The organism is Streptomyces mabaensis, from assembly GCF_053763515.1.
Genome location: NZ_JBSOPZ010000042.1, coordinates 1 through 57671 on the forward strand (window position 1 = coordinate 1; position 57671 = coordinate 57671).

Genomic DNA, 57671 nt, shown 5'->3' on the forward strand with positions numbered 1-57671 from the left:
TTGGCCGAATCCGCCCATAGCTCCGCTATGGGCGAACCCGGCCGCCTTGCAGCTGCACGCACCAGACGCCGCTCGCTTATCCAGCCTGATCGCCCGGACAGGACCTAGCCGCCGCCGACGCGCAACGAATCTCCGTAGCGGCGCCGAAACGCGCAACGAATCACCCGTCGGCGCGCAACGGACGCGCCTTGTCCGGGGTGAGCGGCGGAACGTACCGTTTTGAACGTCCCCCCGAACACCCCGACGTTCCCGAGGTCTGCCATGCCGCCGCTGCGCACCGCCCTGCTCCAGAGCTCCGGTCAGCCCGGCGACGTCGTGAAGAACCTCGAGGTGCTCACCGGCGCCGCCCGCGCCGCCTCGGCCGCCGGTGCGGGACTGCTCGTCTGCCCGGAGATGTTCCTGACCGGGTACGCCATCGGGGCCGACGTGCACCGCCTGGCCGAGGCCGCCGACGGCCCCGGCGCCGAAGCCGTCGCCCGCATCGCCGCCGAGTACGGCATCGCCGTCCTCTACGGCTACCCCGAGCGCGAGGGCGACCAGGTCTACAACGCCGCTCAGCTCATCGGCCCGGCCGGCGAGCGGCTGGCCGACTACCGCAAGACGCACCTCTTCGGCTGCTTCGAGAACGAGTGGTTCACTCCCGGGGACACCCCCGTCGTCCAGGCCGAGCTGGGCGGACTCCGCATCGGAGTCATGATCTGCTACGACGTGGAGTTCCCGGAGAACGTCCGTGCCCACGCGCTGGCCGGTACCGACCTGCTGCTGGTGCCCACCGCGCAGATGCACCCGTTCCAGTTCGTCGCCGAGTCCCTCGTCCCGGTCCGCGCCTTCGAGAACCAGATGTACATCGCGTACGTCAACCGGACCGGCACCGAGGGCGAGTTCGAGTTCGTCGGCCTGAGCTGCCTCGCGAGCCCCGACGGCACCACCCGCACGCGGGCCGGCCGCGGCGAGGAACTGGTGCTCGGCGAGGCCGACCCCGAGCTGCTGCGGGCCTCCCGCGCGAACAACCCCTATCTGCGCGACCGCCGGCCCGGCCTGTACGCGTCACTGGTCTGACCCCCGGCCCGCTCTCCCCCCTCCCCGCTCCGCCCCTCTGCTTCAGCCTTTCCGCGCAAGGAGTCCGTACCCCATGACGTCCACGGTGCCCACCGCCGCTCACGACGAGCAGCCGCCCGCCCTGCCGCCGATCACCATGTTCGGCCCGGACTTCCCCTACGCGTACGACGACTACCTGGCCCACCCGGCCGGAATCGGCCAGATACCGGCGACCGAGCACGGCGCCGAGGTGGCGGTCATCGGCGGCGGCCTCTCCGGCATCGTCACCGCGTACGAGCTGATGAAGATGGGCCTCAAGCCCGTCGTCTACGAGGCGGACCAGATCGGCGGCCGGCTGCGCACCGTCGGCTTCGAGGGCTGCGATTCCGAGCTGACCGCCGAGATGGGCGCGATGCGCTTCCCGCCCTGCTCCACCGCGCTGCAGCACTACATCGACCTGGTGGGTCTGGAGACCAGGCCGTTCCCCAACCCGCTGGCCCCCGACACGCCGTCGACCGTCGTCGACCTCAAGGGCGAGTCGCACTACGCCACGTCGGTGGACGAGCTGCCCGCGGTCTACCGCGAGGTCATGGAGGCCTGGAACTCCTGCCTGGAGGAGGGCGCCGACTTCTCCGACATGAACACCGCCCTGCGTGAGCGGGACATCCCGCGGATCCGCGAGATCTGGTCGAAGCTCGTCGAGAAGCTGGACAACCAGACCTTCTACGGCTTCCTTTGCGACTCCCCGGCGTTCAAGTCCTTCCGGCACCGCGAGATCTTCGGCCAGGTCGGCTTCGGCACCGGCGGCTGGGACACCGACTTCCCGAACTCCATCCTGGAGATCCTGCGCGTCGTCTACACCGAGGCGGACGACCACCACCGCGGCATCGTCGGCGGCAGCCAGCAGCTCCCGCTGCGGCTGTGGGAGCGCGAGCCGGAGAAGATCGTGCACTGGGCGCAGGGCACCTCGCTCTCCTCGCTGCACGACGGCGCGCCCAAGCCGGCCGTGACGCGCCTGCACCGCACCGCCGGGAACCGGATCACGGTCACCGACGCCTCCGGTGACATCCGTACGTACCGCGCCGCCGTCTTCACCGCGCAGTCCTGGATGCTGCTGTCGAAGATCGCGTGCGACGACACGCTCTTCCCCATCGACCACTGGACGGCGATGGAGCGGACCCACTACATGGAGTCCTCCAAGCTGTTCGTGCCGGTGGACCGGCCGTTCTGGCTGGACAAGGACGAGGAAACCGGGCGGGACGTCATGTCGATGACGCTGACCGACCGGATGACCCGCGGTACCTATCTGCTGGACAACGGGCCCGACAAGCCGGCCGTCATCTGCCTCTCGTACACGTGGTGCGACGACAGCCTCAAGTGGCTGCCGCTGTCCGCGAACGAGCGGATGGAGGTCATGCTCAAGTCGCTCGGTGAGATCTACCCGAAGGTCGACATCCGCCGCCACATCATCGGCAACCCGGTGACCGTCTCCTGGGAGAACGAGCCCTACTTCATGGGCGCGTTCAAGGCCAACCTGCCCGGGCACTACCGCTACCAGCGGCGCCTGTTCACGCACTTCATGCAGGACCGGCTGCCCGAGGACAAGCGCGGCATCTTCCTCGCGGGCGACGACATCTCCTGGACGGCGGGCTGGGCCGAGGGCGCCGTGCAGACCGCGCTCAACGCGGTGTGGGGCGTCATGCACCACTTCGGTGGTACGACGGACGCGACCAACCCCGGACCCGGCGACCTCTACGACGAGATCGCCCCGGTAGAACTCCCCGAGGACTGACCCGAGGACTGACCCGGGGACTCCCGACCCGGCCCGCCGCCGCGCGCACAGCGTGGCGGCGGGCCGTCGCCAGTTTCCGGCGGCGGTGGCCCCATGGCCCCGGTCGCCGCGCTTCAGCGGCTGGGCGTCAGCAGACAGCGTCCGACCAGGCCCACGCCGGCATCCAGCCGCTCCCGGAACTCCTCGGCCAGTTCGGGGAGTTCGCGCAGCCCCCAGAGCACCCGCGCGGACGACCAGGCGGCGTCCCGGGCCCGTTCCAGGCTCCAGGACCCCAGCAGGTGGGTCAGCGGATCGGCGATCTCCAGCAGGTCGGGTCCGGGCATCAGGTCTTCCCGGATGCGCTCCTCGAGAGCGATCAGCATGTCTCCGACCTGGTCGAAGTCCCCTTCCAGTGCCGCCGGTTCGCAGTCCAGCACGCGGCAGGTGTCCACGACGGCGAGCGCCAGGTCGTGCCCGATGTGCGCATTGATCCCGGCGAGCGCGTACTGCAACGGACGTACACCGGGATGACGCCGGTACTCGAAGAGCGGACGCCAGCAGGCCGGTGGCCGCCGGCCCGCCGCCACCGCGTCCACGGCCGCCAGATAGCGCTCCGCGAACAGGACGTCCAGCGTCGCCGCGGACCGGGGCACCGGGAAGACGCCGAGGTCGATCTGCCGGCCGATCTCCTCGGTCACCGCCAGGTAGACCCGGTTGAACACCGCCACCCCGTCCGACGGTGGCCAGCCGGCCCCCAGGGCGCGCAGCCGCGCGGCCACCGCGTCTACCGACGCGTGGCCGAGGCGGCCGCGCACCGCGAACTGTTCCATCTGCGCCATGGGGGCAGCGTCCCAGGGACTAGGCTCCACCGGGTGGCATTGCGCCCGGTCTTCGCCGGTTCGGACGAAGGACGGTCGCCGGGGAGGGCTGGAGTGGGGGAAGGACCTGTGTCAGGCGAACGTGCGCAGAACCGCGTCCGGCGTACCGAGCGCCGACGGGCCGCGCGGCACACCGCCATGGTGGTCGCGGCCTCGGCCGTGGTCGCCGTCGGTACGGTGGCCGGCATGCTGACCGCGGTCGCCGGCGAGGGCGGGACCGACGACTCGGCCCGGCCGGAGGTGACCGAGGTCCCGACGCTCGAGCCGCTGCCCGCGCTGCCCAGCCCCTCGGCCTCTGCGTCTCCGTCCGGGTCCGCGTCGGCGTCCGCCAAGGCGTCGCCCTCGGCGTCCGGTTCGGGCAGGCCCTCTTCCGGGCCGACGGCGAAGAAGCAGGCCGCCCGGCCCGCGCGCGCCGACGCCGCGCTCTACCGGCACCCCGAGTCGCGGGTCATCGACTGGGTGGCCGCCAACCGTGGCGATCCGCGGCGCCCGCTCATCGAGTCGAGCATCGCGGCGCAGCCGGCCGCCGTCTGGTTCGCCGAGTACAACCCCGGCACCATCACCGGCAGAGTCCGCTCGGTGACGTCCGGGGCCGCCGCCGCGGGCCGGGTGCCCGTCCTCGTCCCGTACGCGATACCCGACCGGGACTGCGGCGGTGCGTCCAAGGGCGGTGCGCCCGATCTCGCCGCCTACGACGGCTGGATACGGGACTTCGCGGCCGGCCTCGGCGACAGCGAGGTCATCGTGATCCTCGAACCCGACTCGATCGCGCTCGCCGACTGCCTGTCGCCGGGCGACCGGGACGCCCGCTACGCCTCCCTCGCCCGGGCCGGCCGGGCCATGCACGCCGCGAATCCGAAGGCCAGGGTCTACTACGACGCCGGCCACTCCGGCTGGCACCCGGCCGAGAAGCAGGCCGCCGCGCTGCGCAGGGCGGGCGCCGCGACGAGCGGCGACGGCATCTTCACCAACGTCGCGAACTTCCACCGCACCGCCGACGAGACGGCGTACGCGCGGCGCGTCCTGTCCGCGCTCGGCGGGCCGGCCGGCCTGGGGGCGGTCATCGACACCAGCAGGAACGGCAACGGGGCGCCGGCGCCGGGCAACTGGTGCGATCCGGCGGGGCGGGGGCTCGGCCGGCCGCCGACCACCCGTACCGGCGAGGCGCGGATCGACGCCTACCTGTGGATCAAACTGCCGGGGGAGTCCGACGGCTGCAAGGGCGCGGCGGGTACCTTCACGCCTTCGTACGCGTATGAGCTGGCGCGGGGGTGACTCGTGCGCTGCCGGGCCGGCCGGCGGTCAGTGCCGCTTGAGCGTCGCCGGTGTGCCGGACGCCTTGGCCCGCACGCTCTCCCTGCTGCCCTGCCGCAGTACGCCCGCGCCCAGCACCAGCCCGAACGCCAGCGCCGTCACCAGCCCGAACGACACCACCAGCGAGGTCACATCGGCCACCGCGCCGATCGCCGAGGGGGCGATCAGGCCCGAGGTGTACGTGATGGTGGCGACGCCCGCGATCGCCTGGGCCGGCGCCGGGCCGCTGCGCCCGGCCGCGGCGAAGGCGAGCGGCACCACGACGGCGACGCCGAGGCCGATCAGGGCGAAGCCGGCCAGCGCCACCGGCGGGTTCGGCGCCACGACCACCAGCACTCCGCCGAGGGTGGCGAACACGCCGCTCACGCGCACGGTGCGTACCGGGCCGAACCGGTCGACCACCCGGTCGCCCGCGATCCGCGCCACCGCCATGGTCAGCGCGAAGGCCGTGGTGGACGCGGCCGCGAGACCGGGGGAGGTGTCCAGGACGTCCTTGAGGTAGACCGCCGACCAGTCCAGGCTGGCGCCCTCCGCGAACACCGCGCAGAAGCCCACCGCGCCGATGAGCAGGGCCGACCTGGGCGGCAGCGCGAACCGCGGCGGCGGGATGTCGTCCGGGGCGCTGCGCAGGTCCAGTACGCCCTGGCAGGCGATCAGGCCGACGACGGTGAGAACCGCCGCCGCGACGGCGTGGTGCAGCCGGGCGTCGCCGCCCGCGTGCGCGGCGACGGTACCGGCGGCGGAGCCGAGCAGGGCGCCGACGCTCCACATGCCGTGCAGGCCGGACATGATCGAGCGGTCGAGCCGGTTCTCGACCTCCACCCCGAGCGCGTTCATCGCCACGTCCGACATGCCGGCCGTGGCGCCGTAGACGAACAGCGCGCCGCACAGGGTGAGCAGATTCGGGGCAAGTCCTGGGAGTACGAGGGAGAGGGTCCACAGGGCGAGCAGCCCGCGCAGCGCGGTGCGGGCGCCGAAGCGGTGGCTGATCGCGCCGGCCAGCGGCATCGACACCGAGGCGCCGATCGCCGGGAACGCGAGCGCCAGGCCGAGCTGGCCGGCACTGAGTGAGGCGTGGTCCTGGATCCAGGGGATGCGGGTGGCGAAGCTGCCGGTGACCGCGCCGTGCACACAGAAGACAGCGGCCACGGCGATCCGTGCCCGCTTCAGCTGCTGCCGATCGAAGACCACTCCACTCATCATGAGGCAGTAAATTATCAGGGACCCTGCCTGATAGATAGATCCGGGCCTGATGACAGCGTCGGCCTGATGGACTGAGCCGGCCCGATGGACTGATCTGGAAGGATCCTCGGTATGCCGCCTGCCTCACCGAGCACAGCCCGGGCCATGAACGACCGGCTGGCCCTCCAGTTGCTCCAGCAGCAGGGCCCCTTGACGGCAGGCGAACTCAAGACCCTCACCGGACTCTCCCGCCCCACCGTCGCCGACCTCGTCGAGCGGCTCCAGGTGGCCGGGCTCATCGCGGTGGTGGGCGAGGCGGGTGCCCGACGGCGTGGCCCCAATGCCCGGGTGTACGGGATCGTCGCCGACCGCGCGCACCTGGCGGCACTGGACGTACGGACGCACAGCGTCTCGGTGCTTGTCGCCGACCTCCTGGGCCGGACCCTCGCCGAAGCCGTCCTGCCCATCGGCCCGGACACCGGGACCGGACCCGCTGTGGAGCGGGCCGTCGCCCTGCTGGAGCGCACCGCGCGTGAAGCCGGCGCCGCCCGGCTGCACAGCGTCGGCATCGGCGCGCCGGGGCTCGTCGACCCCGCCACCGGGGAACTCCGCGACACGACCGGCCTGCCGGCCTGGCACCGGGCGCTGGTCGGCGTACTGCACGAACGGCTGCCGGCTGCCGTGTTGCTGGAGAACGAGACCAACCTCGCGGCCGTCGCGGAACAGCGGCTGGGCGCCGCTCGCGACCGCGACACGTTCGTCCTGCTGTGGCTCGGCCACGGAGTCGGCGCGGCCGTCGTCCTGGACGGACGGCTGCGCCGCGGGGCATCGGGAGGTGCCGGCGAGATCGGCTTCCTTCCGGTGCCCGGTACGGCGGGTCTGCCCTCCGCGACCATGTGCGACGGCGGCTTCCACACCCTCGTGGGCAGCGCGGCCGTCTGTGCGCTGGCCGCAGAACACGGCATCGCCGCGGTCGCCGAGGCGCACGCGCCGCCGGCCGAGGCGGTCGTACGGGCCGCGGTGGCGGCGGGCCCGCGAGGCGGCCCGTTCCTCGACGCGCTCGCCGACCGTCTCGCCCTCGGGGTCGCCGCGGTCAGCGCGGTGCTGGACCCGGGTTGCGTGGTCCTGGGCGGCGAGGTCGGGCACGCGGGCGGCGAGCCACTGGCAGACAGGGTGGCGACCCGGCTGACGGCCCTGTCCCCCCTGCGTACCGAGGTGCGGGCCGGAACCCTGGGAGGAGCGGCGGTGCTGAGGGGAGCGCTGCTGGCGGCACAGGAGGCGGCCCAGGAGGAACTGTTCGCCGCGCCCCGGTGATGATCACCCGGCCAGACCTAGGGGCTGTCCGGCGGATCATGACCGGGGCCACGACGTCTGGCACGGCACCTCGCCGCGTTGCCGAAATGCCCGAATAGCTCCGCTATTAGGGCACTCCGGCGCCTTGCGATGCACCGCACCAGACGCCGCGTCCTGTCCGGCCCTGATCCGCCGGACAGCCCCTAGGCCAGTGGCGAGGACAGGTGGTGCTCTTGCGCCCGGGTGTTCCGGCAGCGGACGGCGAGGGCCGCGATGTCGTCGTCGAGTCTTCCGCCGCTGTAGTGGAGCAGGTCCTGGTGCAGCCGGTCGAGCAGCTCACGGGGTGTCGCCGGGCCTTGCTGCCGCATCCAGTCCGGCAGCGGGAAGAACTCGCCGGTGCGGTCCCGGGTCTCCGACACGCCGTCGGTGTAGAGCAGCAGCTGGTCGCCCGGGGCGAAGGCGACGGTGTCGACGAAGTACTGGTCTCCGATGAGCGTCGCGAGGTGGAGCGGCGGCGAGGGGGTGGTGGGCTCCAGGACCCGCATCTTCCCGCCGTGCACGAGCAGCGGTGGGGGGTGCCCGCAGTTGAGCAGTCTGAGGTGGCCGCCGCCGTGCGGGATCTCGGCGACAACAGCGGTGGCGAAGCGCTCCGGAAGGTCCTGGCCGGGGTACGCCGCGCTGTGGCGGGTCATGCTGGTCTCCAGCCGCCGGGTGATGCCCCTCAGGTCGGGCTCGTCGTACGCGGCGTCCCTGAAGCAGCTGATCACCGCAGAGGCCGCCCCCACCGCGGCCAGGCCCTTGCCGCGTACGTCGCCGATGAGCAGCCGGACCCCGTACGGGGTGTCGGCCGCCTCGTAGAAGTCGCCGCCGATCCGGGCCTGCGCCTGGGCCGCCAGATACAGCGACTCGATCTCGACGTCCTCGATGCGGCGTGGCAGGGGGCGTAGCAGTACCTTCTGGGCCGCGTCGGCGACGAGCCGGATGTGGAAGAGCGCCTCCTCCCGCTGGAGCCGGACATGGCTCGCGTATGCGGCCGCCAAGGTGACCGCGATGATCGCAGCCGCCGTGTACGGCGTGCCCAGGTCGGTGTAGAAGAAGCTGAGGGTGATCATGGCCAGCAGGCAGAAGGCCCCCAGCAGGATCGTGGGGAGCACGGGCCACATCGCGGCGGCCAGGGCGGGTGCGGCGGGCAGGAGGCGGCTGATGGCGATCTCCCTCGGGGTGGAGAACGCCAGGCCGGTGACGAGGATGGTGAGGATCACCGGTGACATCAGGGCAGCGTCCCACCGGCTGCCGTAGGGAGGACGACGGCGCCGCCCAAGGGTGATCACAAAGTGCATCATACCGGGGCTAAACGGTCATCACGGCTCATTGGGCTTCGAGGAAGTCCTCGAACGTCGTCTTGCCCAGGGCCCGGTCCGGGGTGAGGTGGAGGCCGCGACGGAAGCCCGCATACGCCTTGCCCGCCAGGGGTACTGGCAGGACCGGGCGGCGGCGGCCGGTGGCGTGCAGGTAGGCGCGGGCCAGGTCCGGGAGTGTGCGGACCTCGGGGCCGCCGAGGTCCGGGACCCGTCCTGCGGGCGGGCCCGCGGCCAGTTCGGCCAGCCGGTCCGCGACCTCCGCCGCGTCGACGGGCTGGACGCTCACCCCGGCGGGGACCAGCAGCACCGGCAGCTTCGCCGAGGTACGCAGGAGTCCCCGCACCAGGTCGTGGAACTGGGTCGTGCGCAGCACGGTCCAGCCGAGGCCCGACTCCTCGATCATGCGCTCGACCTTGTGCTTGATCGTGTAGTAGCCGAGCGGCACACGGTCCACGCCCACGATCGAGATGTAGACCAGGTGCGCGACGTCGGCCCGCCGGGCCGCGTCGATGAGGTGACCGGCCGCCTCGTCGTCGCCGCGCGGCGTGGTCGCGCAGTGCACGACCACCTCCGCACCCGCCAGCGCCGCGTCGAGACCGGTTCCCTCGCGCAGATCGACCGCGTACGGCTGTGCGTGCCGGCTCAGCACCCGTACCTCGTGCCCGGCCGCGCGCAGCCGGTCCGTCAGCAGGGAGCCAAGAGTGCCGGTACCACCGGTCACCAGGATTGTGGTCATCGCCAGATCAGCCCTTCGGGGTGGTTGGAAGCCCGCCGGCCTCAGCCTGCCAGAACGGCGGAGACCCGGCGGCGGCAAGGGCCTGGTCTCCGCCGCCGGGCGTTCATCGCCGGGGGTCAGCAGGCTCCGAGGTCCTGCCAGACACCCCACTCACCCGTGGTGCCGGGCTCTTCGCCCTTCGTCCACCACTTCGACTTCCACTGGTGCGACCTGTGCGCGACGGTCGTACCGCCGCCGTACTCGGTGGCCGCGTTCCAGGCGGGCGCCGCGCACTGCCCGCCGCCACCACCGTCACCGCCACCGGTCGTCGTTCCTCCGGTCCCTGTACCCGGTTCGACCACGGTCGTACCGCGCGCCAGGTCACCGGCCAGTGCGTAGGACCTGCCGCCGAAGGTCACCGTCCAGTTGGAGGGGGTGGACGTCGGCAGGTAGTACACGAAGTCGAGTTCGGCCGAGGCGCCGGGCGCCAGCGTCTGCCAGCTCGGCAGCTTCAGCGAGACGCGGTGGTAGTCGCCCTTCAGGCCGCCCACGTTGTTCGCGGCGGTGTGGTCGCTGCGCACGATCCTCGTGCCCCACCCCGACTGGTCCCTGGCATTGGCCGGCGCCGAGGTCGCGTAGTCGAACTGGAACTCCGTCCCGCCCGGCAGCGTGGTCGTCGAGTTGTTGGTGATCCTGAGTTTCGGACTGATCGGGTAGTTGGAGTCGCCGAGCGGGAACTGGCCGAAGTCGGTATCGATCTTCAGCGCCTCGGCCGGCAGTGAGACGGTGGAGCGCTTGGCGCCGTACGGGGAGGCCGCCTTGAACTTCTCGTACATCGCGGTGGTGAGGGTGTCGCCGGTCTCGTACTGGCCCTTGGCCGCGTTCCACGCGTAGTCGCCCGCCAGCTCCCACACCATCGTGCCGCCGATGCCCTTGTCGACGACGTAGTCGGCCTTGGCCTTCACCGACTGCTCGTCCTCGGTGGAGAGGAACACCTTCTTCTGGGCGTTCCACAGCCAGGGGGCGACCAGCGTCGAGTCGTACTTGCGGGCGTAGGTGCCGGTCAGCGTGGTGGAGGCCGGGAAGCCGTACGCGGTGACGTAGTTGCCGACGACGCCCTTCTCCAGGTTCTTGGCGTGCCACATGGGGTTGGAGCCGGCCGGGGACTCCTTGCCGGCGGTGTCCTTGTCGTGCCAGAGGTTGTCGATACCGACGGCGCCGTCACCGCACTTGGTCAGGCCCGCGCCCGCCGGGCAGGTGGTCGAGGGCGCCTTGCCCCACAGCCCGTCCGTACCGCCCTGCACGTTCTTGAATCCGCGGGTGTAGTAGGGAAGGCCGATGTTGATGCGGCCGGCCGGCATGGAGCCGCGGAAGTAGTGGTAGGCCCAGTCGGTGTTGAGGTAGCCGACACCGCCGTACTGGGACGTGGAATACACGCCCGCCGCGGCGAGTTCGCCGTCCTTGCCGTCGTCGAAGAGTGAGGCGTTCGGGCCGACGTACTCGTTCCAGGCGCCGTGCAGGTCGTAGGACATGATGTTCACGTAGTCCAGATACTTCTGCATCTGGAAGGTCTCCATACCGCGCAGGAGATATCCGGAGGAAGGCGCGGCGACGGTGAGCAGATAGTGCTTCCCGTCCGCGGCGCCGGCCCGGTCGAGCTTCTCCCGCAGCGACTTCATCAGCGCGGCGTAGCCCTTGACCAGCCCGGCCCGGCGGCCGTTGGAGACCTGCCAGTCCAGCGGATTGCCCGCGTCCTTCATGGTCGTCGGGTACTCGTAGTCGATGTCGACGCCGTTGAAACCGTACTTCTTGATGAAGGCGACGGCGGAGTCCGCGAAGGTGTCGATGCCGGCCTGGTTGACCGAACCGTCGGCGTTGGTGGCCATCGAGTAGAAGCCGCCGGAGTCCACCCGCTTGCCGCTGTCGTCGAAATATCCGCCGGTCTCGGCCCAACCGCCCACGGAGATGAGTGTTTTGACGTCGGGGTGCTGCTTCTTGAACTTGCTCAGCAGGTTGAAGTGGCCCTTGTAGGAGTACGCGGGGTCCATTTCCGCCCCGGCGACTCCCGGCCAGGTCATTCCGGTCGCGGCGTTGCCGGCGTTGTCGGTGCCGACCGAGATCCTGTTGTCGCTGCCGACGTGGGCGAAGGCGTAGTTGAGGTGGGTGACCTTGTCCCAGGGGATGTCGGAGGCGAGGTAGGCGGGGGTGCCGTCCTTGCCGGTGCGCCAGCCGGTGAAGTAGCCGATGACGCGGCGCTGGTGGTCGGCGCCCATCTTCTCGCGGCCCTCGGCGTCGTAGACCGAGCAGTACGGGACCTCGACGCCCGGGGTTCGGTAGAGGCCGTCGGGGCGACAGGACTCCTGGTCGGCGGCATGGGAGACGGTCGCGGAGAGCGAGCTGAGCAGCAGCCCGGCGACCGCCGCGCCGGCTGCGAGCAGCGTGGCTCTCGCGCGTGTGGGGGACAGCACGATCTGTTCCTCCTGGGGTGGGGGTACCTCATCGCACAACGAGCAGGCGGGTGGGGCGTGTTGGCCCGAGATGTGCGCACACCGGGCGGGCCGGATCCGCGGAGGTGACGCAGACCTTAAAAGGACTAGACCAGTAGGTCAATAGGTATGGACCAAGCCCGCGTGGGAATCCCCGGGGGGCGGTCCTGTGAGTCAGGCCACAGCCGATCGCCCGCATGGGCGACGAGCGGGCGTGGCACACTGACCCTGTACCAGAAGCAGCGCACTCCGGGGTCGGTGTAATTCCGAACCGGCGGTTATAGTCCGCGACCCGTCCGCATCCAGCGGCCGGTTGACCAGGTGAAATTCCTGGACCGACGGTGAAAGTCCGGATGGGAGGCAGTGCGCGGCGGGCCAGTATCGGGTACGCCGCCGTCGGCGGTCCGTCTTCGGACGAGCCGTTTTCCGGCCTCGGCGTCCTCCGTGCGCAGGTCCGTCTCTCTGTCGTCATCGACAGGCCCCGGAGTCCGTGCCCGATGAGGCAGGAGGACCCGGTGGCCATCACCGCCGACGCGGACGCCATGCGCCGCGCGATCGCGCTCGCCGCCCGCGGCCTCGGCTCGACCAGCCCCAACCCGGTCGTCGGCTGCGTGATCCTCGACGCCTCGGGCGACACCGTCGGCACCGGCTACCACCAGCGCGCCGGCGGCCCGCACGCCGAGGTCCACGCCCTGCGCGCCGCGGGTGAGAAGGCGCGCGGCGGCACCGCGTACGTCACCCTCGAACCCTGCAACCACACCGGCCGCACCGGCCCCTGCGCCCAGGCGCTCATCGATGCCGGGATCGCCCGCGTCGTGTACGCCGTCGGTGATCCGAACCCGCAGGCCACCGGCGGCGCCGAGACCCTGCGCGCGGCCGGGGTCCGGGCCGAGGGCGGTCTGCTCGCGGCCGAGGCCGAGGCGGGCAACGCCGCCTGGCTGACCTCCGTACGGCTGGGGCGTCCGTTCGTCCTGTGGAAGTACGCGGCGACGCTCGACGGGCGGATTGCGGCGGCAGACGGATCCAGCCGCTGGATCAGCTCGCCCGAGTCCCGCGCCGACGTCCACCGGCTGCGCGCCGAGGCGGACGCCGTACTGGTCGGCTCGGGCACCCTGCGCGCGGACGACCCCCACCTCGCCGTCCGCGGTGTCGACGGCGCCACCCAGCCGCTGCGGGTCGTCCTGGACACTCACGCGACGATCCTGCCGACCGCCCGGGTGCTCGACGACGCGGCGCCCACGCTCATCGCCGTGGGCGAGGACGCCGACACCCGGCACCTGCCCGGCGCGGACGTCGTGCGGCTCCCGCACGACAAGTGCGACAAGCGCGGCGTCGGCATCCACCCCCTGCTCACCGAGCTGTACGCGCGCGGCGTGCGCTCCGTACTGCTCGAAGGCGGGCCGACCCTGGCAGGCGCCTTCGTCGCCGCCGGCGCCGTGGACCGGGTGGTCGGCTACCTCGCCCCCGTACTCCTCGGCGCGGGCCCCGCGGCCCTCGCCGACGCCGGAATCTCCACCCTGACCGAAGCGTTGCGCCTCGACGTGACGGAAGTTCTTCGCATCGGTCCCGATCTGCGCATCACCGCCGTCCCGTCCTCAGCCCTCAGGGAGAGCTAAGTGTTCACCGGAATCGTCGAAGAACTGGGCGAGGTCACCGCCGTCGAGAACCTCGGCGACGCCTCCCGCTTCCGTCTGCGCGGTCATGTCGTCACCGCGGACGCCAAGCACGGCGACTCGATCGCCGTCAACGGCGTCTGCCTCACCGTCGTCGACACCGGGGACGGCGAGTTCACCGCCGACGTGATGGCCGAGACGCTGATCCGTTCCAGCCTCGGAGCGCTCGAAGCCGGCTCACGCGTCAACCTGGAACGCCCCATGGCCCTCGGCGGACGTCTCGGCGGCCATCTCGTCCAGGGGCATGTGGACGGCACCGGGCACATCATCGAGCGCAAGCCCTCCGAGAACTGGGAGATCGTGAAGGTCTCCCTCCCCGCGGACCTCTCCCGCTACGTGGTGGAGAAGGGCTCGATCACCGTCGACGGCGTCAGCCTGACCGTGGTCGACGCGGGCCCCGACTACTTCACCATCAGCCTCATCCCCACCACCCTCGCCCTGACCACGCTCGGCATCAAGCAGGCCGGCGACCCCGTCAACCTCGAGGTGGACGTACTCGCGAAGTACGTCGAGCGGCTGCTCGGCGCCGGTGTCGACCCGCTGCACGGCAGGGAGACGGCGCAGTGAGCGCCCTGGACTGGCTGGGCTCCGAGGCGTTCACGGCCTTCGGGCAGCACATCATCTGGTCCGACATGATCGGCAACTCGATCGGCCTGGCCGCCCTCGCCCTGGGCTGGCGCCGCTCCATATGGACCTGGCCGGCCCAGGTGCTGTCCGGTGTCATCCTCGTCGCCGCCTACGCCTCCGCCGAACTCGGCGGCGGTGTCGGCAAGCAGCTGCTGGTCATCGGCGTCGCCGTGTGGGGCTGGCGCCAGTGGCAGCGCGGCAAGCGGCAGGCGCAGGACGGCTCGATCGCCGTCCGGTTCGCGACCTGGCGCGAGCGCGGCCTGCTGCTCGCGGGAGCGGTCCTGGGCACCCTGGCCGTCGGCGGGCTCTTCACCCTCTACCCGTTCCTGTCGTGGAGCCCGTGGGCCGACGCGTACATCTTCGTCGGCACGCTCGTCGCGATGATCGCCCAGGCCCGCGGTCTGGTCGAGTTCTGGTTCGCCTGGCTGCTGGTGGACCTGGTCGGCGTCCCGCTCGCCTTCAGCAGCAACCTGGCCTTCTCCGGCCTGGTGTACGTCGTGTACTTCGCCCTCGTCCTGTGGGGCGCGTACGACTGGTGGCAGCGGTCCCGCACCACCTCCACCCCTGCCCTGGAAGGAGCGTCGGCATGACCGCGCCCACCTGGTACAGCGAGGACGGCATCGAGGACTTCGCCCTCGACCCCGTCGAGCAGGCCATCCGCGACATCGCCGCCGGCCGCCCCGTGGTCGTCGTCGACGACGAGAGCCGGGAGAACGAGGGCGACCTCGTCATCGCCGCCGAGAAGGCCACCCCCGAGATCGTCGCGTTCATGATGAGCGAGTGCCGCGGCCTGATCTGCGCCCCCATGGAGGGCCCGGAACTCGACCGGCTCGACCTGCCCCAGATGGTCGAGAACAACACCGAGTCGATGCGCACCGCCTTCACCGTCTCCGTCGACGCGGGCCCCCAGCACGGCGTGACCACCGGCATCTCGGCCGCCGACCGGGCCACCACCCTCCAGCTGCTCGCCGACGGCCGGAGCACCGCCGACGACTTCGTCCGGCCCGGGCACATCTTCCCGCTGCGCGCCAAGCCCGGCGGCGTACTGGTCCGTGACGGGCACACCGAGGCCGCCGTCGACCTCGCCCGCCTCGCGGGCCTGCGACCGGCCGGCGCGATCGTCGAGATCGCGGGCGAGGACGGGGTGATGCTGCGGCTTCCCGAGCTGATCCCGTTCGCCCGCAAGCACGGCCTGACGATCATCTCGATAGAGGACCTGATCGCCTACCGCCGCTCCGCCGAGCCGACCGTCCGGCGCGAGGCCGAGGTCCGGCTGCCCACCGCCTTCGGCGAGTTCACGGCGTACGGCTACCGCTCCACCGTGGACGGCGTCGAGCACGTCGCCCTCGTCCACGGGGACATCGGAGACGGCGAGGACATCGTCGTCCGCATGCACTCCGAATGCCTGACGGGCGACATCTTCCACTCGCTGCGCTGCGACTGCGGCCCCCAGCTGCACGCCTCCATGGAGCGGATCAGGGACGAAGGCCGCGGCGTCGTGGTCTACCTCCGCGGTCACGAGGGCCGCGGCATCGGGCTGATGTCCAAGCTGCGCGCGTACGAACTCCAGGAGCGCGGCCGGGACACCCTGGACGCCAACCTGGAACTCGGCCTGCCCGCCGACGCCCGTGACTACGCGGCGGGCGCCCAGATCCTGGCGGACCTCGGCGTCCACAGCCTGCGGCTGATGACGAACAACCCCGAGAAGACCGCCGCCCTCGTCCGGCACGGCCTGAAGGTCACCGGACGTGAGCCGATGGCCGTCCAGGCCGGCGAGCACAACCTCCGCTACCTGCAGACCAAGCGGGACCGGATGGGGCACGACCTGCCCTGGCTGGACGCGGCCCCCGCGTCCACCTGCGGCAACCAGTAGCAACCAGCAAGTGACAGCGCACAAGAACCGAGGAGAGCTGTGAGCGGCAAGGGCGCACCCGAACTGAGCGTGAAGAACTGCGGCGACCTCCGGGTCGCCGTGATCGCGGCGCAGTGGCACGAGAAGATCATGGACGGTCTCGTCAACGGCGCCCTGCGCGCCCTGCACGAGCTGGGCATCGACGAGCCGACCGTGCTGCGCGTTCCCGGCAGCTTCGAGCTGCCGGTCGTCGCCAAGGTCCTCGCGGGCCGCGGCTACGACGCGATCGTCGCGCTGGGCGTCGTCATCCGCGGCGGCACGCCACACTTCGAGTACGTGTGCCAGGGCGTCACCCAGGGCCTCACCCAGGTCTCGATCGACACCGGCGTACCCGTCGGCTTCGGCGTTCTGACCTGCGACAACGAGGAGCAGGCGCTGGACCGGGCCGGCCTGGAGGGCTCGCACGAGGACAAGGGCCACGAGGCGGTCACCGCCGCGCTCGCGACCGCCGCGATCCTGCGCTCGGTGTCCGAACCCTGGCGCTGAGAGCGAGCACACGGCCGCGTAGGGTAGAAAGCACCATGTCCAACAAGACGTTCGAGGAGCTCTTCACCGAGCTCCAGCTCAAGGCCGCAAACGGCGACCCCAGCACCTCCCGCACCGCCGAACTGGTGGGCAAGGGGGTGCATGCCATCGGCAAGAAGGTCGTCGAAGAGGCCGCCGAGGTGTGGATGGCGGCCGAGTACGAGGGCAAGGAAGCCGCCGCCGAGGAAATCTCGCAGCTGCTGTACCACGTCCAGGTGATGATGGTCGCCCGCGGAATCACGCTGGACGACGTCTACGCCCACCTCTGATCCACCCCTGCCCGAACCGCTGTACGTACGAACAAAGGAAGCCGACCTCATGCTGCGCATCGCCGTTCCCAACAAGGGTTCACTGTCCGGACCTGCGTCGGCGATGCTCCATGAGGCCGGCTACCAGCAGCGCAAGGAGTCCAAGGAACTCGTCCTCGTCGACCCCGAGAACGAGGTCGAGTTCTTCTACCTGCGTCCGCGCGACATCGCGATCTACGTCAGCTCCGGCCGCCTCGACATCGGCATCACCGGCCGCGACCTGCTGCTGGACTCGGGCGCCAACGCCGAGGAGATCCTCCAGCTCGGCTTCGCCCGCTCCACCTTCCGCTACGCCACCAAGCCCGGCACTGCCAAGGGCCCGGAGCAGTTCGGCGGGATGACGATCGCCACCTCGTACGAGGGCATCGTCGCCAAGCACCTTGCCGACCAGGGAATCGACGCCTCCGTCGTGCACCTCGACGGCGCCGTCGAGACCGCCATCGAACTCGGCGTCGCCCAGATCATCGCCGACGTCGTGGAGACCGGTACCAGCCTGCGCAACGCCGGCCTGGAGGTCATCGGCGACCCGATCCTCAAGTCCGAGGCCGTCGTCATCCGGCGCACCGGCTCCCCGACGGACGACCCGAAGGTGCAGCAGTTCCTGCGCCGCCTCCAGGGCGTCCTGGTCGCCCGCAGCTACGTGATGATGGACTACGACTGCCGCGCCGAGCACCTCGAGCAGGCCGTCTCCCTCACCCCGGGCCTGGAGTCGCCGACCGTCTCCCCGCTGCACAACGAGGGCTGGGTCGCCGTGCGCGCCATGGTCCCCGCCAGCGAGGCGCAGCGGATCATGGACGACCTCTACGAGCTGGGCGCCCGCGCAATCCTCACCACGGAAATCCACGCCTGCCGCCTCTGAGGACCGAGACCACCGCACCCATGTCTGCTTCCGCGAACCGGCCCGAACTCCCCGCCCTGCCGGTCACCTTCAGGCCGACCCGGACCCGGGTCGTGCTGCTGACCGCCGGCACGGTCATGTTCGCCACCATCACCGTCATCGCGCTGGCGCTGCGGAACCTGAGCCCGGGGGAGCGGGTCAGCTTCGTCTTCACCGCCGTCCTGCTCTTCGGTGTCCTGCTGCTGCTGAGCCGCCCCAAGGTGGTCGCCGACGACACCGGTGTCACCGTGGTCAACCTCACCAGCAAGCGGCGGCTCGCCTGGGCCGAGATCCTGCGGGTCAACCTCCGCCCGGGCGACCCCTGGGTCTTCCTGGACCTCAGCGACGGCACCAGCCTGCCCGCGCTGGGCATCCAGCCGGGCATCGCCAGGCAGCAGGCCGTCACCGACGCCCGCGCCCTGCGCGCGCTGGCGGAATCGCGCGGCACCGGCACGCACGAAACCCCGTAGCACGAACGACACCCCCCAGGGGTGTCCGCCGCGACATTGCGGCGCCCCCGGCAATGACTACCCTGGTGGCGGAGGCGCCGAGTGCGCCTCCGTCCCGTGCCGCACGCACGTCCGCGGCCCCGGGGCACCTGCTACTTGAGGAGTGACTCCCTCCAGCAATGGACGGATCGTCCGGCAGTACCTGCGCCGCCCCCTCCCCGGAGGCGGCGGCATGATCATCCCGCTGTTGCTGCTCGCCGCAGCTTTCGTCCTGATCCTCGCCAACGGCTTCTTCGTGGCGGCGGAGTTCGGACTCGTGACCGTCGACAAGCCCGACGCCGAGCGTGCCGCGGCCGACGGGGACCGCCGCGCCCGGACCGTCGTGAAGGCCCTGCGCGAACTCTCCTTCCAGCTCTCCGGCACCCAGCTCGGTATCACCCTCACCTCCCTCGTCGTCGGCATGCTCGCCCAGCCCGCGCTGGCCCAACTGCTGGCCGGGCCGTTCACCGCCGCGGGGATCCCCGAGGGGGCCGTACCCGGCCTGTCGGTCGTCGTCGGCATGCTCCTCGCGTCCGCCGTGCAGATGGTGGTCGGCGAGCTCGTACCGAAGAACTGGGCGGTCTCCCGGCCGCTCCAGGTCGCCCGCTTCGTCGCCGGTCCGCAGCACGCCTTCTCGCGGGTCTTCCGTCCGGTGATCTCGTCGCTCAACGCCGTGGCCAACCGGCTGGTCCGGGCCCTGGGCGTCGAGCCGGCCGAGGAGCTGGCGTCCGCCCGCACCCCCGGGGAGCTGGTCTCCCTGGTCCGCCACTCGGCACTGGCCGGCACCCTGGAACAGGACACGGCCGACCTGTTCGTCCGGACCCTCTCGCTCGGCGGGCTCACCGCCCAGCACGTCATGACCCCCCGCGTGAAGGTGAGCGCCCTGCAGTCCGGCGCGACCGCCGAGGACGTCCTCAACCTCACCCGGGCCACCGGCCTCTCGCGCTTCCCCGTCTACCGGGAGCGCATCGACGAGGTGGTCGGCATGGTGCACCTCAAGGACGCCCTCGCGGTACCCGCCGCCGAGCGGCTGCGCACCCCGGTGAGCCGGATCTCCGTACCGCCGCTGCTGGTGCCCGGGACCCTGCCCGTACAGCCCCTTCTGGAGCGGCTGCGCAGCGAGCAGCCGATGGCCGTCGTCGTCGACGAGTACGGCGGCACGGCCGGGGTCGTGACCCTGGAGGACATCGTCGAGGAGCTGGTCGGCGAGGTCCGGGACGAGCACGACGGCGACGAGGCCGTACGGCCCGAGCTGGCCGTGCTCCCCGCCGAGGACGGCAGGCCCGCCTGGGAGGCCGACGGCAGCTGCCGCGTGCACACCCTGCGGCGGATAGGTGTGGAGGTCCCCGACGGTCCGTACGAGACCGTGGCCGGTCTGGTCGCCGACCTGCTGGGCCGTATCCCGGCCCCCGGTGACCGCGCCGAACTCCCCGGCTGGCGGCTCTCGGTACGCCAGGTGGGCCGCTACCGCGCCGAGCGGGTACGGCTGGTCCGCGCCGCCGACGTGCCGGCCGAGCTGACGGAGGCCGTGCGATGAACGTGCTCCTGCTGCTCTTCGCCCTGCTGCTCGTGCTCGCCAACGGCTTCTTCGTCGGCGCCGAGTTCGCCCTCGTCTCCGTACGCCGCAGCCAGATCGAGCCGCTGGCCCGGCCCGGGCACGGCCGGCCGGGCTCGGCGCGCGCCCGCCAGGTGCTGCACGGCCTGGAGAACCTGCCGCAGATGATGGCCGCCGCCCAGTTCGGCATCACCGTCTGCTCGCTGACCCTGGGCGCCGTCGCCGAACCGACCGTGGCCCGGCTGCTGGAGCCCGCCTTCCACGCGGCCCGGGTGCCCGAAAGCCTCATCCACCCGCTGGGCTACGCCATCGCGCTCGCCGCCGTCGTCTTCCTCCATCTCGTCATCGGCGAGATGGTCCCGAAGAACCTCGCCATGGCGGCCCCGGAGAAGACCGCGCTGTGGCTCAGCCCCGGACTCGTCGGCTTCGCCCGGCTGTGCCGGCCGGTCACCACCGCCCTCGGCGCGTGCGCCCATGTCGTGCTGCGGCTGTTCGGCGTCGAGCCCAAGGACGAGGTGGAGGCCGTCTACACCAGCGCTCAGCTGGGCCGCCTCATCCAGGACTCCCGGCTGGCCGGGCTGCTGGCACCGGTGGAGCAGGAGCGCCTGGTGGACGCCCTGGAGCTGGGCAGCCGCCCGGTCACCGACGTCCTGCTGGACCGCGCCTCGCTGGTGTCCGTGGACCCCTGTATCACGCCCCGCCGGGTCGAGGAGCTGACGGTACGCACCGGGTTCTCCCGCTTCCCGGTGCGCGCGACGGACAGCGGCCCGTTCATGGGCTACCTGCACGTCAAGGACGTACTCGACCTGGAGGACGACGACCGGGCCGTGCCCCAGCACGTCTGGCGCCCGATGACCACGCTGCGCGCGGATCTCCCGCTGGACGACGCGCTGAGCGTGATGCGCCGCGCCGGGACCCATCTGGCGCAGGTCGCGGACGCCTCGGGCCGGGTGCTGGGTCTGGTCGCGCTGGAGGACGTGCTGCAGAAGCTGGTGGGCGAGGTGCGGGACCCCGCCCACCGGGTGGCTCCGGTGACCTTCACCCGGCTGGCGGACCCGCGCAGGGAATCACCCGAACAGGCGTTGGCGGGCTGAGCTCCCGAAAGGTCCCGAGAGTTCCCGAAAGGCTCGCCTCTCGGGTGCCGGCCTCTTCAGGGAGCCGACGGGTCCTGCGGGCCGCGGTCCGTGGGACCGCGGCCCGACAGCACCTCGCCGTACGCCTGCATCAGGTCGGGCAGCCGCAGCGTGGCCAGGTCCTCCCGCGTCGGCGTCCCGGGATAGCCGGAGAGCCGCAGATCGCGGTACGCGCAGCTCTTCTCGTACAGCGTGCGTAGGAAGCGGCCGTTGCCCAGCTCGTCGATCCAGTCCTGGTCGACCACGTGGCCGCTGATGCTGCGCAGCTCGTCGAGCGCCTCCTCGTCCCACAGGTCGCCGTTCTCGGCGGCCAGCACCTCCCCGATGGCGGTCAGTTCGAGCGGCCGGTACGAGGGGAAGTCCACCCGGGTGGTGAACCGCGAGGAGAGCCCCGGATTGGCGGCCAGCAGCCGGTCCATGCCCTCCGGGTAGCCGGCCAGGATGACCACGAGGTGGTCGCGGTTGTCCTCCGCGCGCTTGAGCAGCACCTGGAGCGCCTCGTCGCCGTACGCGTCGCCCTTGCTGTAGCCGGAGTTGGAGAGGCTGTAGGCCTCGTCGACGAACAGCACCCCGCCGATCGCCGAGTCGATCAGCTCATTGGCCTTGACCGCGGTCTGGCCGAGGAACTCGCCGACCAGGTCGGCCCGTTGGGCCTCCACCAGATGGTCGCCGCCGAGCAGCCCCAGGGCGTAGAAGACCCGGCCGAGAATCCGGGCGACGGTGGTCTTCCCGGTGCCGGAGGGGCCGGAGAAGACGAAGTGGCGCTTCGGCGGCTGCACCGGCAGGCCCTGGCCGGCCCGCAGCCGGGCCATGTGCAGCTGCGCCGAGAGCGCCTTGACCTGCCGCTTGACCGGCTCCAGGCCGACCATCCGCTCCAGCTCCGCGAGCGCCTGGGCCAGCAGCTCGGGATCCGAGGGGCCGGACGGCAGCTGCGCGGACCGGGCCGGCATGACCGCCTTCCGCCGGGCGGTCTCGGGCGGCACGGCGCCGCCGGGCGAAGCTTCGGGACCGGTCCCGAAGCGCAGGCCGTCCAGGGCCTCGGAGGCGGGCAGCGGGTCGGCGTCGCCCGGCCCGTCGGCGGCGTCCTGGCCGACCAGCGCCGGGGACACCGCCGCGTAGCCCGCCGGTTCGTCGAACCCGTCGTAGCCCTCGTAGCCCTCGTATCCGTCGTTGTCCGTGATCGCCGCGAGGCGGGCGGAGGTGTCCATGAACGCCGGGTCGATCCGGTGCACGGCCCGGTACAGCGGGAGCGCGGCGGCGCTGCGCCCGGTGCCCTCATGGGCCCGCGCGAGCCAGTAGCGCAGCTCCTTGCGCTGCGGCTGTTCGCTGCGGCAGCGCATCAGCGCGGCGGAGAGCAGCGGCTCGGCCTGCCCGTACATCTCCAGCCGGACCCGCGCCATGCCGCCGAACAGCCCGGCCTCGATGCCCAGCAGCGGATCGTCGACCAGCGGCTCGGTGTGCCGGACCAGCTGTTCCCAGTCCTTGACCAGATAGGCGCGGCAGGCGTGCAGAAAGCGGACCTGCGGGTGGGCGTCGACCGGCGGCAGCCCCGCCAACGCCCGGTCCAGCTCGGGTACGTGGCGGCCGTCGAGCCAGTGCGAGGCGTGGGCCAGCAGCAGGTCACGCGGCTTCTCCAGCACCGGCTGCACCCACCAGCCCAGCCAGTACCAGGAGTTGAGCGTGCGCCGGTGACGGGCGCGTTGCTCGCCGAACCGCTCGCGGTGGCGGTACATCCGCAGCAGGGCGGTGGTGGTGTCGACGCGCAGCGCGTGCAGCCCCAGCCAGGCGTCCGCCATCCCGGGGTCCAGCCGCACGGCCTCCCGGAACTCCTCCTCGGCCTGCGGGTACGCCCCCATCGTGTAGGCGTCGACGCCGCGCAGCCACGCGAGATCGGCCGGGGCGTGCGTGCCCTGCGTGCCGAAATCCATCAGTCCCCCACAAGCCGTGCCCCCGTGGTGTGCCGCCGGGCGAGCGCCCGTCGGCAGGATTGCTGAACCGCCGCGTCGTGGACGGGAGTTGTGCCGAGGGGCATCGTACCTGCGAGGACCCGCCCGGCCGTAGAGCGCACCCCGGCGGCCGGCCTGCCGGAGCGGCCCCCGGCACGGTGACCCAGGGTGAGGAAACGGCGGCGCGCAGCGCCCGCCAAGCGGGGAGGAGGGCAGAACGAAGCCCCCGGTCACGGGGGAACAACCGGGGGCTTCGCGTCTGCGACGGTCCAGAAGACCGCACATTGAGAACGTAAGACCTGTACGGCCCCCAGGTCAAGCAGAGTTGGTGGGTCCCAGGGGCGGGTTTCGGCCCTCTCGGGAAGCCTGAGCCAGGCAGTCACCCTCGGTGAGGGTGAGGGCCTGATCCCGCTGCCGCACGGGCCCCGGAAGACCACTCGTACCCCTCGTCACACTGTCGTACCAGGGTGTCGGCGAAAGGACGGGACGGGTCCTGGTGAAAGTGCCGCCGCTCCGCCGCCTCCCAACCGTCCCAGAAGCCCGAGAGCGCACTCCCGTCGCGGTCGCGGCCGCGCCTCCACGCCTGGTTTTCCGCCAATTCCATCCACAGCAGCCGCGCGAGATACGGACGCAGCGCGCGCCGCCCGGCCCCCACCCCGTCCAGGACGATCACGGGAGCGGGTTCCAGGGTGCGGGCGGGGCCGAAGCGGCGCAGCGTCCAGTCGTACGGCGCGTACCGCGCGGCCTCCCCGCGCGACAGCGGACCGATCACCTGGCTCAGTAGCCGCCGGGTCCAGCCGAACAGCTCCTCGTGCGTGGCCATGTCGTCGAGGTGCAGCACCGGTGCGCCGCCGAGGGCCTCGGCGAGCCGGTCGGCGAAGGTCGACTTGCCGGAGCCGGCGTGCCCGTCTACCGCGATCAGCCGGACGGGTCCGCAGCAGGGGTCGAGGGCGCGGAGTTCCGCGGCGAGCGTGTCGAGAGAAGCCACCCCCTCAGCCTAAGCGGGGGTGCGCAACCGCAGGTCACGCCAGTGGTCCAGTCCCCTGTCGGTGGGCGTGGCGCGGGCCGGAAGCTGGCAGAACTCCGCCGCGACCGGCCATAGTTGGCGGCACTGTCGTGCACCTGCTGCCCCGACCGGACACGGCTCGGGTATGACCGAGGGGGCCCCGCCCATGACCAGTCCCACGCCGCGCAGAACCGTGCTGGCCGCCGCACTGGCGGCCGCGGCGGCCGCGACCGCGGGATCCGCGGCCTCGCCCGCCGTCGCCGCCGGACCGGCCGAGGCGACGCGACGTGGCCCGGGTGCCTCACCGGTGGACAACCGATGCTGGACCTCCTACACCGACTGGCGCTCCGGCACACGCGCCGGAACCAGGGCCGTGGCCGGGCACCGCCCCGGACTGGCGATCGACACCCCGGCCGGCCGTACCGACTACACCGATCCGCACACCGGCCGGCGCGCCACCTGGGAGTACGCGAGCTGGACCTCCCCGGTCCACCGCTCGAAGGTCCCGGCCACCGAGATCATCGCCTTCTGGAACGCGCACACCCCGGCCGGTACCTGGCTGCTGGTGGAGCTGCGCGGCACGTATGCGGACGCCACCGCGACACCCTGGTACGTGATGGGGCGCTGGGCGGCGGGGGACGCGGACATCCGGCGCACCTCCGTCGACGGTCAGACGGACGGGCGGAGCACGGTCTGGACGGACACCCTCTCCGTCGACACCGCGTCGGCCCAGGAGGGGGCCGGTGGCCTGCGTCTGGTGTCGTACCAACTGCGTCTGACGCTCTACCGCAAGCCCGGCAGCACACTCACACCGGTCGTCTGGCGGCTGGGCGCGATGGCCTCGGACATCCCCGACCGGTTCACGGTGCCCGCGTCGACGCCGGGCGTGGCCCGCGAGCTGACGGTCCCGCGCTACTCGCAGAACACCCACATCGGCCAGTACCCGGAGTACGACAACGGCGGCGAGGCCTGGTGCAGCCCTACCTCCTCGCAGATGGTCATCGAGTACTGGGGGCGGAAGCCCACCGCCAAGGACCTGGCCTGGGTGAATCCGGCGTTCGCGGACCCCCAGGTCTGCCACGCGGCCCGGTACACCTTCGACCACCAGTACGACGGCTGCGGCAACTGGCCCTTCAACGCCGCGTACGCCGCCACGTACCAGGACATGAGCGCCGTCGTCACCCGGCTCGGCTCGCTCACCGACCTGGAGACCCTGATCGGCGCGGGCATCCCGGTCATCACGTCGCAGTCCTTCCGCGAGGAGGAGCTGACCGGGGCCGGCTACGGCACGGCCGGCCACCTGATGACCGTGATCGGCTTCACGGCGGACGGCGACGTGATCGCCAACGACCCGGCGTCGCCCAGCAACGCGGCGGTGCGCCGGGTCTACCGGCGGCGCGAGTGGGAGAACATCTGGCTCAGGACCAAGCGGTACAACGCGAGCGGAAAGGTGGTCTCGGGCACCGGCGGCGTCTGTTACGTGTACTTTCCGGCCCACCCCACCGCCCGGCAGCGGCTCGCCCTCAGGTCGCTGGGCCTGCTCTGAACACTTGGTCCGGGACAGGCCCGGTCCCGGGCTCAGTCGGTCAGCTCGTCGGCCAGCATGTCCATCAGGAGCCCGTCGTGCCAGCTGCCGTCCGGTCCGCGTTCGTAGCCGCGCATGATGCCGACCGGGCGGAAGCCGACCTTGGTGTAGCAGCGGATGGCGGCGGCGTTGTCCGCAGCCGGATCGATCACCAGGCGGTGGAAGCGGTGGTCGGTGATCAGGTGCCGGGCCAGGGTGCGCACGGCGTCGGTGCCCAGGCCCCGGCCGTGCACCGTGGGGTCCAGGAAGAGGTCGATGTTCGCGTGCCGGTAGTCCGGATCGGTCTCGGCGCCCCACTGGATGCCACCGACCGTACGGCCGTCCACCTCGATGACCAGCATGCTGATGTCGGGTTCGCCGAGGTCGCCGGCGATCTCGGCCTCGAGGTCCGCGTCGCCGCGCCAGCGGGCGTACACCTCGGGCTTCGCCCGGATAGCGGCCAGCGCGGGAACGTCGGAGGCGGCGGCGGGCCGCAGCGTCACCTCGGCGCCGTACAGAATCGTCTCCATGGACAGAACCTACTAGGGGGTGTCCCCCCTGGCCGCCGGGCCGGGTGACGAACATCTCTCCCGCGAGGCCGCAGTTCGCTGGCACATTGGACGGTCGGGGGGACGTCCATCGCCAGACGACCGAGCGAGTTTCCATGACTGCGACCACAGCCACGGCCACCACCACCGCCACCCGCGCCCGCACGGGCGGCCCCGATGAGGACTCCAAGCTGCTGGAGCACATCCTCGGCTGGACCCTCGTCGTCGTCCTCGCCATGTTCGTCACCCAGGCCGGACTGATGTAGCCCGGTCCGGCTTCCGGCTGGCTGAACCGCTTCGGGCGGGTCACCCTGGACTAGGTCCTGTCCGGGCGACAGGACCTAGCCGGGCCACCAGGCCGCATTCCGGTGGAGCACACCCACGGCCGATCTCGGCGGTGGATCTTGGAACCCGTGACGGAACGCCCCCGATCGGGCATACTCAAGCCGCCACAGCCGCTGGTCAGCCGCTTCCGTGATCCGGGAGAGCCGCAACGGCTGGAGAGCAGTACATCCGGCGGCGCGGCCATACCCTGCGCGCGCGACCGCCGCAGCGCCCGATCAGGGAGGAGAGCGCCGCCATGCCCGACCGCGCCCCGCAGCCGGTGGAACGACAGCTGCCCACCGAGGAGTCCCGGGACCTGCTCGCGCTTGTGCGCGAGATCGTCCAGGGCGAGATCCAGCCCCGGGCGGCCGAGGAGGAGGACGCCGGGCACTTCCCGCGCGAGGTCTTCACGCTCCTCTCCGACTCCGGTCTGCTCGGCCTGCCGTACGACTCCGAGTTCGGCGGTGGGGACCAGCCGTACGAGGTCTACCTCCAGGTCCTGGAAGAACTCGCGGCGGCCCGCCTCACCGTCGGACTGGGCGTGAGCGTCCACTCCCTGGCCTGCCACGCCCTCGCCGGGTACGGAACCAAGGAACAGCAGACCGAACATCTGCCCGCGATGCTCGGCGGCGGCCTGCTCGGTGCGTACTGCCTCTCCGAGCCGGCCTCCGGCTCGGACGCCGCGTCCCTGCGCACCAAGGCCGTGCGCGACGGCGACGACTGGATCATCACCGGCACCAAGGCCTGGATCACCCACGGCGGAGTCGCGGACTTCTACACCGTCCTCGCGCGTACGGGAGGCGAGGGCGCCCGGGGCATCACGGCGTTCCTGGTGCCCGGCGACGCCGAGAAGCTGAGCGCCGCCGCGCCGGAGAAGAAGATGGGCATGAAGGGCTCGCCCACCGCCCAGCTGCACTTCGACGGGGTGCGCGTGCCGGACAGCCGCCGGATCGGCGAGGAGGGGCAGGGCTTCGCCATCGCCCTGTCCGCGCTGGACTCGGGCCGGCTCGGCATCGCGGCCTGCGCGATCGGGGTCGCCCAGGCGGCGCTGGACGAGGCCCTGTCGTACGCCACCGGGCGGCAGCAGTTCGGCCGGCCCATCGCGGACTTCCAGGGGCTCCGGTTCATGCTCGCCGACATGGCCACGCGGATAGAGGCGGGCCGGGCGCTCTATCTCGCGGCGGCGCGGCTGCGCGACGCCGGACGGCCCTTCTCGCGGCAGGCCGCCATGGCCAAGCTGTTCTGCACGGACACGGCGATGAGCGTGACCACGGACGCGGTCCAGGTGCTCGGCGGCTACGGCTACACCATGGACTTCCCGGTGGAGCGGCTGATGCGCGAGGCGAAGGTGCTGCAGATCGTCGAGGGCACGAACCAGATCCAGCGCATGGTCATCGCCCGTCACCTCGCGGGTCCCGAGTCGCGCTGAACTGCGGGCCGGGCCGGCTCGTCCGGCCCGGCCAGATCGGCGCCGCAGTGAGCCGGGACCACTCCGGGTCCCGGCGGCCCGGCAGCGTACGGCCGTCATTCGCCCAACGGGTGAGCAGCGCCCGGTAGATGGGCGGATCAGCGGGGTGATGAACCGATTCTTCGGTGCTCGGCGTCACCAGGCGACGACGTCGGCCGGTCGCGGTGTACAGCGTGGTCATACCCGGCCAACGCCAGGTGGGACTCCGGGGTCACCCCCTGCGGTATTCGGGCGTGAGTTCACCATGTGACCGGGCCGGTCGCGGGAGCCGGCACGAGTATGGCCCCGCGCAGGCACGAGTATGGCCCCGCACGCGGTTTCTGACGTACCGTCAATTCTCCTGTCCCGCCCCCGCGCCCAGGAGGTTTGCCGTGGCCGAGGACCGCCCCGTCGCGCTCGACGAATACCCCGTCCACCAGGCCCCGTTGTCGATGAAGCACGTCGTCACCGGCGACCGCAACGCGTACGACCGGTGCATCTTCCACGTCCTCGACCACACCGGGCGGGCCCTGCTCATCGCCGGGCTCGGCGTCTATCCCAACACCGGGGTGATCGACGCGTACGCCACCCTCCGGCTCGGCGACGCGCTCCTCGCCGTCCGCGCCTCGGACGCCCTCACCGACGACCGCATGAACCTCTGCGTCGGCCCGCTCCGGATCACCGTCGAGGAACCGCTGCGCCGGATCCGCCTGCACTGCGCACCCGACCCCGACGACCCGGATTCCCTCTCCTACGACATCGAGTGGACGGCGGAGTTCCCCGCCGTCTGGGAACCCCACCACGTCCAGCGCCGCGGCGACCGCCTGATGCTCGAAGGCCGCCGCTTCGTCCAGGCCGGCGGCTGTACGGGCACACTTCGCGCCGGCGGCGAGGAGTTCCGCCTCACGCCGGGCGAGTGGACCGGGACGCGCGACCGCAGCTGGGGCGTACGGCCCCTGCCCGGCGAGGAGGGCGGCCGGGCCGCCGAGGAGTACCGGCCCGAGGGCTTCCACTGGATCTGGACGCCGGTCCGCTTCGAGGACCGCTTCCTGATGGTCATCGCCCAGGAGGACGCCGACGGCCACCGCACCCTCAACGAGGCGCTGCTCGTCCACCCCGACGGCAGCGGCCGCCGCGACGTCCAACTCGGCTGGCCCCAGGCCGACATCAGCTACCGCCGCGGCACCCGCCACCCGGAACGCGCCGTCGTCCACCTCAGCGACCCGGCCCGCAAACCCCACGAACTCGGGGTCGAGATCCTGGCCTCGTCCCCACTCGCCGTCGGCGCCGGCTACCCGCCCGCCACTGACTGGCAGCACGGCACCTGGCAGGGCCGGGGCTGGACCGACCGCCGCACGTACGACCTCTCCGACCCGGCCGCGCACCCGATGGCCGCCTTCGGAGTCACCGACCACGCCGCCCGCTTCACCCTCGACGGCCAGGTGGGCCACGGCATCTTCGAGCACGGCACCTTCGGCCGCCACGACCCGAGCGGATTCACCGGCTACGACTCGGTGGCCCCCTGAACGCCTGACGCCCCCACGGTGGCCCTGCGTACCCCCGGCGAGTGAGCCGAAGGGCGCGCGGCTGTCGAAAGGGAGGAGAGCGCAGGGAGCGAAGCGACCGAGCACGACAACCGTCGACAGACGAACAAAGCGCCCGGAGGCGAACCGAGCCCCAAGAAGAGGGAGCAGCCCTGTGACCACCGCCCCCCGACCCCGTACCACCACCCGCGATCCGGAGGATCTCGGCCGACGGCTGACCGCCTGGCTCGGCGGACGCCTGCCCGGCGCCCACGTCACCGGCATTCGCGTCCCCGAGTCCAACGGCATGTCCAGCGAGACCCTGCTCTTCGACATCGACCACCCGGACACCCCGCTGCGCGCCTGCGCCCTGCGGCTGGCCGCCGACCCGGACGCGTACACGATCTTCCCCGCGTACGACATGCCCCGCCAGCACCGCGTGATGAGCCTGGTCGCCGAGCACACCGACGTACCCGTGCCGCGCGTGCGTTGGCTGGAGGAGGACCCGGAGCCCCTCGGCGCGCCGTTCTTCGTGATGGAGCGGGCCGAGGGGCGGGTCCCGCCGGACGTCATGCCCTATACGTACGAGGGCAATTGGCTGCACGCCGCGACCGATGCCCAGCGCGCCCGGCTGGAGGAGGCGAGCATCTCGGTCCTTGCCCGGCTGCACGACCAGTTCCCCGCCGAGGAGGCCGAGTTCCTGCTGCCGCCGGGCGCCGGCAGCCCGCTGCGCCTGCACGTCGACTCGCAACGCGCCTACTACCACTGGGTGGTTGACGGGCTGCCGGACTCACCGCTGATCGAGAGCGCCTTCGACCGGCTGGAGGAGCTCTGGCCCGCCGACGAGGGGCCCGCCGTTCTCAACTGGGGCGACGCCCGCATCGGGAACATCATCTACGCCGGGTTCGAGCCGGCCGCCGTGCTCGACTGGGAGATGGCGGCGCTCGCCCCGCGCGAGGTGGACCTCGGGTGGACCGTCTACCTGCACCGGTTCTTCCAGGACCTGACGGTGGGCTTCGGCCAGCACGGCCTGCCGGACTTCCTGCGCCGTGACGCCGTCGAGCGCCGCTACGCCGGGCTCACCGGCCACACCCCGCGCGACATGGAGTTCCACACGCTCTACGCGGCGCTGCGGCACGCGATCGTGATGCTCCGAGTCGCCTACCGCCAGGTCCACTTCGGCGAGGTCCAGGTCCCCGCGAACCCGGACGGCTTGATCCTGCACCACGGCAGCCTGGCGGCCATGGTGCAGGGAAGCTACTGGTGACCGACCGGACCGACCGGACCGACCGGACCGACGGGTCCGGTCAGGCGGCGTGCCGCTGTGCCTGCCGCGGCACCTGGACGGGACGCGAGCCCGGACCGCCGACGTGCGAGAAGGGCTGCGTCCGCCAGTCGAGTCCCTGCGGGAGCGTCAACAGCAGGGCGGTGTCCTGCTCCTGGACCTCCAGGGTCCGGTCGGCCGGCTGCGCGTCCGACGCCGAGCGCCCGGTGCCCGTGCACGCGGTGAGCCCGAACGGGTTCCACGGGGTGGGGCACAGCGCGTGCTCGGGGAGCACGTCCTCGTCCGCCAGCAGGGCGATCGGCTGTGCGCAGTCCGGGCAGATCACCCGGTACATCTCGAAGGTGTCGTACGCGTCGAGCTCGGTGTCGTCCTCGACGGAGTCGGCGAAATCGGCGGGCTCCGGTTCGGTACGTCCGGTGCGCTTCAGGTTCTGCATGGAGATTCCCCCCTCGGGTGGGCCGATAAGGCACTTGCGGCCTCGACCACAGCAAGCACTTCCCGTCGCGCGCGCCGGGTAACCGTGCAGGCCCCCTCGGCGGTGCCGCAAATCTGTGGCGTTCGTCACATGCCCGCCGCAGGTGCCATCTCGCCGTCACCTCCGACTGTGCCGGGAGTGCTCCGGGGCAATAGGTTGATCCGCTATGAGCACTATGGAGGAGCTGGATCGCCAGATCGTGGATCTGCTCGTCAGGGACGGGCGCATGAGCTACACCGATCTGGGCAAGGCCACCGGCCTGTCCACCTCGGCGGTTCATCAGCGCGTACGCCGACTGGAGCAGCGCGGAGTCATCCGCGGGTACGCCGCCGTGGTCGACCCCGAGGCGGTCGGCCTGCCGCTGACGGCCTTCATCTCGGTCAAACCGTTCGACCCCAGCGCTCCTGACGACATCGCGGAACGGCTGGCCGGAGTCCCCGAGATCGAGGCCTGCCACAGCGTGGCCGGGGACGAGAACTACATCCTCAAGGTGCGCGTGGCCAGCCCGCTCGAACTGGAGGACCTGCTGAGCCGGCTGCGCGCGCTGGCCGGCGTGTCCACCCGTACGACGGTGGTCCTCTCCACTCCGTACGAGGCCCGGCCACCCCGCGTCTGACCCGGGGATCCCGCGGGACGGGGGCGGGAACCGCGCGACCCCGCGCACGGAGCACCCCCGCGCAGGCGGGAGACTGGTGACCATGAGCGAGAGCACCGCCCCCCAGCCCGCCCCACCCCACCGCACCGTGCTGCTGCGCGGCGGGGACGTGCACAGTCCCGCCGACCCCTTCGCCACGGCCATGGTCGTCGAGCGCGGCCATGTCGCCTGGGTGGGCTCGGAGGGCGCCGCGGACGCCTTCGCGGACGGCGTGGACGAGGTGGTCGACCTCGAAGGCGCGCTGGTCACCCCCGCGTTCACGGACGCGCATGTGCACACCACCGCGACCGGCCTGGCCCTGACCGGCCTCGACCTCTCGGGCGCCCGCTCGCTGTCCGGGGCACTGGATCTCGTACGGGCCCACGCGGCCGCCCGGCCCGCCGACCGGGTCCTCCTCGGCCACGGCTGGGACGCGTCCCGCTGGCCCGAGGGACGGCCCCCGCTCCGCGGCGAACTCGACGCGGCCACCGGCGGGCGCCCGCTCTACCTGACCCGGATCGACGTCCATTCGGCGGTCGCCACCACCGCGCTGCTCGACCTGGTCCCCGGCATCACCACGCTCACCGGCTACCGTCCGGACGCCCCGCTCACCGGAGACGCCCACCACGCCGTCCGCGCCGCCGCGTACGCCGCCGTCACCCCGCGCCAGCGCACCGACGCGCAGCGGGCCGCGCTCGCCCGGGCGGCCTCGCTCGGTATCGGCTCGGTCCACGAGTGCGGCGGCCCGGACATCTCCGACGAGGACGACTTCACCGGGCTGCTGAAGCTGGCGTCGGAGGAGGCCGGACCGCGGGTCTTCGGCTACTGGGCGGACCATGTGACGGACGCCAAGGACGCCGACCGCATCCGCGAGCTCGGCGCGGTCGGCGCGGCGGGCGATCTGTTCGTCGACGGCTCCCTCGGCTCGCACACCGCCTGCCTGCACGAGCCGTACGCCGACGCCCCGCACACCGGCACCGCGCACTTCGACTCGGCCGATGTGGCCGCCCATGTGACCGCCTGCACCGAGGCAGGCATCCAGGCGGGCTTCCACGCCATCGGGGACGCCGCGATCACCTCGGTGGTCGAGGGAGTCCGGGCGGCGGCCGACAAGGTCGGTCCGGCCCGCGTACGGGCCGCCCGGCACCGCGTCGAGCACGCCGAGATGCTCACCCCGGAGACCATCGCGGGCTTCGCGGAACTCGGCCTGACCGCGTCCGTCCAGCCGGCCTTCGACGCGGCCTGGGGCGGCGCGGACGGGATGTACGCCCAGCGCCTCGGGGCCGAGCGGGCCGGCACCCTCAACCCGTACGCGGCGATGCTGCGCGTCGGCGTCCCGCTCGCCTTCGGCTCGGACAGCCCGGTCACCCCGCTCGACCCGTGGGGCACCGTCCGGGCGGCGGCCTTCCACCGCACCCCGGACCACCGCATCTCCGCACGGGCGGCCTTCACCGCCCACACCCGGGGCGGCTGGCGGGCGCTCGGCCGGGACGACGCGGGCGTCCTCGTCCCGGGCGCCCCCGCCGACTACGCGGTCTGGCGTACCGAGGAACTCGTCGTCCAGGCCCCTGACGACCGGGTCGCCCGCTGGTCGACCGACCCGCGCTCCGGCACCCCGGGGCTGCCGGATCTCACGCCGGGCGGTGAACTGCCCGTCTGCCTGCGGACGGTGGTGTTCGGACATACGGTCTTCGTACGGCCGGACGAGTGACGTAGCGGAGTGCCGTTCCGCCGATCGATGTGCGCGCGAGCGCCGGTTCGCCGCCTCAACCCTCGCTACTGACCTGGTGGTTCGACGAAACGCCGCAGGTCGAACGACTGTTGACAGAAGGCGCCCACCGGCCGGTAGGTTCGGCCGGGTCCACCACAGGACGTCCGGCCGGGAAACCTCCACGCAGTCGTCGAACGCCGCTGGGTCATGGGGTGGTGTGCCGCACCGGCGCACCGCCACTGGGAGCCAGGTTCAGCGCCCGCGCCTCGGGGGCGAGGGAAGGTTTCACCGGGCCGGCAGGTGCGACCCGGGTGGGGCCCGGACGTCCAGTAGACAACGGCTCTCGGTAGACCCGCAGCCAGCGGGTCCCAGGTCGGCCCGAAGGGCGCCGGGCCCCGATCCGCAGTTCCCCCGTCCTCTCCCGTCCTCTCCCGTCCGGCCACGGGTGTCGGCGTCGGGGCAGGCCCGCACGGCTGTGCTCGCTATGGTGGTGTTCTGACGGACTTAAGGGGAAGCAGTGAGCGACGGCGGGGAGCGGCGGTACGGCCCGCTCGGCACGGCCTTGGTGATCATTCCGACCTACAACGAGGCGGAGAACATCAAGCCGATCGTCACCCGGGTACGGGCCGCCGTGCCCGAGGCACACATCCTCGTGGCCGACGACAACAGCCCGGACGGCACCGGCAAGATCGCCGACGAGCTGGCCGCCGAGGACGACCACGTCCAGGTCCTGCACCGCAAGGGCAAGGAAGGGCTCGGAGCCGCCTACCTGGCCGGGTTCCGCTGGGGCATCGAGCACGGCTACGGCGTGCTCGTCGAGATGGACGCCGACGGCTCGCACCAGCCCGAGGAACTGCCCCGGCTGCTGACCGCCCTCAAGGGCGCCGACCTGGTCCTCGGCTCGCGCTGGGTCCCGGGCGGACGGGTGGTCAACTGGCCCAGGTCCCGCGAGTTCCTCTCCCGTGGCGGCAGCACGTACTCCAGGCTGCTCCTGGACGTCCCGATCCGGGACGTGACGGGCGGCTACCGGGCCTTCCGCGCGGAGACCCTGGAGGGCCTCGGGCTGGAGGAGGTCGCCTCCCAGGGGTACTGCTTCCAGGTCGACCTGGCCCGTCGCGCGATCGAGGCCGGCTACCACGTCGTCGAGGTACCCATCACCTTCGTCGAGCGCGAACACGGCGACAGCAAGATGAGCCGGGACATCGTCGTCGAGGCCCTGTGGCGCGTCACCGCCTGGGGCGTCGGGACGCGCGCCAACCGCATCCTCGGCCGCAAGGACCGCAAGCCTTCCTGATCACCCTTTATGCCGGCCTGCCCGGCCACCCGGCACACTGGGGGCATGACGACCGGCGCACCCCCTCCCACGGCTCGCAAGCGCTCGCGAGCCCGCTCCTTCATCCCTCTCGCCCTCGCCGCCTGGCTGGTCCTGGAGATCTGGCTGCTGACGGTCGTCGCGGACGCCGCGGGCGGCCTGACGGTGTTCGCCCTGCTGGTGGGCGGGGCGGTGCTCGGCTCGGTGGTCGTCAAGCGGGCCGGCCGGCGTGCCTTCACCACCCTGACCGAGACCCTCCAGCAGGCCCAGTCGGGCGCCGTGCCCGCCGGCCAGGACCGGCAGTCCGGCGGCAACGGCTTCATGATGCTCGGCGGACTGCTGCTGATGCTGCCGGGACTGATCTCGGACGTGGCCGGGCTGCTGCTGCTCCTGCCGCCGGTCCGCTCGCGGCTCGGCGCGTACGCGGAGCGGTCGCTGGACCGCCGGATGCGGGCCGCCACCTCCGGCAGCTTCGGCGACGCCTTCCAGCAGGCGCGCATTCACCGACCGGACGGAAAGGTCGTACAGGGTGAGGTGATCCGGCAGGACGGTCCCGCGCCGCGTCGCGAGGACGGCCCCCGGCCGCCGCTCACGCCCTGACGGACGCCCGCGGCTCCTGCTTCTGTTCGGTTGATGCGGTGCGGTACGCGATCGCCCGGCGTCAGGCGGACTTGCGGCTGTCGCGCGGATGCACGGCAATGTTCATGGCACCGGAGCGGAGAACGGCCAGCCTCTCGGCCAGCACCTCCTCGAGCTCCTCGCGGGTACGCCGCTCCATGAGCATGTCCCAGTGCGTACGCGCGGGCTTGCCCTTCTTCTCCTCAGGCCCGTCGCCGTCCACCAGGAGTGCCTGGGCGCCACACGCCTTGCACTCCCACTCCGGCGGAATCTCCGCCTCTACCGAGAACGGCATCTCGAATCGATGTCCGTTCTGGCATGCGTACTCCACCGCCTGGCGCGGGGCCAGATCGATGCCGCGGTCCGTCTCGTAGCTGGTAACCACGAGGCGCGTACCGCGGAGAGCTCGCTCACTCATGAATCGTGCCTCCCGGGCTTGTCGCCCACAGGACAGGTGTCGCTGTCGTCGTCATCCGGTCAACGTCCGGTCGGCGGTAAAGATTCCCGTTCCGGGTCATGCGTCGCCCGTCGTGCCGCTGCATTTGCAAGTTTGGAGTACCCACCAGTGCCCGGTTTGTCACATCTGGCAAGAGATGTCACCCGGCGTTTCTACTTCTTTAGCGCGCAGTAACGGTCCGCCTGGCTGTCCAAAGGCGTACACTACCGGCCTTTCACTTCGAGGTCTAAATCCGGTCCGGTACGGCATTGCCCGCCGCCTCGGCAGCACGCCGCACCGGGACCCGGGCGAGCAGGACGAATCCCAGCCCGAAGAAGATCACCAGAGAGATGATCGCGTCCCGGTAGCTGCCCGTGACCTGGTACGTCAGTCCGAACACCAGAGGCCCGAGCCAGCTCATCCCGCGGTCGCTCATCTCGTACGCGGAGAAGTACTCGGCCTCCTTGCCGCGCGGCACCAGGTGCGAGAACAGCGAACGCGACAGCGCCTGGCTGCCGCCCAGCACCAGGCCGATCGCCGAGGCCAGCACGAAGAACCACACCGGCGCCCCGGCCGGCAGGAAGTATCCCGCCACCAGCGTCAGCGTCCAGGCCGCGAGCGAGCCGAGGATCACCCGCTTCGCGCCGTACGTGCGGGCCAGCCGGCCCATCCCGAGGGCGCCGCCCACCGCCAGCACCTGCACCAGCAGGACGGCCACGATGAGGGTGGACTGCTCCAGGCCCAGCTCCTCGGACCCGTACACCGAGGCCTGGGAGATCACCGTCTGCACCCCGTCGTTGTAGACGAGATAGGCGAGCAGGAACGACAGCGTCAGCGGATGCCGGCGCATGTCCTTCAGCGTCTCGATCAGCTGCCGCCAGCCCTGGCCGACCGGGACCGGACCGCCCTCGCGCGCCACCGCCCGGTCGCGCAGCCGCCGCAGCGGGATCAGCGTGAAGGCACCCCACCAGACGCCGGCCGATGCCAGGCAGATCCGTACGGCCGTGCCCTCCGAGATGCCGAAGGCGTCGTGGCCCTGGAACAGGACCAGGTTGAGCACGAGCACCAGGGCGCCCGAGGTGTAGCCGAACGCCCAGCCGCGGGAGGAGACCGCGTCCCGCTCGTCGGGACCGGCGATCTGCGGGAGATACGCGTTGTACAGCACCATCGAGACGGCCAGCGACGCGTTGGCCACGACCAGCAGGAAGCCGCCCAGCAGATAACGGTGGCCGTCCAGGAAGAACATCCCGGCCGTCGCGGCGGCGCCCACGTAGGCGGCCGCCGCGAGCAGCGGCTTCTTGCGGCCCGTGCGGTCCGCCCGCGCACCCACGAGAGGCATCACCAGCACCGCGACGATCACCGAGAGCGACACCGAGTACGCGAAGAACGACCCGGCCCGCACCGGGATGCCCAGCGGGTGGACGAAGCCGTCCGCGTCGGCGGCGGCCTTGGCCACCTCCGTCAGATACGGCCCGAGGAAGACGGTGAGCACGCTCGTCGAGTAGACGGAAACCGCGAAGTCGTAGACGTACCAGCCGTGCTGCTCACGTCTGCGCCCGGCGGCCTCCGCCGTCGCGTCGGCCCCATCCGCGGTCTCCGCACTCACCCGCCCGCCCCCTCCTTCGTCCCCGGCCCGCACCGATGACGGCGGCGCGGTTCAGGTCCAGGCCCCCCGCTCGGTCAGTACCGCGCGCAGGACGTCGATCCGGTCGGTCATGATGCCATCCACGCCCAGGTCCAGGAGCGCTGTCATCCGATCCGCCTCGTTGACCGTCCAGACGTGTACCTGGAGCCCGCGGGCGTGCGCGGCCTCGACGAACCGGCGGTCCACCACGCGGATGCCGGACTGGAACTCGGGCACCTGCGCGGCCACGGCGCCGCTGCGCAGCGCGGCGGGGATCGCGTACGACCGCAGCCGCAGGCCCAGCACGCCCCGGACGCCGTAGGAGGTGGCGAGCCGCGGGCCGGCGATGCGATGGGCCCTGGCCACCCGGCTCTCGGAGAACGAACCGACGCACACCCGGTCCCAGGCCCCGGTCCGGCGGATCAGGTCGAGCAGGGGCAGGAGGGCCGGCTCGGCCTTGATGTCGACGTTCCAGCGGGCCTCGGGGAAGGCTTCGAGCAGCTCCTCGAACAGCGGCAGCGGCTCGCGGCCGGCCACCCGCGCCCGCGACACCTCGCTCCAGGGCAGCGCCGCTATCCGGCCCCGCGCGTCGGTCACCCGGTCCAGCGTCGCGTCGTGGAAGGCCACCAGCTTTCCGTCGGAGGTGGCGTGGACGTCGGTCTCGAAATAGCGGTAGCCCGCCCGGTCGGCACGTCCGAAGGCAGCCGCGGTGTTCTCGAGGCCGTCCGCCGCCCCTCCCCGGTGCGCGAAGGGGATGGTGCCCGGGTGGTCCAGGTAGGGATGGCGTACGTGGGTCACCTGGGCAGTATCGCGCGTCCGGGTTGCCGTCCGGCGACCACGGGACTGACGGGGTCCGCCTCCGGAATGGCGAACAGGCGCAGGAAGATCTGCGCGAGAGGTCCGATGGCCAGCGCGTAGAGGACCGTGCCCACGCCGACCGTGCCGCCGAGGACGAAGCCGGTGGCCACCACGGCCACCTCGATACCGGTGCGCACCAGACGGATCGACCGGCCGGTCTTCCGGTGCAGGCCGGTCATCAGGCCGTCGCGCGGGCCGGGGCCGAAGCGGGCGGAGATGTAGAGGCCGGTGGCCACGCCGTTGAGAACGATGGCGACCGCCATCAGCGGGATGCCCACCGCGAGAGACCCCGCCGCCGGAACCACCGCGAGGGTCCCGTCCATCGCGATCCCGATCACGAACACGTTCGAGACCGTGCCGAGCCCCGGACGCTGCCGGATCGGGATCCACAGCAGCAGCACCACCGCGCCCACGATGATCGAGACCACGCCGATGGTCAGCCCGGTGCGCTCGGCCAGGCCCTGGTGCAGCACGCCCCACGGTTCCAGGCCGAGCCCGGCGCGTACGAGGAGCGCGGAGCTCACGCCGTACAGCGCCAGACCGAGGTAGAGATACAGCAGTCGACGGGTCAAGGTGTGCCCCCTGGTGGTGGTAGTGGCCCGGCTCATGACACTCTGTGGCTTGGAAAGAGAAGCCATCCATGGCCAATTCGGGGAAGGTGGACTGGAATCATGGCTCAGTGGACTTCGGCGGTGGGCGCGGCGCAACTCGCCCGGCTGCTCACCTCCCAGCAGGCCCGCCCGGCCGTGCCGGGCGCCCGCCGCCTGCCCGCCTACCGTTCCCTCGCCGACGGCATCCGGCTGCTCGTCCTGGAGGGCCGGGTCCCGGTCGCCGCGCGGCTGCCCGCCGAACGCGAACTGGCCGTGGCACTGGCCGTCAGCCGCACCACCGTGGCCGCCGCCTACGAGGCCCTGCGCGCCGAGGGCTTTCTGGAGTCCCGCAGGGGCGCGGGCAGCTGGACCGCGGTCCCGGCCGGTAACCCGCTGCCGGCTCGTGGCCTGGAACCGCTGCCGCCCGAGTCGCTCGGCTCGGTGATCGACCTCGGCTGCGCCGCGCTGCCCGCGCCGGAGCCGTGGCTGACCCGTGCCGTACAGGGGGCGCTGGAGGAGCTGCCGCCGTACGCGCACACCCACGGTGACTACCCGGCCGGGCTGCCGGCGCTGCGCCGGACGATCGCCGACCGCTACACCGCCCGCGGCATCCCGACCATGCCCGAACAGATCATGGTCACCACCGGCGCGATGGGCGCCATCGACGCCATCTGCCACCTCTTCGCGGGCCGTGGCGAACGCATCGCCGTCGAGTCCCCGTCGTACGCCAACATCCTCCAGCTGATGCGGGCGGCCGGGGCCCGGCTGGTGCCCGTCGCGATGGCCGACGGGCTGGCCGGCTGGGACCTGCCCGTCTGGCGTCAGGTACTGCGCGACGCCGCACCCCGGCTCGCCTATGTCGTGGCCGACTTCCACAACCCCACCGGCGCTCTCGCCGACGAGGACCAGCGCAGGCAGCTGGTCGAGGCCGCGCGCTCGGCGGGCACGGTCCTGGTCGTCGACGAGACCATGTCCGAGCTGCACCTCGATCCCGCCATGGAGATGCCGCGCCCGGTCTGCGCGTTCGACCCGGCGGGCAGCACGGTGCTCACGGTCGGCTCGGCGAGCAAGGCCTTCTGGGCAGGCATGCGGATCGGCTGGGTACGGGCGGCCCCCGATGTGATCCGCAGCCTGGTGTCGGCCCGCGCCTACGCCGACCTCGGCACCCCGGTCCTCGAACAGCTCGCGGTCAACTGGCTCATGCACACCGGCGGCTGGGAGGCGGCCACCGAGATCCGGCGCACCCAGGCGCGGGAGAACTGCGAAGCCCTGGTCGCGGCGGTCCGCAAGGAGCTGCCCACGTGGGAGTTCGACGTGCCGCGCGGCGGGCTGACGCTGTGGGTGCGCACCGGCGGGCTCTCCGGCTCCCGTATCGCGGAGGCCGGCGAACGCGTCGGGGTGCGGGTGCCGTCCGGTCCGCGGTTCGGCGTCGACGGCGCATTCGAGGGGTACGTACGACTGCCGTTCACCGTCGGCGGACCGCTCGCCGAGGAGGCGGCGGCCCGGCTGGCGGCGGCGGCGAGGCTGGTGGAAACGGGCGCGACGACGGGCACGGAGGCCCCCCGGACGTTCGTGGCGTAGTTCCAGGGCCTGTCCGGGTGGCAGGCCCTCAGCTCTCCGCCGGTACCGGGGACGGCTTCCGGAGGGCGGGGTCGGCCTCGTCGTCGTCCTCGACGGTCTGGATCCCGGACGCGGTGCCGTCCTCAGCGCCGGTCACGTCGTCCACCGCGTCGTCCACCGCGTCGCCCGTCTCGTCGTCCGGCGGAATCTGGTGATCCGGGAGCAGGCCGAGCACCGCCCGGCGGTGCGGCTCGCTCGTCGCGTCGTCGTACGGATCGGGGGTGGCCGGCACCTGGAGGCGGTGTACGGGGCCGGTGCCCAGTCGGGCGTAACCGCGGCCGGGCGGGACGTCCCGGGTCGGGGTGGTGTGCGGCGGGACGCCGAGGACCGACGCGACCTCGTCGGCCGTGGCCGGGCCGAGCACGACCCGGGCGCGCGTGTGGGAGAGCACGGTGTCGCCGATCATCTCCATGCTCTCGAACTGGTCGGCCACCACGACCGTGACATTGGCCGTCCGGCCGTGCCGCAGCGGAACCTGGAGCAGCTCCTGCGGCTCGGCCCGCCCGTCCGCCGCCGCCAGGTGGCCCAGCACGCTGGGACGGTCGAGCAGGATCCACAGCGGCCGCCGGGTGTCCTCGGGGTCGGGCAGGCCCGCCTGCCGGGCCCGGTTCGCGGCGATCAGCCGGCGCTCGGTCTCGTGCGCCGCCCATTCGAGGGTGGCCAGCGTCCCGGTCAGCCCGCATTCGACGGACAGCACGCCGGAGCGCCCGGTCAGGCACGCGTACTCGCCCGTGCCGCCGCCGTCCACGACGAGGATGTCGCCGTGCTGCAGCGCCTGCAGGGCGATCGAGCGGATGAAAGTGGTGGTGCCGGCGCCCGGCCGGCCGACGGCCAGCAGGTGCGGCTCGGTGGAGCGTGCCCCGGTGCGCCAGACCACCGGCGGTACGTCCCGGGTCCCGTCGCCCTCGGTGACGGGCACGGTCCGCGGCACGCCGCCCGGATCGGTGAAGCCGAGGACGGTCTCGCCGGGAGCGGTCACGAAACGCTGAGCGGCGATGCCCGTCGGCAGCGCCGCCAGCACGCTCAGCTCCAGCTCGTTGCTCTCCTCGTCCCATGTGAAGAGGTACTCGCGGCCGCGCCCGGACTTCGCGTGCAGCACCTGCTCGATCCGGGCCCGGGACGCGGCCTCACCGTCGGTGAAGTACGCCGGGTACCGGATGCGCAGCCGGGTGAGCCGGCCGGCCTCGTCGAACGAGTGCTCGGCGAAGGCCTTGTCCCACGCGCCGCCATGAGTGAACAGCGGAGCAGGGTCCTCGGGCACGGAGAAGTAGGGGACCAGGGCCTCGTAGACGGCCTGGAGCCGTTCCCTCTCCGCCTTGTCGGGCCCGGTCTTCACGGGGGTGCGGTCGCGTCCGTGCCAGGCGGCCGCCGCCATCGCCGCGATGAGGGCGACCAGCGGTCCGTACGGAATGATCGCGACCACCGCGACGCAGGCCGCGCCCAGGAGCAGCGCGGGACCACGCCCCTCCTTGGGTGTCGCGGCCCATCTGCGCCGTCCGGCGGATGCCAGCCGGCGCAGACCGCGACTGATCGTGATGAGCGGATGAAGGACGTCCGTGGCGCCGTCGGCGGCCGTGCGCGCGAACTCGCGGCTGCGAGCGAGTGAGGCGCTGCCGCTGCGGAGAATGCGGGGGAGTGGTCGCCTGGCCACGTAGGTCTCCTGGAGTTGTGTGGAGCGGGCGGTCAGAGCTTGATCCCGCCCAGCAGGTGCGCGAGGCTCGCGCCGCCGGCCGAGATGCTCGGCGCGATCGCCGTACCGGCGAGATAGAAGCCGAAGAGTGCGCAGACGAGCGCGTGGGAGGCCTTGAGTCCGTCCTTGCGGAAGAACAGGAAGCAGATGATTCCGAGCAGCACCACGCCTGAGATGGACAGGATCATGAGGTTCTCCTGGGTGAGGGGACAGTCACCTTGAGTTGTTCCAGGCTCACAGGAAGTATCTATGTGACAAAAGGTCTAATCGGGTGAATTTCCGCCCTTTTCACTTGACCGGGTGTACTCGGCTGGCCAAACCCGCTCGACGTGATCTTTGCCTCGGCCGGGCCGGACCATGTCGGGAGGAGGGCAGTACGCTGTCGATTCACCCGTACGGCCCGGATGCCGTACGCGTCGAGTTCTCCCCAGGTCACAGCATGGAAGGCGGTACGTCCCGATGAGCGAAGTCCCGGACCCCGAGGTGGTCGAGCTGGCGACCAGGATCTTCGATCTCGCGCGCCAGGGCGACGCCGAGGCGCTCTCGGCCTACGTGGACGCCGGAATTCCGGTGAACCTCACCAACGACCGCGGGGACTCCCTGGTCATGCTCGCCGCCTATCACGGCCACGCGCCCGCCGTGACGGCCCTGCTGGCCCGCGGCGCCGACGCGGACCGGGCCAACGACCGGGGACAGACACCGCTGGCCGGAGCCGTCTTCAAGGGCGAGGAAGAGGTCGTCCGGGCCCTGCTGGCCGGCGGCGCCGACCCGCAGGCGGGCACGCCGTCCGCGGTCGACACGGCCCGCATGTTCGCCAAGACCGACCTGCTGGAACTCTTCGGGGAACGGTGACGGCCCGGCGGGAGCGGCCTGCCGTAAATGTGGTCGCGGTGGCGAAATGACTGGGTCATCATGACGTCGGATTCACGAACACGGGGTACGGGCAGAAGACGCCGGACCGAAGTGATCGCGAAGGGGTCCGTTTCCGGGCCACCGACGAAAGGCAGAGGAAGATGGTCTACACCAGGCAGAAGACGGCGGGCGGCCCGACATGTTGTTACGCGGCCAGGTAATGCGTCAATCCCCGGTTGCGTCGACAGCTTGATGTGAGGCATTTTCCCATGTTCGAACCAGTCATAGCGCCGAGCGGCACGCTGCTCGGCCTCCTGCAGAGGGGCCGCGGCGACGGAACACTGCACGCCCTCGCCGCGCCGCGGACCGATGCTCTCGCGGCTCTGAACACCTGCGTACTCAGCGACCCCCGCCAGGACTGGCAGGTCGAGAACCGCTCCCTCTACTACGCCCGGCTCTACCTCGATCTCGACGGTGGACTCGGGGAGATCGAGCAGCACCTCTTCCACGTCGACGACCTCGTCGACACCGACGAGAACCGCACCGGCCTCGCGCTCGCCGTCCTCGGGCACCTCGCCTCGTACGGCCGCGACGACGCGCTGGCGCTGCTGCGCCGCTACGCCGCGACCGGCGCCAACTGGGCCTGGGCGCTGGACGAGCTGGCGCTGCGCGACGACGACGCCGGGCTGCGCTCACTGGCCCGGCCCGTGCTCTCCCGCTTCCCCACGACCCCCGAGGGCGAGGCCGAACTGGCCGCGGCCGTCCGTGACGCCTTCGAGCCCAGGCCCTGGCGGCTGTGGGCCGAGGACCCCCGGGAGGAGGCGCTCGCCGCCCGGGTCCGCGCCGCGCGGGAACAGGGCTCCTTCGACCGCTGGCAGCGGCAGCTCAACACCACCGGCCCCCGGCCCGGCTGGAGCGTCCAGGCCGTACTGGACTGGGCCCAGGAAGGCCTCGAACGACAGCCCGCGCACCACCTGCACGTACCGGGAGCGCGCTGCCTGACCGCCGTCGCCGGCCCCGAGGACCGCGCGCGGATCCTCGACGCCGCCCGCCGCGGTCCCGACGGCGCGCGCGCCACCGCCCTGCGCTACCTCGCCGAACAGCAGGACCCCGAGGCCCTCGACCTGATCGGGGCGGCCGCCGTCGCCGCCTCGGACCATGTCGTCCGGGCCGCCGTCAGCGCGTTCGGCCGTATGCACAGCCCCGCCGCGGTGGAACGGGCCCGCGCCTGGGCCAACCGACCCGACCTGCTCGGCGCCGAGGCGGCCGCGCTGCTCGCCCAACGCGGCACGGGCCAGGACGCCGGGCTCGTGCTCGGCGCGCTGCGCCGGACCGTACGCGCCGACGGCCCGGATGCCCCCGCCCTGTGGAGCCTCGTCGACGGGGCGGGCCGGCTCTCCATCGGCTGCGCCGCCCCCGTACTGCGCCACGTCTACCGGGAGACCGCCTCCTCGCACCTGCGGGGCCGGACGGCCCGCGCGCTGGCCGCCACCGACCCCACCTTCGGCGCGGGCTTCGCCGTCGAATGCCTGTGGGACTGCGAGGAGACCACCAGAGAGGTGGCCGCACGGCACGCCGAGACCGGCGACGCCCGGGTGGTCGAGCAGCTCAGGCGGCTCGCCTCGGACCCGGCGGAAGAGGCCGAGGTACAGACCGCGGTACGGATGCGGATAGGCCCGGACGCCACCGCCACCTGAGCCGGCGCGGCCGCCCGCCCGCGGGGAGCGCGCCGGCGTGACGGAAACGCTCATGGGACGTTCCCCGCCAGGAAAGATCCTCGTTGGCACAGGAACTCCCCGTACGACGACAACACGGGTATGCGTGTCGTCATCGTCACCGAGTCCTTCCCGCCCGACGTCAACGGCGTGGCCCACTGCGCCCTCCAGACCGCCCGGCACCTCGCCCGGCGCGGTCATGACCCGCTCGTCATAGCCCCGGCCGCCGCAGCCGGGGCGCCCGCCGGGGGCACGGAGCCGTGCCCGGTGGTGCGGGTGCCGTCCCTGCCCCTGCCCGGCTATCCGCAAGTGCGCGTCGCCCTGCCCAGCCGGCGGGTGGCCGCCGCGCTCACCGCCCACCGGGCCGAGATCGTCCACCTCGCCGGGCCGTTCGTGCTCGGCGTGCGCGGCATGGCGGCCGCCGCCCGGCTCGGCGTCCCGGCCGTCGCCGTCTACCAGACCGACCTGGCCGGCTACGCCCGTACGTACATGGGCGCGGGCGAGTCCACCGCCTGGCGCCGCCTGCGGGCCGTGCACACCGCCGCCGACCGCACCCTCGCGCCGTCCGCGGCAGCCGTCCGGGACCTCGAACAGCACGGGGTGCCACGGGTACGGCTGTGGCAGCGCGGCGTCGACACCCTCCGCTTCCGGCCCGGCCTGCGGGACGAGGCGCTGCGCCGCGAACTGGCGCCCGGCGGCGAACTGCTCGTCGGGTACGTCGGGCGGCTGGCCCCCGAGAAGCAGGTCGAACTCCTCGCCGGCGTCTGCGGACTGGACGGCGTACGGGTGGTGGTGGTCGGCGACGGGCCGAGCGCACCCGGACTGCGCTCCGCACTGCCCGGCGCCCACTTCCTCGGCCGCCGGACCGGCGACGAACTCGCCCGGATCTTCGCCTCGCTGGACGTGTTCGCGCACACCGGACCGTACGAGACGTTCTGCCAGACCGTGCAGGAGGCGATGGCCAGCGGAGTGCCGGTGGTCGCGCCCGCCGCGGGCGGGCCGCTCGACCTCGTCGGCCACGGCCGGACCGGACTCCTGGTCCCGCCGCGCGACGCCGGCGCCGTCACCGCGGCGGTACGGACCCTGGCCGCCGATCCCGGGCTGCGCGCCGCGTACGGGCGGGCCGGCCGGGCCGCCGTCGAGGGCCGCACCTGGGAGGCCATCGGCGACCAACTGCTCGGCCACTACGCCGACGTGCTCGGCGAGCGTGCGGCGGTGGCGGCATGAGCGCGCCCCAGACGGCGGCCGCGCCGTCCGCCACGGCCGCGCACTCGCCGCACTCGCCGCTGCGGATCGTACGGCTGGCGAACTTCGTCACCCCCGCCTCGGGCGGACTGCGCACCGCCCTGCGGGAGTTGGGCGCCGGCTACCAGGCGGCGGGGCACGAGCCCGTACTGATCGTCCCCGGTGACCGGGAGGACGACCGGCAGACCGCCCAGGGCCGGGTCATCACCCTGCCCGGCCCGGTGCTGCCCGGCACCGGCGGCTACCGCGTGCTGGCCGACCGGCGGCGGGTGGCGCGGCTGCTCGACGGGCTGGCACCCGACCGGCTGGAGGTGTCCGACCGTACGACCCTGCGCTGGACCGGCGAGTGGGCGCGGCGGGCCCGGGTCCCCGCCGCGATGGTCTCCCACGAGACCGCGGACGGTGTGCTGCGGTCCTGGGGACTGCCGGAGCGGGCCGCGCGCAGAGCGGCCGACGGACTCAACTCCCGTACCTCGAAGGCCTACTCGACGGTGGTGTGCACCACCGAGTGGGCGGAACGCGAGTTCGCCCGGATCGGCGCGCGCAATGTCGTGCGCGCTCCTCTCGGCGTCGACCTGGAACGCTGCCATCCCGAACGGCACAGCCCGCTGCTGCGCGGCCGGCACGCCCGCCCGGACCAGGTGCTGCTTCTGCTGGCCTCCCGGCTCTCGGTGGAGAAGCGGCCCGGCACCGCACTGGACGCCGTGGCGGCACTGCGCCGGCGGGGCGTCCGGGCCGTCCTGGTGGTGGCCGGGGACGGCCCGCTGCGCGGCCGGCTCGAACAGCGGGCGCGGGCGCAGCGGCTCCCCGTCTCCTTCCTCGGCCATGTGACCGGGCGGGACGGACTCGCGGCCCTGCAGGCCTCCGCCGACGTGTGCCTGGCCCCCGGCCCGGTGGAGACGTTCGGGCTGTCGGCCCTGGAGGCGATGGCCTGCGGTACGCCGGTGGTGGCCAGCGCGTCGTCCGCGCTGCCCGAGATCCTGGGGACGGCCGGACGGGCCGCCGCGGACGGCGGCGAACCGTTCGCCGACGCCGTACAGGCCCTCCTCGACCGGCCCGAGGCGCTGCGCCGCCGGGCGGCGCGGGCCCGGGCGGAGCGGTACGGGTGGGGCGCCGCGGTGGAGGCGTTCCTCGCCGCCCACGACGCGCCGGTACGCGAACACGCCGTCCGCGCACGGGAGGTGGCGGCATGACGGCCCGCGCACGGAGAGTGCGGTTCGCCGCGCTCGGGGACTCGCTCACCGAGGGCGTGGGCGATCCGGTCGGCGGCGGCTGGCGCGGCTGGGCGGCGCTGCTCGCCGACGGGCTGGTAGCGGAGGAGGCCGACGGTGAGGCCGCCGGGGGAGCCGTCCGGGACGGCAGGGTCGAGTTCCGCAATTTCGCGGTCAGCGGGGCGCAGACCCGTGACGTCGTGGAGCGGCAACTGCCCGCAGCCCTGGCGTTCCGTCCCGACCTCGCCTCCGTGGTGGTCGGGGTGAACGACACCCTGCGGTGCACCTTCGACATCCACCAGGTGGCAGGCCGCCTCGACACCGTGTGTGCCGCACTCACCGAAACCGGCGCCCTGCTCCTGACGGCCTGTCTGCCCGACCCGGGCGGCATGCTGGGCCTGCCCGGCGCACTCGCCCGCCCGCTGGCCCGGCGGCAGCGCGCGGTCAACGCCGTCGTCCACGCGCTCTCCCAGCGGTACGGCGCGATCCATCTGCACGCCGCCGAGGGCGACTGGGTGACCGACCGGACCATGTGGAGCGCCGACCGGCTGCACCCCGGCGAGCGCGGGCACCGGATGCTCGCCGCCCACTTCCATGCCCTGCTGGCCGCCGCCGGGCACGCGTCGGGGCCCGCGCCCGGCCGTGAACCGGAGCAGCCCGCCCCGACCCGGTCGGCAAGCATGCTGTGGCTGGCCACGGCCGGCACCGGCTGGGTGGCGCGCCGCTGCACCGACCTGCTGCCGCAGCTGCTGCGCCTCGCGGCGGAGGAGGTGCAGCACCGGGCCCGCGGCACCAGCACCCGGCTGGACCTCGGCGCCTCGCACGCGGTGGCGGCGGCCCTGTCGGCACTCCCGGCGCGCGCGGCGGCCGAGGCGGGAGCGGCCTGATCAGCCGTGCCGTACCAGCTGGAAGATGACCGGAGTGCCGGGTACCGCCTGCGCGGCGGCGCAGAGCCGCGCTTCGGGCACCACACCGATCACCGGGTAACCGCCGGTGACCGGGTGATCGGCCAGGAACACCACGGGCAGGCCGTCCGGCGGCACCTGGACGGCCCCCAGCACCATGCCCTCGCTGGGGAGTTCACCGCTCCTCGCGCGGGCCAGCGCCGGGCCCTCGGTGCGCAGCCCGATGCGGTTGCTCGCCGAGGAGACCCGGTACACGGCACGCGCCAGACCGGCCACGGCCTCGGCGGTGAACCAGTCGTCGCGCGGCCCCAGGCGCAGCGGCAGCACCAGTTCCGCCGGAGGCGCCGGTACGGGGATCGCGTCGGCGCCGGCGGAAGGCCCCCGCGGTACGCCGAGGGGGAGCGTGCACCCCGTGCTGAGCGGCTCCGGGCCGAGCCCGGACAGCAGGTCGGTCGACCGGCTGCCCAGCACCGGCGGTACGTCGACGCCGCCACCGAAGGCGACATAGCTGCGCACCCCCCGGACGGCCCGGCCCACCTCCAGCACGGCCCCGGCGGGCACCCGTACGGCCGCGCCCCACGCCGCAGGGCGGCCGTCGACGCGTACCGGACACGGAGCGCCGGTGACGGCCGCCATCACGGCGGCGGTGGCCCGCACGGCGGTGCCGTCGACCGTGGTCTCCAGGGTCGCCGCGTCCGGCGCGTTCCCGGCCAGCCGGTTCGCCAGGCGGTGGGCGTACGGATCGAGGGCACCGGAGAGCGGTACGCCCAGATGCGCGTACCCGGGACGGCCCAGGTCCTGCACCGTGGTCAGCGCACCGGGCCGGACGACCTCCAGGCTCATCGGCCGTCCTCCGCCGTTGTCGGGGTGAGTTCGGTGAAGCGGACCCGGGTGCCGGGGGAGAGCAGCGCGGCGGGCTCCCGGGACGCATCCCACAGCACCACGTCCGTCGAGCCGATCAGCTGCCAGCCGCCGGGCGAGGAGCGCGGATAGACGCCCGCGTACTCGCCCGCCAGGGCCAGCGAACCGGCCGGGACGGCCGTGCGCGGCGTGGCCCGGCGGGGCACGTGGAAGCGTTCGGGCAGCCCGGTCAGATAACCGAAGCCGGGGGCGAAGCCGCAGAAGGCGACCCGGAAGGAGATGCCGCCGACGAGACGCGGGATCTCGGCCACCGGTACGCCCCAGAGCGCGGCGACCTCCGCCAGGTCCGGGCCGTCGTACCGGACCGGGACCGTGACCTCGGGGCCCGCCGAGGCGGCGAGCGGGGGCACCTGCCAGCCGGTGACCTGTGCGGCGAGGGCGCGCGGATCGGCCAGCCCGTCCAGCAGTACGGTCCGGGCGGCCGGGACGATCTCCCGTAGCGCCGGGAGCTCTTCGGCGGCCCGGCGGCGCAGCAGCTCGGCGTGCAGGGCCGCGGCATCCTCGGCCGTGCCGGCCTCGATCAGCAGCGCGTGCTCGCCCACCGGCAGGGCCCGCATCCCGCCGCTCGTGCCGCCCGTGCCGCTTGTGCCGCTCGTGCTCACGCCGCTCATACGAAGGGGGCCAACGCGACCCCGGCGCCGAGGAGTTCACGGCGGACCCGCAGGGCCAGCCCGGCCGCGCCCGGGGTGTCTCCGTGCAGGCAGAGCGACCGGGCCCGCACCGCGAGCGGCTCACCGGTGATGGCGGTCACCGTGCGGTCGCGCGCCATGGACAGCGCCTGGGCGACCACCGCCTCCGGATCGCGCAGCACCGCCCCGGGCTCGCCGCGGGGCACCAGCGTGCCCTGCGCGGTGTACGCCCGGTCGGCGAACGCCTCGGTGACCGCGGTGAGCCCGGCCCGCTCAGCCGCGGCCAGCAGACGCGAGCCGGGCAGCCCCAGCACCGGCAGCTCACCGCCGGCCAGCCGCACTCCCTCGACCACCGCGTGGGCCTGGGCCTCGTCGTACACCGTGCGGTTGTAGAGCGCGCCGTGCGGCTTGACGTACCCGACCCGGGACCCGGCGGCCCGGGCGAAGACCTCCAACGCGCCGATCTGGTAGGCCACTTCGGCCGCGAGCTCGTCCGGCGGCACGTCCATCGCGCGCCGCCCGAAGCCCGCCAGGTCCCGGTACGACACCTGGGCGCCGATCCGTACCCCGGCGCGGGCGGCGGTCTCGCACACGCGGCGCATGGTGGACGGGTCTCCGGCGTGGAAGCCGCAGGCGACGTTGGCGCTGGTCACGACGGACAGCAGGGCGTCGTCGTCGGTGAGCGTCCAGCGGCCGAAGCCTTCGCCGAGGTCGGCGTTGAGATCGATCGTCGGTGCCATGCGGTGAGCGTATGACAGGGGTGGGCAGGGGGAGAGGCGGCCCGGCCCTCAACCGGCCTCAACGGGCGGTGACGGCACCGTGGCAGGGAGATAGCGGGGTTCAAGCGGCCGTACCGGCCCATCCGTGCCGTTTGGGTCGTTGTCAGTGCGACCGCCTAATCTTGCCGTCGTGACCTTTCCTGCCCCGGCGAAGACCGTTCCCTCACCGGCGCCGGGCCCGGCTGCCGACGAAGGCCTGGCCCGGCGGCTCCGCGCGCTCGCGTGCACCGCACCCCTGCACGACCTGGACGTGCGCAAGGCGAACCTGGCCGGTGAGTACTCGGTGTACGCGATGGCGGAGGTCGCACTCGCCGCGATCGACCTGGTCACGCTCAACATGGACTTCGACACGGGCGCAGACCACGAACAGATAGTGGCCCGGCTGCTGCCGCGCGTCGCCGCCCAGGCCCCGCGCCGCCCGGCCGCGGAGCACGAGCGGGTCGCCCGGTGGGTCCTGGAGAACCTGATCAACGTCGGCAGCGTCGACCGGGGCTTCCGGGCGGTGTACGGCACGTTCGGGGCGGACGGCGCGTATGTGCGGCGTGACTACGACTTCAAGCTGATCGAGGAGGTGCCCGGGTACGGCGGCGGTGTGTATCTGCGCACCACCGACGAAGCGGTCAACGTCCTCGTCGGCGCCCTGGACACCGACGTCACCAGCGCGCAGATCGCCGCCGAGGTGAAGCTGGAGGTGCTGATCAGCCGCGGCAGGCTGGCCGACGCGCAGCTCGCCGCCGAGCAGGCCCGCTACCGCACCGTGCAGTACGCGGAGACGCTCCGCAGGACGCTCGACGCGACCCGGCGCAACGTCCGGGCCGTCGACTGGCTGAACACCGTGCCCGACATGATCGCCGAGGCGCTGGACCATGTCGCCGACCGCTACCGCCACGAGAACGCGATCCTCACCAACATCCGCAAGGCGCGGGACGAGGCCGAGACCGGAGCCGACCCGAAGACGGCGGAGCACAAGCGGCGTGCCGCCGAGCTCGTCGACATCGTCAAGGACTGCATCCGCCGCCATACGCAGTTGCAGTCGCGGCTGCTTGAGGCGGGTCCGCTGTTCCGCGCCGAACAGGACCGGCAGGCCTTCGCGGCGCCCGCCGCGCGCGCGGGACTCGATCTGTACGGACAGCTCGTCGCCCCGCTGCTGACACTGCCCGTGGAGCGGGCGAGCCGCGTCACGGACGCGTTCTTCGCCCACGGCACCGGGCTGCGCACGCCCGTCGCCGTCCGGGTTGGTGACCTGGTCGACATACTGCTCACGCCGCCGGTGGAGCGGGAGCATCTCGGCGCGGAGATGCCCGAGCCCGACCTGATCGCCACCCCCGACGACAGCCGGTTCAGCGAGGAGCAACTCGCGCGCGCGATGGAACTGCTCGACCTCCCGCACGACGCGCCGCGCAGGCTCTCGGGACTCCTGGCGGAGGCCCGCCGCCGCGACCCCGGTCTGCCGTACCTGGTGGCGCTGTTGGCGGTGCACGCGGCGAGCCCGCCGGTGGGCACGGCGTACCGGCAGGGCGAGGAGCGGCTGCTGTTCGCCGTGGACGACGGCACCGAACTGGACGACCCGGAGTTCGGCGGAGCCGACCTCATCGTGGGCACGGCCCTGCTGGACGCGGCCGGAATGGCAGCGGCCCGCACGGAGGCGGCATGACCACGGCCGACGACTCCTCCACCCCGCCCCCTGCGTCGGCTGACGCTCCACCAACCCCGGCGCGCCGGGAGCCCCCCACGCCCCCGGCCGGGGGCGGCCAACTGCGCTCGTCGCTGCGGGCGGCCCGGGGTGCGCCCGTTGGATCTCCATCCAGCCCCCGGCCTGGGGCGGCCGGCTGGGTGGTGCTGCGGTGGTGTGGGGTGTGGCCACGGGGCCTTCAATCAAGCCCCCGGGCCCCGGGCGCCCGGCTGGGGTGGTGCTGCGGGTGGTGTGGGGTGTGGCCGCGGGTTCTTCAATCAAGCCCCCGGCCCGGGGCGGCCAGCTGGGCTCGTCGGTGCCGGCGGTCCGGGGTGTGCCCTGTGCCCCTTGGGTCTCGTCCAGGCCCTGGGCCTGGAGAGGCTGGCTGGGCTGGTGCTGCGGGGCGGGTCCGCGGGGTCTTCGCTCAAGCCCCGGCCCGGGGCGGCCGGCTGGGCTCGTGCCGGGGGCGGCGCGGGGTGTGGGCCGGGGTGCCCAAGCCCCCGGCCTGGCCGGGGTGGGCTTCGCTTCGGCGTCGGCGGTGCGGAGCGGCCGCCGGTGGGGGCCCGGGGGCTTGCCCCCGGTTCGGGAAGGGGCGGGGTGGGGAACAAGCCCGCCGCAGGCGCTCCAGGCCCGCACCCCACACCCGCTTCCGTACATCCGCGATCCCGCAACAAGGAGCACCCGCAGTGACTGACGACCACGCAAGCCACCCCGCGTGGAGCGAGCACGAGCCGGCCGCGACGGGCACAACCGCCGCACCCGGCGGCGCCGTCACCCCCGCCGACGCCGCCGACGCGGCCCGGCTCGTCGCCTTCGGGCTGCAGCCCAAACTGCTCCCCGCACGCGACGCCGAGTACGCCGAGCTGCTCCGCCGCTACCGCGAGGACCCTCCGTTCGCACGGCTCGCCGACGCCGTCGCCACCGGCCTCGGACTCGTCGTCCTCGAGGTCTCGCCCCGCGCCGGGATGGCCGTCGCCGCCGACGAGGACTCCGTCTTCGCCGTACGCATGGGCGACTACGCACGCCGTACCACCGCCGACTCCGCCGACCGCTTTCTGCACGGCCTGGCCCACCTCGCCGTCGCCGCCCTCGCCTTCCCCCGCCCGGAGGACCTCGCCGACGACGGGTACATCGGCCGGATCACCGTCAACGGCGTGGACGCGTTCGTACGCCAGGCCTGCCGCCGCATCGAGGAGCGCGCCGAGGAGCAGGGAGAGAACACCGACCCCACCTCGGACGCGCCCGGACTCGAAGCCGCCTGGCGGGTCTACGCGCGACGCAGCGCCACCGGCGCGACCAAGGACGCCCGCCGGCTGGCCGGATCGACCACCGGCATCGTCGGAAAGGCCGTCGCCTTCCTCACCGACTCCGGCTTCCTGCAGCGCACCGGCGACGACGCCGGAGGCGCGTACCGCACCACCGCCCGCTACCAGTTGCAGGTCCGCGACATGGCCGGCAGTGCCGCGATGGCCGAACTGCTGGAACTGGGCGTGGTGCCCGTCACCGACGGCACGCCGACCCTCCTGCCGCCCCCCGATGCCGACGGCCTGGAACTGGCCGCCGACGCCGGCCTGCCCTTCCACGCCTGATCAGTGCCCGGTCCCGTCCCGCATCCGCACGTCTGAAGACAACGAGAGTCCGCCGCCATGTACGAGCTGTCCCGGATCCGCCTCTACTCCATCGGGCCCGCCGGTGCGCGCTACGCCGACACCGTGCTCGACCTGCGCGGAGTCGGCGAGCCGGTGCCTCACCCCGCCCCCACCCAGGCGGAGTTCTTCGAGGAGGAGCCGGCCGGCCCGCCGTGCCGGCCCGCCCCGGCGGGCGTGCTCTTCCTGGAGAACGGCGGCGGCAAGTCCGTACTGCTCAAGCTGATCTTCTCGGTGATGCTGCCGGGACACCGCAACACGCTGGGCGGCGCCAGCTCGGGCGTGCTGCGCAAGTTCCTCCTGGCGGACGACTGCGGGCACGTCGCGCTGGAGTGGCAGCACACCCTCACCGGCGAATGCGTCGTCGTCGGCAAGGTCAGCGAGTGGCGGGGGCGGCAGGTCTCCAACGACCCGCGGAAGTTCGCCGAGGCGTGGTACTCCTTCCGGCCCGGACCGGGGCTGAGCCTGGACTCGCTGCCCGTGGCGGAGTCCACGGCCGTGCGCCCGGTGGCGGAGGGCGCGTCGGGCGCGCAGGGGCGGCGCCGCACCATGAAGGGCTTCCGGGACGCGGTCACCGAGGCGGGCAAGGTGTACCCGCACCTCGACGTGTACTGGGAGGAGATCCACGACCGCTGGAACGAGCACCTCGGCGACCTCGGCCTGGACCCCGAACTCTTCCGCTACCAGCGGGAGATGAACGCCGACGAGGGCGAGGCGGCCGGTCTCTTCGCCGTCAAGAAGGACTCCGACTTCACCGACCTCCTGCTGCGCGCGGTCACCGACACCCGCGACACGGACGGTCTCGCCGACTTGGTCCACGGCTTCGGCAACAAGCTGGGCCGCCGCTCGGAGCTGACCGCGGAGCGGGAGTTCACCGCCGGCTCGGTGGACCTGCTGGGCCGGATCGTCGAGGCCGGGGACGCGCGGGGGCGCGCCCGTGACGTACACGCCGGGGCCGAGCGGCGGACCCGTACGCTCGCCCGGCGGCTCTCCGCGCGGGCCGCGGAGGAGCGTGGCCGCGCGGCGGATCTCGCGCAGCAGGTCACCGCCGCCGCGCACACCGTGACCGAGGCCGAGAACGGCCGCCGCCGCAGCTCGCTGATCGCCGCCGAACTCGCCTATCGGCACGCGTCGCTGGCTCTCACCGTCGCCGAGAAGGCCGCCGCCGCGCAGCGCCGGGAGCTGGTCGAGGCGCGCACGCTGTACTCCGCCTGGCAGGCCGCCGAAGCGGTTCTGCGCCACCGGGCGGCGGCCGACCGCTCGGCGCGCGTCGCCGTGGCCATCCGCGAGGCGGAACGGGACGCGGCCCCGGCGCTGGCCGCCCGGGCCACGGCGGCGGGGGAGCTCGTACGGGCCCTGCACACCGCCGCGGAGGACGGCGAGCGCGTCGCCAACGAGGAGGAGGAGCGTTCCGCCGGACTCCAGGAGGCGGGCGAGGCGGCCCACCGCGACGCGACAGCGGCCGCGACCGCGGCCCAGCGCGCCCGCAGCGACGCCGAGCACCTGCGCCAGCGGCTGACCGAGGTCGAGCAGGAGACGGCAGAAGCGGTACGGGCCGGGTGGCTGGACGATTCGGCGCCGGACGCCGACCCGGCGCGCGCGGCGCTCGCTGCGAGCGACGCGGAGAAGACGGCGGTCGCGGCCTGGGACGCGGCCCGCGACGCCGCGCGGGAGACGGCCGACCGGGCGAGGGAGGCGGCCGCGGCGGAGGCGCGCGCCGAACTCGCGGCGGCGCGCGCGTCGGACGCGGCGGAGGCCGCCGACGCGGCGTACGAGGCGGAGCGCCGGGCGGCGGAGTCGATCGCCCGGGACGACCGCCTGGCGGAGCTACTGAGCCTGCCGAGTCCTGCGCCGGCCCCCGGTGTCCCGCAACCGCGCCGGGGTGGCGCGGGGGCCCTCGGCGGAGGACCGTCGCACGCGCCGACGGCCCCGGACGGCCGAGGTATGGCAGCCGCCGCGCCCGGCCAGGACGACGCCCACACGCCGGGCCCCGGACGCGGGACCGATGGCCCTGGCGCCCCCGATCCGGCGGCACTCGGCAGCGCGGCCGAGGACCGTGACGGTCCCGGCTCGGCGGACGGCGATGCGGCGGCACATGACCGCATCGCGGTGACCGGTGGTTCGGTCCAGGTGCCTGGTGCCGGCTCAGCCGGTGGGTACCCGGTCCCCCACGGACCGCTCACCGCAGAAGAGTTGGACCGCGGCGCCGACGACCTGCGGCGGCTGCTCGACGACGGGGTCGCCTCCGCCGAGCGGCAGCTGTTCGAGCTGCGCACCGCCGCCGCCGACGACGCCCGCATCCTTGGTGCGCTCGGTGACGGGGGACTGCTGCCGCCCGGGCCCGACGTGCTCGCCACCGTCGAGTTCCTCGGCGAGCACGGCATCCCCGCCCTTCCCGGCTGGCGCTATCTCGCGCAGTCCGTCGACCCCGTCGACCACGCCGCCGTCCTCGCGGCCCGGCCCGAGCTCGTCGACGGTGTCGTCATCACCGACCCCGCCACGCACACCCGCGCCCGCGAAGTCCTCACCGGCGCGGCCCTGTTGCCCCGCTCGGCCGTCGCGGTCGGCACCGCGGCCGCGCTGCTCGCGCCCGTACCCGCCCCCGGCGCGGCGGCGGCAGGCGACGTGTTCCTTGTACCGCCGAACCCGGCCATGCACGACGAGCACGCAGCCGACGAGGAGCGGCGGGCGCTCCGGTTCCGGGCGACCGCCCGCGACACGGAGATCCGTGAGCTGGCCGGCCGGCTGGCCGGTGACCGCGCGCTGTCCGCCCGCCTCGGCTCCTGGCGCACCGGCTGCCCCCCGGGCCGGCTCGCCGAACTGGCGGATGCCGCGCGCGCCGCGCGGACGGCCGCCGAGGACGCCGCGGCCGAACTGACCGAGGCGCGTACGGTCCGCGCCGAGGCCGACGAGGCCGCCGCCGACACCGCCCGCGTCCGAGACGAACGGCAGGACGCCGCACAGCGCGCCCGCCGTGTCGCCGACGCCCTCGCGGGCCTCGCCTTCCGGCTGCGCGAGCGCGCCGGTTGGCAGAGCAGGCTGCGCGAACTGGCCGACGAGGCCGCCGAGTCGGAAGCCCGCGCGGCCGTGTGCCTGGACCGGGCAAGGGCCGCGGACGAGGACCGCCGCGCCGCCCAGCGCGCCGCCGACGACGCCCGCCGCACCGCCCGCGCGCTGCGCGCCGAGCGCGCCGAGATCGCGGGCGCACCGGACTATCAGCCAGACAGCCGGCACGAGTCGGGCGGCGACGCCCCCCGTGCCGCCCTGCCCGACCTCCGCGAGGCCTACCGCGCCGCGTCCCAGCTGTACGAGAAGGTCGGCGTCGGCGCCGACCTCCGCGCAGAACAGGCCCGCGCGGAGAGCGACGAGAGCGCCGCCCTCGCCGAGCTGGACCGGCTCACCAACAGGGTCCGCACGCGCGCCGCCCAGCTGCTGGAGGGCACGGACGGGGCGGACGGCCCCTCCCGCCAGGCCGCAGCGGCCCGCGCGGAATCCCACGTCCAGCTGCTGGAGTCACGCGCCTCCGCCGCCAGCGAGCAACTGGGCCGGCTGCGCGGCGAGGCCGAACGGCACGCCCCGCAGGACGGCGAGGCACACACCGAGCTGCCCGAGGAGCTGGTCCCGGCGGACGTGGAACAGGCGCAGTCGCTGCTGCGCACCGCCACCGCCGAACTGGCCGCCCGTACCGACGCGCTCGACGCCGCCCGGGCCGCTCATACCGAACTGCTGCACGCCCATCGCGCCGCCGA

The 57671-nt window shown here is 73.0% G+C and carries 50 protein-coding genes and 1 riboswitch (1 of these 51 running past the window's edge); of the genes, 32 read left to right on the forward strand and 18 right to left on the reverse strand.

What is annotated here, in order from left to right; translation table 11 throughout:
- Positions 1-261 precede the first annotated feature (261 nt).
- A complete protein-coding gene (locus tag ACWV17_RS29125; protein ID WP_455362041.1) occupies positions 262-1059 on the forward strand; it encodes a carbon-nitrogen hydrolase family protein in 798 nt (265 codons plus the stop codon).
- Between the two features lie 73 nt (positions 1060-1132).
- Positions 1133-2830 carry a flavin monoamine oxidase family protein gene (locus ACWV17_RS29130; RefSeq protein ID WP_455362009.1) on the forward strand — a complete coding sequence of 566 codons (1698 nt, stop codon included), beginning with the start codon at positions 1133-1135 and terminating at the stop codon, positions 2828-2830.
- Between the two features lie 113 nt (positions 2831-2943).
- Here the strand turns inward: ACWV17_RS29130 and ACWV17_RS29135 are convergent, their stop codons facing one another.
- Positions 2944-3648 (reverse strand): DUF5995 family protein, encoded by a 705-nt coding sequence (locus ACWV17_RS29135; protein WP_455354999.1) that lies wholly within the window; start codon positions 3646-3648, stop codon positions 2944-2946.
- Positions 3649-3756: 108 nt separating this feature from the next.
- Between ACWV17_RS29135 and ACWV17_RS29140 the strand changes: the two genes are divergently transcribed.
- Entirely contained in the window at positions 3757-4962 is a 1206-nt protein-coding gene (locus ACWV17_RS29140) for a glycoside hydrolase family 6 protein (protein WP_455362010.1), read from the forward strand.
- A gap of 27 nt (positions 4963-4989) precedes the next feature.
- Here ACWV17_RS29140 and ACWV17_RS29145 read toward each other — a convergent pair whose 3' ends face one another.
- Positions 4990-6201, reverse strand: a complete 1212-nt coding sequence (locus ACWV17_RS29145; RefSeq protein ID WP_455362042.1) for an MFS transporter — start codon at positions 6199-6201, stop codon at positions 4990-4992.
- Positions 6202-6315: 114 nt separating this feature from the next.
- Here ACWV17_RS29145 and ACWV17_RS29150 point away from each other — a divergent pair, with 114 nt between their 5' ends.
- Complete coding sequence (locus ACWV17_RS29150) at positions 6316-7497, forward strand: ROK family transcriptional regulator (RefSeq protein WP_455362011.1); 1182 nt, start codon at positions 6316-6318, stop codon at positions 7495-7497.
- A gap of 182 nt (positions 7498-7679) precedes the next feature.
- Here ACWV17_RS29150 and ACWV17_RS29155 read toward each other — a convergent pair whose 3' ends face one another.
- The 3 genes from ACWV17_RS29155 to ACWV17_RS29165 form a co-directional block, all read right to left on the reverse strand.
- Positions 7680-8747, reverse strand: coding sequence for a PP2C family protein-serine/threonine phosphatase (locus ACWV17_RS29155; protein ID WP_455362012.1), 1068 nt, complete (start codon positions 8745-8747; stop codon positions 7680-7682).
- A gap of 97 nt (positions 8748-8844) precedes the next feature.
- Entirely contained in the window at positions 8845-9573 is a 729-nt protein-coding gene (locus tag ACWV17_RS29160) for an SDR family oxidoreductase (protein ID WP_455362013.1), read from the reverse strand.
- A 116-nt stretch (positions 9574-9689) separates the two neighbouring features.
- Entirely contained in the window at positions 9690-12020 is a 2331-nt protein-coding gene (locus tag ACWV17_RS29165) for a chitinase C-terminal domain-containing protein (RefSeq protein ID WP_455362014.1), read from the reverse strand.
- Positions 12021-12278: 258 nt separating this feature from the next.
- Positions 12279-12409, forward strand: a riboswitch (FMN riboswitch).
- 126 nt (positions 12410-12535) lie between these two features.
- Between ACWV17_RS29165 and ribD the strand changes: the two genes are divergently transcribed.
- The 10 genes from ribD to ACWV17_RS29215 all read left to right on the forward strand — a co-directional run bounded on the left by ribD (position 12536) and on the right by ACWV17_RS29215 (position 21097).
- Positions 12536-13654, forward strand: coding sequence for a bifunctional diaminohydroxyphosphoribosylaminopyrimidine deaminase/5-amino-6-(5-phosphoribosylamino)uracil reductase RibD (gene ribD / locus ACWV17_RS29170; RefSeq protein WP_455362015.1), 1119 nt, complete (start codon positions 12536-12538; stop codon positions 13652-13654).
- Positions 13655-14278, forward strand: coding sequence for a riboflavin synthase (locus ACWV17_RS29175; protein WP_455362016.1), 624 nt, complete (start codon positions 13655-13657; stop codon positions 14276-14278).
- Entirely contained in the window at positions 14275-14928 is a 654-nt protein-coding gene (locus ACWV17_RS29180; protein WP_455355006.1) for a nicotinamide mononucleotide transporter family protein, read from the forward strand. Before ACWV17_RS29175 ends, ACWV17_RS29180 begins: the two co-directional genes overlap by 4 nt.
- Positions 14925-16211, forward strand: a complete 1287-nt coding sequence (locus tag ACWV17_RS29185; RefSeq protein ID WP_455362017.1) for a bifunctional 3,4-dihydroxy-2-butanone-4-phosphate synthase/GTP cyclohydrolase II — start codon at positions 14925-14927, stop codon at positions 16209-16211. Before ACWV17_RS29180 ends, ACWV17_RS29185 begins: the two co-directional genes overlap by 4 nt.
- Before the next feature lie 39 nt (positions 16212-16250).
- Positions 16251-16736 carry a 6,7-dimethyl-8-ribityllumazine synthase gene (ribH, locus tag ACWV17_RS29190; RefSeq protein WP_455362018.1) on the forward strand — a complete coding sequence of 162 codons (486 nt, stop codon included), beginning with the start codon at positions 16251-16253 and terminating at the stop codon, positions 16734-16736.
- A gap of 35 nt (positions 16737-16771) precedes the next feature.
- Positions 16772-17044, forward strand: coding sequence for a phosphoribosyl-ATP diphosphatase (locus ACWV17_RS29195; RefSeq protein ID WP_366075101.1), 273 nt, complete (start codon positions 16772-16774; stop codon positions 17042-17044).
- A 49-nt stretch (positions 17045-17093) separates the two neighbouring features.
- Positions 17094-17942 (forward strand): ATP phosphoribosyltransferase, encoded by an 849-nt coding sequence (gene hisG, locus ACWV17_RS29200; RefSeq protein ID WP_455362019.1) that lies wholly within the window; start codon positions 17094-17096, stop codon positions 17940-17942.
- A 20-nt stretch (positions 17943-17962) separates the two neighbouring features.
- Positions 17963-18430, forward strand: coding sequence for a PH domain-containing protein (locus ACWV17_RS29205; protein WP_455362020.1), 468 nt, complete (start codon positions 17963-17965; stop codon positions 18428-18430).
- A 211-nt stretch (positions 18431-18641) separates the two neighbouring features.
- Complete coding sequence (locus tag ACWV17_RS29210) at positions 18642-19985, forward strand: hemolysin family protein (RefSeq protein ID WP_455362043.1); 1344 nt, start codon at positions 18642-18644, stop codon at positions 19983-19985.
- On the forward strand, positions 19982-21097 hold the full coding sequence (locus ACWV17_RS29215) for a hemolysin family protein (protein ID WP_455362021.1): 1116 nt from the start codon (positions 19982-19984) through the stop codon (positions 21095-21097). Before ACWV17_RS29210 ends, ACWV17_RS29215 begins: the two co-directional genes overlap by 4 nt.
- A gap of 56 nt (positions 21098-21153) precedes the next feature.
- On the opposite strand, the gene ACWV17_RS29220 is transcribed toward ACWV17_RS29215, so the two are convergent.
- Positions 21154-23064 (reverse strand): AAA family ATPase, encoded by a 1911-nt coding sequence (locus ACWV17_RS29220; RefSeq protein WP_455362022.1) that lies wholly within the window; start codon positions 23062-23064, stop codon positions 21154-21156.
- 397 nt (positions 23065-23461) lie between these two features.
- Positions 23462-24070: a uridine kinase family protein gene (locus ACWV17_RS29225; RefSeq protein ID WP_455362023.1), complete on the reverse strand. Its 609-nt coding sequence runs from the start codon at positions 24068-24070 to the stop codon at positions 23462-23464.
- Between the two features lie 184 nt (positions 24071-24254).
- On the opposite strand from ACWV17_RS29225, the gene ACWV17_RS29230 reads away from it, so the two are divergent.
- Positions 24255-25634: a peptidase C39 family protein gene (locus ACWV17_RS29230; protein ID WP_455362024.1), complete on the forward strand. Its 1380-nt coding sequence runs from the start codon at positions 24255-24257 to the stop codon at positions 25632-25634.
- 32 nt (positions 25635-25666) lie between these two features.
- Here ACWV17_RS29230 and ACWV17_RS29235 read toward each other — a convergent pair whose 3' ends face one another.
- Positions 25667-26182: a GNAT family N-acetyltransferase gene (locus ACWV17_RS29235; protein ID WP_455355015.1), complete on the reverse strand. Its 516-nt coding sequence runs from the start codon at positions 26180-26182 to the stop codon at positions 25667-25669.
- 134 nt (positions 26183-26316) lie between these two features.
- Here ACWV17_RS29235 and ACWV17_RS29240 point away from each other — a divergent pair, with 134 nt between their 5' ends.
- From ACWV17_RS29240 to ACWV17_RS29255, 4 genes are all read left to right on the forward strand, one after another.
- Complete coding sequence (locus ACWV17_RS29240) at positions 26317-26466, forward strand: SCO1431 family membrane protein (protein ID WP_455355016.1); 150 nt, start codon at positions 26317-26319, stop codon at positions 26464-26466.
- 314 nt (positions 26467-26780) lie between these two features.
- On the forward strand, positions 26781-27953 hold the full coding sequence (locus ACWV17_RS29245; protein ID WP_455355017.1) for an acyl-CoA dehydrogenase family protein: 1173 nt from the start codon (positions 26781-26783) through the stop codon (positions 27951-27953).
- 410 nt (positions 27954-28363) lie between these two features.
- Positions 28364-29497 (forward strand): hypothetical protein, encoded by a 1134-nt coding sequence (locus tag ACWV17_RS29250; protein WP_455362025.1) that lies wholly within the window; start codon positions 28364-28366, stop codon positions 29495-29497.
- Between the two features lie 172 nt (positions 29498-29669).
- Complete coding sequence (locus ACWV17_RS29255) at positions 29670-30761, forward strand: phosphotransferase family protein (RefSeq protein ID WP_455362026.1); 1092 nt, start codon at positions 29670-29672, stop codon at positions 30759-30761.
- A 40-nt stretch (positions 30762-30801) separates the two neighbouring features.
- Here the strand turns inward: ACWV17_RS29255 and ACWV17_RS29260 are convergent, their stop codons facing one another.
- Entirely contained in the window at positions 30802-31215 is a 414-nt protein-coding gene (locus ACWV17_RS29260) for a hypothetical protein (protein ID WP_455355020.1), read from the reverse strand.
- A 214-nt stretch (positions 31216-31429) separates the two neighbouring features.
- Here ACWV17_RS29260 and ACWV17_RS29265 point away from each other — a divergent pair, with 214 nt between their 5' ends.
- The 4 genes from ACWV17_RS29265 to fxsA all read left to right on the forward strand — a co-directional run bounded on the left by ACWV17_RS29265 (position 31430) and on the right by fxsA (position 35511).
- Positions 31430-31870 (forward strand): Lrp/AsnC family transcriptional regulator, encoded by a 441-nt coding sequence (locus ACWV17_RS29265; protein ID WP_366075131.1) that lies wholly within the window; start codon positions 31430-31432, stop codon positions 31868-31870.
- A gap of 82 nt (positions 31871-31952) precedes the next feature.
- Positions 31953-33599 carry an amidohydrolase gene (locus tag ACWV17_RS29270; protein ID WP_455362027.1) on the forward strand — a complete coding sequence of 549 codons (1647 nt, stop codon included), beginning with the start codon at positions 31953-31955 and terminating at the stop codon, positions 33597-33599.
- Positions 33600-34116: 517 nt separating this feature from the next.
- Positions 34117-34893, forward strand: coding sequence for a polyprenol monophosphomannose synthase (locus ACWV17_RS29275; RefSeq protein WP_455362028.1), 777 nt, complete (start codon positions 34117-34119; stop codon positions 34891-34893).
- Positions 34894-34938: 45 nt separating this feature from the next.
- Positions 34939-35511: an FxsA family membrane protein gene (gene fxsA, locus ACWV17_RS29280; protein WP_455355023.1), complete on the forward strand. Its 573-nt coding sequence runs from the start codon at positions 34939-34941 to the stop codon at positions 35509-35511.
- A 61-nt stretch (positions 35512-35572) separates the two neighbouring features.
- Here the strand turns inward: fxsA and ACWV17_RS29285 are convergent, their stop codons facing one another.
- The 4 genes from ACWV17_RS29285 to yczE form a co-directional block, all read right to left on the reverse strand.
- On the reverse strand, positions 35573-35947 hold the full coding sequence (locus ACWV17_RS29285) for an RNA polymerase-binding protein RbpA (protein WP_003959706.1): 375 nt from the start codon (positions 35945-35947) through the stop codon (positions 35573-35575).
- 265 nt (positions 35948-36212) lie between these two features.
- On the reverse strand, positions 36213-37571 hold the full coding sequence (locus ACWV17_RS29290; protein ID WP_455362029.1) for an MFS transporter: 1359 nt from the start codon (positions 37569-37571) through the stop codon (positions 36213-36215).
- 51 nt (positions 37572-37622) lie between these two features.
- Positions 37623-38387: a glycerophosphodiester phosphodiesterase gene (locus tag ACWV17_RS29295; protein WP_455362030.1), complete on the reverse strand. Its 765-nt coding sequence runs from the start codon at positions 38385-38387 to the stop codon at positions 37623-37625.
- A complete protein-coding gene (gene yczE / locus ACWV17_RS29300; protein ID WP_455362031.1) occupies positions 38384-39055 on the reverse strand; it encodes a membrane protein YczE in 672 nt (223 codons plus the stop codon). Before yczE ends, ACWV17_RS29295 begins: the two co-directional genes overlap by 4 nt.
- 63 nt (positions 39056-39118) lie before the next feature.
- Between yczE and ACWV17_RS29305 the strand changes: the two genes are divergently transcribed.
- Positions 39119-40618: an SCO1417 family MocR-like transcription factor gene (locus tag ACWV17_RS29305; RefSeq protein ID WP_455355027.1), complete on the forward strand. Its 1500-nt coding sequence runs from the start codon at positions 39119-39121 to the stop codon at positions 40616-40618.
- A 28-nt stretch (positions 40619-40646) separates the two neighbouring features.
- Here ACWV17_RS29305 and ACWV17_RS29310 read toward each other — a convergent pair whose 3' ends face one another.
- Both ACWV17_RS29310 and ACWV17_RS29315 read right to left on the reverse strand, forming a co-directional pair.
- Positions 40647-42308: a hypothetical protein gene (locus tag ACWV17_RS29310; protein WP_455362032.1), complete on the reverse strand. Its 1662-nt coding sequence runs from the start codon at positions 42306-42308 to the stop codon at positions 40647-40649.
- Between the two features lie 32 nt (positions 42309-42340).
- Positions 42341-42535 carry a hypothetical protein gene (locus ACWV17_RS29315; protein WP_455355029.1) on the reverse strand — a complete coding sequence of 65 codons (195 nt, stop codon included), beginning with the start codon at positions 42533-42535 and terminating at the stop codon, positions 42341-42343.
- A 271-nt stretch (positions 42536-42806) separates the two neighbouring features.
- Between ACWV17_RS29315 and ACWV17_RS29320 the strand changes: the two genes are divergently transcribed.
- From ACWV17_RS29320 to ACWV17_RS29340, 5 genes are all read left to right on the forward strand, one after another.
- The gene (locus tag ACWV17_RS29320; RefSeq protein ID WP_455355030.1) at positions 42807-43199 is read left to right on the forward strand and encodes an ankyrin repeat domain-containing protein; all 393 of its coding nucleotides are present in this window, start codon (positions 42807-42809) and stop codon (positions 43197-43199) included.
- A 269-nt stretch (positions 43200-43468) separates the two neighbouring features.
- Positions 43469-44896: a HEAT repeat domain-containing protein gene (locus ACWV17_RS29325; protein ID WP_455362033.1), complete on the forward strand. Its 1428-nt coding sequence runs from the start codon at positions 43469-43471 to the stop codon at positions 44894-44896.
- A 120-nt stretch (positions 44897-45016) separates the two neighbouring features.
- On the forward strand, positions 45017-46141 hold the full coding sequence (locus ACWV17_RS29330; RefSeq protein WP_455355032.1) for a glycosyltransferase family 4 protein: 1125 nt from the start codon (positions 45017-45019) through the stop codon (positions 46139-46141).
- The gene (locus ACWV17_RS29335; RefSeq protein ID WP_455362034.1) at positions 46138-47352 is read left to right on the forward strand and encodes a glycosyltransferase; all 1215 of its coding nucleotides are present in this window, start codon (positions 46138-46140) and stop codon (positions 47350-47352) included. The genes ACWV17_RS29330 and ACWV17_RS29335 overlap by 4 nt, the downstream gene beginning before the upstream one ends.
- Positions 47349-48257, forward strand: a complete 909-nt coding sequence (locus ACWV17_RS29340) for an SGNH/GDSL hydrolase family protein (protein ID WP_455362035.1) — start codon at positions 47349-47351, stop codon at positions 48255-48257. The genes ACWV17_RS29335 and ACWV17_RS29340 overlap by 4 nt, the downstream gene beginning before the upstream one ends.
- Here the strand turns inward: ACWV17_RS29340 and ACWV17_RS29345 are convergent, their stop codons facing one another.
- From ACWV17_RS29345 to ACWV17_RS29355, 3 genes are read right to left on the reverse strand one after another with little or no spacing between them, the layout of a single operon-like run.
- Entirely contained in the window at positions 48258-49118 is an 861-nt protein-coding gene (locus tag ACWV17_RS29345) for a 5-oxoprolinase subunit C family protein (RefSeq protein ID WP_455362036.1), read from the reverse strand.
- Entirely contained in the window at positions 49115-49753 is a 639-nt protein-coding gene (locus ACWV17_RS29350; RefSeq protein WP_455362044.1) for a 5-oxoprolinase subunit B family protein, read from the reverse strand. Before ACWV17_RS29350 ends, ACWV17_RS29345 begins: the two co-directional genes overlap by 4 nt.
- A 50-nt stretch (positions 49754-49803) precedes the next feature.
- Positions 49804-50565, reverse strand: a complete 762-nt coding sequence (locus ACWV17_RS29355; RefSeq protein WP_455362037.1) for a LamB/YcsF family protein — start codon at positions 50563-50565, stop codon at positions 49804-49806.
- Between the two features lie 169 nt (positions 50566-50734).
- Here ACWV17_RS29355 and ACWV17_RS29360 point away from each other — a divergent pair, with 169 nt between their 5' ends.
- The 3 genes from ACWV17_RS29360 to ACWV17_RS29370 form a co-directional block, all read left to right on the forward strand.
- Positions 50735-52258 (forward strand): hypothetical protein, encoded by a 1524-nt coding sequence (locus tag ACWV17_RS29360; RefSeq protein WP_455362038.1) that lies wholly within the window; start codon positions 50735-50737, stop codon positions 52256-52258.
- Positions 52259-52962: 704 nt separating this feature from the next.
- Positions 52963-53865 carry a hypothetical protein gene (locus tag ACWV17_RS29365; RefSeq protein WP_455362039.1) on the forward strand — a complete coding sequence of 301 codons (903 nt, stop codon included), beginning with the start codon at positions 52963-52965 and terminating at the stop codon, positions 53863-53865.
- Between the two features lie 57 nt (positions 53866-53922).
- Positions 53923-57671, forward strand: the 5' portion of a protein-coding gene (locus ACWV17_RS29370) for a hypothetical protein (protein WP_455362040.1). Its footprint extends 1177 nt past the window's final position; 3749 of the gene's 4926 nt are visible here — the first part of the coding sequence; the start codon lies at positions 53923-53925; its stop codon lies off the right edge, out of view.

Bases quoted from the DNA above. Each gene is read 5' to 3' on its own strand.
- ACWV17_RS29160 (WP_455362013.1), bottom strand. From the start codon at position 9,573: ATGACCACAATCCTGGTGACCGGTGGTACCGGCACTCTTGGCTCCCTG.
- ACWV17_RS29325 (WP_455362033.1), top strand. From the start codon at position 43,469: ATGTTCGAACCAGTCATAGCGCCGAGCGGCACGCTGCTCGGCCTCCTG.
- ACWV17_RS29330 (WP_455355032.1), top strand. From the start codon at position 45,017: ATGCGTGTCGTCATCGTCACCGAGTCCTTCCCGCCCGACGTCAACGGC.
- ACWV17_RS29210 (WP_455362043.1), top strand. From the start codon at position 18,642: ATGATCATCCCGCTGTTGCTGCTCGCCGCAGCTTTCGTCCTGATCCTC.
- ACWV17_RS29340 (WP_455362035.1), top strand. From the start codon at position 47,349: ATGACGGCCCGCGCACGGAGAGTGCGGTTCGCCGCGCTCGGGGACTCG.
- ACWV17_RS29235 (WP_455355015.1), bottom strand. From the start codon at position 26,182: ATGGAGACGATTCTGTACGGCGCCGAGGTGACGCTGCGGCCCGCCGCC.
- ACWV17_RS29305 (WP_455355027.1), top strand. From the start codon at position 39,119: ATGGCTCAGTGGACTTCGGCGGTGGGCGCGGCGCAACTCGCCCGGCTG.
- ACWV17_RS29320 (WP_455355030.1), top strand. From the start codon at position 42,807: ATGAGCGAAGTCCCGGACCCCGAGGTGGTCGAGCTGGCGACCAGGATC.
- ACWV17_RS29240 (WP_455355016.1), top strand. From the start codon at position 26,317: ATGACTGCGACCACAGCCACGGCCACCACCACCGCCACCCGCGCCCGC.
- ACWV17_RS29205 (WP_455362020.1), top strand. From the start codon at position 17,963: ATGTCTGCTTCCGCGAACCGGCCCGAACTCCCCGCCCTGCCGGTCACC.
- ACWV17_RS29220 (WP_455362022.1), bottom strand. From the start codon at position 23,064: ATGGATTTCGGCACGCAGGGCACGCACGCCCCGGCCGATCTCGCGTGG.
- ribD (WP_455362015.1), top strand. From the start codon at position 12,536: ATGAGGCAGGAGGACCCGGTGGCCATCACCGCCGACGCGGACGCCATG.
- ACWV17_RS29130 (WP_455362009.1), top strand. From the start codon at position 1,133: ATGACGTCCACGGTGCCCACCGCCGCTCACGACGAGCAGCCGCCCGCC.
- ACWV17_RS29230 (WP_455362024.1), top strand. From the start codon at position 24,255: ATGACCAGTCCCACGCCGCGCAGAACCGTGCTGGCCGCCGCACTGGCG.
- ACWV17_RS29150 (WP_455362011.1), top strand. From the start codon at position 6,316: ATGCCGCCTGCCTCACCGAGCACAGCCCGGGCCATGAACGACCGGCTG.
- ACWV17_RS29335 (WP_455362034.1), top strand. From the start codon at position 46,138: ATGAGCGCGCCCCAGACGGCGGCCGCGCCGTCCGCCACGGCCGCGCAC.
- ACWV17_RS29345 (WP_455362036.1), bottom strand. From the start codon at position 49,118: ATGAGCCTGGAGGTCGTCCGGCCCGGTGCGCTGACCACGGTGCAGGAC.
- ACWV17_RS29265 (WP_366075131.1), top strand. From the start codon at position 31,430: ATGGAGGAGCTGGATCGCCAGATCGTGGATCTGCTCGTCAGGGACGGG.
- ACWV17_RS29355 (WP_455362037.1), bottom strand. From the start codon at position 50,565: ATGGCACCGACGATCGATCTCAACGCCGACCTCGGCGAAGGCTTCGGC.
- ACWV17_RS29270 (WP_455362027.1), top strand. From the start codon at position 31,953: ATGAGCGAGAGCACCGCCCCCCAGCCCGCCCCACCCCACCGCACCGTG.
- ACWV17_RS29185 (WP_455362017.1), top strand. From the start codon at position 14,925: ATGACCGCGCCCACCTGGTACAGCGAGGACGGCATCGAGGACTTCGCC.
- ACWV17_RS29125 (WP_455362041.1), top strand. From the start codon at position 262: ATGCCGCCGCTGCGCACCGCCCTGCTCCAGAGCTCCGGTCAGCCCGGC.
- ACWV17_RS29260 (WP_455355020.1), bottom strand. From the start codon at position 31,215: ATGCAGAACCTGAAGCGCACCGGACGTACCGAACCGGAGCCCGCCGAT.
- ACWV17_RS29245 (WP_455355017.1), top strand. From the start codon at position 26,781: ATGCCCGACCGCGCCCCGCAGCCGGTGGAACGACAGCTGCCCACCGAG.
- ACWV17_RS29135 (WP_455354999.1), bottom strand. From the start codon at position 3,648: ATGGCGCAGATGGAACAGTTCGCGGTGCGCGGCCGCCTCGGCCACGCG.
- ACWV17_RS29315 (WP_455355029.1), bottom strand. From the start codon at position 42,535: ATGATCCTGTCCATCTCAGGCGTGGTGCTGCTCGGAATCATCTGCTTC.
- ACWV17_RS29285 (WP_003959706.1), bottom strand. From the start codon at position 35,947: ATGAGTGAGCGAGCTCTCCGCGGTACGCGCCTCGTGGTTACCAGCTAC.
- fxsA (WP_455355023.1), top strand. From the start codon at position 34,939: ATGACGACCGGCGCACCCCCTCCCACGGCTCGCAAGCGCTCGCGAGCC.
- ACWV17_RS29215 (WP_455362021.1), top strand. From the start codon at position 19,982: ATGAACGTGCTCCTGCTGCTCTTCGCCCTGCTGCTCGTGCTCGCCAAC.
- ACWV17_RS29155 (WP_455362012.1), bottom strand. From the start codon at position 8,747: ATGTCACCGGTGATCCTCACCATCCTCGTCACCGGCCTGGCGTTCTCC.
- hisG (WP_455362019.1), top strand. From the start codon at position 17,094: ATGCTGCGCATCGCCGTTCCCAACAAGGGTTCACTGTCCGGACCTGCG.
- ACWV17_RS29195 (WP_366075101.1), top strand. From the start codon at position 16,772: ATGTCCAACAAGACGTTCGAGGAGCTCTTCACCGAGCTCCAGCTCAAG.
- ACWV17_RS29350 (WP_455362044.1), bottom strand. From the start codon at position 49,753: ATGCGGGCCCTGCCGGTGGGCGAGCACGCGCTGCTGATCGAGGCCGGC.
- ACWV17_RS29145 (WP_455362042.1), bottom strand. From the start codon at position 6,201: ATGAGTGGAGTGGTCTTCGATCGGCAGCAGCTGAAGCGGGCACGGATC.
- yczE (WP_455362031.1), bottom strand. From the start codon at position 39,055: ATGAGCCGGGCCACTACCACCACCAGGGGGCACACCTTGACCCGTCGA.